We start from the raw sequence: 56,386 nt of genomic DNA on the forward strand, positions 1-56,386 counted from the left end.
AGCGATCCCCTCCGCCAGCGCCCCCGCCGCCACCAGCGGATCGGAAATCGCCACCGGCGCCTCATCCAGCCGCAGCGCCCCGAGCCGCCGCACACGTCGGGCCCGCACGCTGCGCGAAGCGCGATCGAACGCCATCGCCACCTCGTCGACGATCTCGCCCGCGAACAGTTCCTCGATCGTCGCCCGCTCGATCGCCGCCGCCGCCCGGATCCGGCCCGTCGCCGCCGCGCCGGTGATGTCGGTCACCACAAGATATGGCGCGCTCGCCAGCCCGTCGCTCTCCTCGAGGCTCGCCTGCCGCCCGTTGGCCAGCCGGAACCGTCCCCGCGCGCCCGCCTGCTGCGCCACGCGATCCGGGTAAGCCCGTGCCAAATGCCGTCCCACCTCGCCGCCGGAACCAGTGTTGCCGACCATCCCGGCCCAGCGCCGCGCCAGCCCATGCGCTTCGTCGGCCCGCTTGCCGCGCTCGCGCCCGAACCGCTCGAGCCGGTGCGTCAGGTCAGTGTCATCGCCGCCCAGCCCGCGCTCGCCGATCAGCACCGCGAGTTGCGCCGCCGTCAGCGCGTCATCTTCCTCCGCCGCCCGATGGATCATGTGCCCCAGCCGCGGATGCAGCGGCAGCCGCGCCAGCGCCTTGCCCTCCGCGGTGATCCGACCGTCATCGCCCAGCGCCTCGAGCCCCTTCAGCAGCCCCACCGCCTCGTTCCAAGCCGGCCCCGGCGGCGGATCGAGAAACCTCAGCTGCGCCGGATCACTCACTCCCCAGCCGGCAAGGTCCAGCGCCAGCCCAGAAAGGTCCGCCTCCAGCATCTCCGGCGCATCGAACGCCATGAGCGCCGCGTTCTGCCCCTCGCCCCACAACCGGTAGCACACCCCCGGCTCGACACGCCCCGCACGCCCCCGCCGCTGATCCGCCGAGGCCCGCGACACCTTCCGCGTTTCGAGCACCGATAGCCCAGTCGCCGGCTCGTAGGCCGGCGCACGCCTGAGCCCGCTATCGACGACGATCCGCACCCCCTCGATGGTCAGCGACGTCTCCGCAATCGACGTCGCCAGCACCACCTTGCGCCGCCCGTTCGGTGCCGGCTGCGCCGCGCGATCCTGCTCCTCTGGCGTCAGCTGACCGTAAAGCGGCGCGATATCCACATCCGCCGCAACTCGGCCGGCGAGCCGCTCCGCCACCCGCCCGATTTCGGCTTGCCCGGGCAAGAACACCAGCGCCGAACCCGGCTGCGCCCGCAGCGCTTCCAGCACCACGCTCGTCACTTGATCCTCGATCTTCAAAAGCGGATCGCGGTCGCGCCAGATCGTCTCCACCGGAAACGCCCGCCCCTCCGAGACGATCACCGGCGCTCCGTCGAGCAGCTCTGCCACCCGCGCCCCATCGATCGTCGCCGACATCACCAGCACCCGCAGGTCGTCGCGCAACGCCGCCGCATCCAGCGCCAGCGCCAGCCCGAGATCGGCATCAAGGCTTCGCTCGTGGAACTCGTCGAACAGCACCGCGGCAATGCCCGTTAACTCCGGATCGTCGAGGATCATCCGGGTGAACACCCCCTCGGTCACCACCTCGATCCGCGTGCGCTTCGTCACCTTGGCGTCGAGCCTGACGCGATAGCCGACCACGCCGCCAACTTCGTCATCGAGCGATTGCGCCATCCGCCGCGCCGCCGCCCGCGCCGCCAGCCGCCGCGGCTCCAGCATCACGATCCGGCCGTCACCCCGCCACGGCGCATCGAGCAGCGCCAGCGGCACCCGCGTCGTCTTACCGGCCCCTGGCGGCGCCACCAGCACGGCATAGGGTCCAGCCTCCAGCGCAGCCGTCAGCCGGGGCAGGGCCTCATCGATGGGGAGGGGCGGCAGCTTCATGCCGCTTCAATCGGGGAAAAGGGCGTATGACGCAAGCCGGTGCGGGGGGGCCACAGCCACCGGCCCCTCAACTCAGCCCCGTCAGCTCACGTTCTTCAGCATATCGAGCAGTGAGCCGTCGAAGTCCTCGACGGGCGCGGGTGCGGGGCCGGCGCGCTTGGTGGTGGCAATCTCCGACCACCCCACGACAACCGTGATGCCACCGACCTTGCGATCGGCCACGTACCAGGGGGTCAGCACAGTCGCGAACTGCACCGCCGCGCCGCTGGTCGGGCTGGCGAAGGTCCGCCGCGTCTTCACGGTCTGCCCCTTCAGCGCCGCCTCATATTCAGCGATCTGCTCGGGCGGCGTATCGGGGAACAACTGGGCGATGGTCTTGCCGATCACCTCGCGCCGCTCGACGAAACGGTGCGCCTTCAGCCAGTACACGGAGCAGTCGAGCACGCGGAGCTTCTCGTCCAGCACGGCGATCGGCGCCGGCATGTCGGCGACCAGGTCCTGCACCAGCTTCAGTCGACCCTGCACCTGCAGCTCACGCTCCATGTCCTGCGTCACGTCGCGACTGGCGCCGAACAGCTCGATTACCCGGCCGTCGCGCACCCTCAGGTCAGCGATGGTCTCGATCATCCTCAGCGCGCCGTCGCGCCGCTCGATCCGCAGCCGGCAGCGAAAGCCGCGCCGGTCCTGCAGTGCCTGGGCGATCAGCGTCAGCAGCTTGCCGCGATCTTCAGGCACATAGAGCTTCACCATGTCCTGCAGTGGCACCGACCCATCGGGCACGAGGCCGTACATTTCGGCGACCCGGTCCGACAGCACTACCGTGCCCGGGAAGATCACCTTCCACTGTCCGTAGCCTTCGTGCAGCTCATAAAGCTGGAGCGCGCGGTCCGCGTCGGTCAATGCCGGAATGGGTTCCACGTCAGCCAGCGACTGCGATGAGGTGGCGATCAACTGCTTGTCGAACATAGGGGTCCGTAACGGGCAGGAATGGTGGCAGCCGAAAGCTAGCCTTGCGGCAGTTAAGTATTGGTTCGTATCAGCCGTGCTGGCGCTGCTCCGCGGCGGCCCGCGGCTGCGCCACCAATCCGGTCTCGGCCAGGCGGCGCGCCTGGGCCTGCGGCAGCGGCCTGCTGAACAGGTAGCCCTGGGCTTCGTTGCAGCCCTCGGCGCGCAACATCAGCAGCTGCTCCCAGGTCTCCACCCCCTCGGCCGTCACCCGCGTCTTCAGCGACCGCCCCAACCCGATGATCGCCCGAACGATGGCCGCAGAGTCCTCGGCGCCCGGCAGGTCGGCGACAAACGAGCGGTCGATCTTGATCTTGTCGAAGGCGAAGCGGCGCAGATAGCTCAGCGACGAGTAGCCGGTGCCGAAATCGTCCAGCGCCACCCTGATGCCCATGCGGTGCAGTTCCTCGAGCGCCGCCAGCGCCTCCGCGCTCTCGTCGAACAGCACGGACTCGGTGATCTCGAGCTCCAGCCGCTCCGGCGCCAGACCGGTCTGCTCCAGGGCGGTGGCCACCGCCTGTACCACCGCGCGGTTGCGGAACTGCGCCGGCGACAGGTTCACTGCCAGCGACACGGTCTCCGGCCAGCGGGCCGCTTCCGCACACGCCTGCTGCAGCACGAACGCCCCGATCGCGTCGATGATCCCGCTTTCCTCGGCCAGCGGGATGAACACCATCGGCGACACCGAGCCTCGCCCCGCGCAGTCCCAGCGCAGCAGGGCCTCGAAGCCGGTCAGTCGGTTGCTGCCGATATCGATCTGCGGCTGGTACACCACCGATAGCTCGCCGCGCCCCAGCGCCAGCGACAGGTCGCGCTTCATCTCGCGCCGCGCTCGGAGCTCCTGGTCCATGGACGGCTCGAAAAAACGGTAGTCCCGGCCCTTGTCGCTCTTCACGCGATACAGCGCCACGTCGGCATATTGCAGCAGGCTGTCCGCATCGCGCCCATCTCGCGGCGCAATCGCAATGCCGATGCTGGCGCCGACGCTCACCGTTTCGCCGTCGATCTCGAACGGCGTCGCCAGCGCCGCGAGGATCGCCTGCGCGGTGGCGGCGGCGTCCTCCGGCTGGCTCACTTCCAGCAGCAGCGCAAATTCATCGCCGCCCAGCCGCGCCACCAGGTCGCGCTCGCCGGCACAGCGGTCGAGCCGTCCGGCCACCTCGCGCAGCAGCATGTCGCCGGCCAGGTGCCCGAGCGTGTCGTTGACCAGCTTGAAATCGTCGAGGTCGATCGACAGCACCGCCAGCGTGATCCCGTTGAGCAGCTTGAGCAGCGCCAGGTCCATGCCTTCCTGGAAGTGCATGCGATTGGGCAGGCCGGTCAGCGTGTCGTGCCGCGCCAGATAGTCGAGCCGCGTAGCGCTGGCGACGACTTCGGCCTCATTCTGCTTGGCCTCGGTGACATCGCTCGATAGCGCCAGCAGTCGCGCCACATTGCCGTCGCCGTCGAGGATCGGCGAAATCGAGATATCCCACCAGCGCGGCTTGCCCTTGGCGGTTGGGCCGAACAGCGTGCGCCGCGCCGTCTCGCCCTGCAGCGCCGCGGCGATCGCCGCCTGGATAGCCCGCCTCTCCTCGCTCGGCCAGAACCGCTCGAACGGGAGCCCCTTGATCGCCTCGAAGTCGTCGACCTCCATGATCCGGATGCCCGGGCCGTTCATGAAGATCAGCCGGCCCTCCTTGTCGAGCACTTCCATGGCCATATTGCTCGCCTCGAGGATCGAGCGCGCGAACGCTTCGCTTTCCCGCAGCGCCGCCTCGGCCATCCGTCGGTCGTGAATGTCCTCCAGCGTGCCATACCAACGCAGGATCCGGCCCAGCTTGTCGCGGCGGGGCGATGCGCGCGCCCGCATCCACCGGTATTCGCCGCTCTTGAGCCGGATGCGATAGGTGAGATCTACGGGATCGCCGCTCTGGAGCGAGCGGGTCCATTCGGCGATGGTCGGCGCCAGGTCGTCCGGGTGGAGTGCATTGGCCCAGCCCTGGCCCAGCGTCCCCTCGGCATTGAGTTCCACCATCTCGAGCCAGCGTGGCCCGAACTCGATGATGTTGCCCTCCGGGTCGGCCAGCCACATCACCTCGGGGTTGAGATCCACCGCCGTGCGATAGTGATCCTCGCTCTCGCGCAGTGCCTGTTCGGCGAGCGTGGTCCGCGTCACGTCCTGCACGATGACCTGCACTTCGTCGGGGCCGAGCGGGAAATGCGCCGCGCTGAACTGCAGGGTCAGGTCGCCGTCGGGGAGGCCGCGAAACCGGAACGTCCCGGATTTGCCGCTCCGCAATGCTGCATGCAGCCGCCGCCGCACCCGCGCTCGATCCGACGGATGCAGCCTGGCCAGCATGTCGGTCAGCGGCACGCCCTGGTTGCTGGCGGCCTCGCCGATGCCGGTGGCCGGGTGAAAGACCCGGTCAGTCACCCCGTGCCAGGTCCACACGGAAATGCCGGTCGCACTGCCGATCTGCCGCAGCGTCTCGGCGGCAGCCTCTGCGCTCCGTCCTCGCGGCGCGTCCGTCGACGCAGTGCCTCTGTTGCGCATGCGATCCTCAGCCTCGGCCGCATGCTAAGCACCGAAGTCGGCCAAAAGATTAATCGCATCAACGGATCGGGGGCGAATGACCCCCGCCGCACCGGCAACTTCCCCGGTGGTTAAGGTTCGCTGAATGTAGTCCTCAGCAAACCTATGTATCTCAGGCCCACTCGCCCTTGCGCATAACGGGCACTTTGCTGCCGTCTGCTTTGATGCCGTCGATGTCGATCTTGTCCGAGCCGATCATCCAGTCGATATGGATCAGGCTCTTGTTGCCGCCACGCTTGGCGATCTCGTCGGGGCTCATCTTCGTGCCGTTGACGAAGCAGTCGGCGTAGCATTGACCCAAAGCGATGTGGCAGGCGGCATTTTCGTCGAACAGCGTGTTGTAGAACAGGATGCCGCTCTTCGAGATCGGCGACGAATGCGGCACCAGCGCCACTTCGCCGAGCCGGCGCGAGCCCTCGTCGGTATCGAGCACCTTCTGCAGCACCGCCTCGCCCTTCGACGCCTTGGCCTCGACGATCCGCCCGCCCTCGAACTTCACCTCGATATCGGCGATCAGCGTGCCGTTATGGCTCAGCGGCTTGGTCGAGCGCACATAGCCCTCGACGCGCTGGCTATGCGGCGTCGTGAACACTTCCTCGGTCGGGATGTTCGGGTTGCAAGTGATGCCGTTCTTCGCTTCCGACGCGCCGCCCTTCCAGCGATGCTCGTCAGCGAGCCCGATGGTCAGGTCGGTGCCCGGCCCGGTGTAGTGCAGCGAGGCGAACTGCTGCCCGTTGAGCCAGGTCCAGCGCTCCTTCAGCTTGGCGTTGTGCGCCTTCCACGCGCCGATCGGATCCTCGACATCCACCCGGCTTGCCGCAAAGATCGCGTCGGCCAGCTTCTTCACCGCCACGTCCTCGGCGTCGTCCGGGAACACCAGCTTGGCCCAGCTGGCATTGGGGTACGACACGATGTTCCAGTTGATGTCGAAGCCGGTGATCTTCTCCAGCGCCGGCTTGTAGGCCATCGACGTTGCGCGGTTGGCGCGCGCCACCTTGGACGGGTCTTCGTTCGCCAGCATCATCGGGTTGTCGCCCGAGATCGCCAGCCGCGCCGCGTTGCCGTCGAACGCCTTGGCCATGCCCTCGAACAGCCAGCCCGGCGCCTTGTCGAAGCTGGCGTCGGCCGCGTGGCGATAGCGGTTCAGCGTGATCTCCTCATCCGAAAAGATCGGCTGCACCACGCCGGCACCCGCCTTGTAGGCGTGCTCGGCGATCTTGCGCACCAATGGCAACGCCGCCATCGGCGCGGTCAGGACCAGGTCTTGTCCGGGCTGGAGCTGAAGCCCCACCTTGATCGCGACTTCCGCGAGCTTGTCGAGTTTGACGGGGTCGATGGGGGAGTTGCCCAGAGCCATTGGAAAACCTTCGCAATAATTGAGGGACGACTGTTACCCCTCGCTTCCGCTGCCTTCAAGCAGGCCAGTTGGTGAAGGTCGTCATCCGCCGCCTCGATCCGCGTCTCGACCCCAAACTGCCACGCCCGCATGGCGGCGAGCCGATCCACCGCCTCGTCCTCGGGCCACTGCCCGCCGATCCGCGTCCAGTCCATGTCCATCTCCTGTGGTTCTCACAGCAGATGGTCGAGCTGGTTCCCGGGGAATCGACATCAGACGACGCGCAATCGGCATCCGGCTGGCGCGGGCGAGGCCACTCGAGCAACAACGCCTACGCCCGAGCGCAGGGTGTGGGTGTCCGCTTCTGGCCCGAAGCGGACGTTCATTTGACGCTCCCGGCAGCCCCAGATCGGCATATACACGAAGTCGAATCCGCTGAGATAGATGACGAGGAGATAGCTCCAATGCGGGCGATCGTGGTCACGGACCAGGCCGCAGGAACGGCCGGGATGAAGCTGGTGGAGCGGCCCGCGCCGCGGGCAGCGATAAATGACGTCGTCGTTCAGGTTCATGCGTCAGGGTTCGTCCCGACTGAGCTGACGTGGCCCTCGACTTGGACCGATCGCGCCGATCGTGAACGGACGCCGTCGATCCCAGGGCACGAGGTGGCCGGAGTGGTCACTGCCCTCGGTTATGGCACGACGGGGCTGTCGGTGGGACAGCGGGTGTTCGGCCTCGCGGACTGGCATCGCGACGGCACGCTGGCTGAGTATGTGGCCGTCGAGGCGCGTAACCTCGCGCCGCTACCGGGCGACCTCGACTTCACAGCGGGGGCGAGCCTGCCGATCTCTGGCCTGACCGCGTGGCAGGGACTCTTCGAGCACGGCCGCCTACGCGCGGGGCAGAGCGTCCTCGTGCACGGCGCCGCTGGCGCGGTCGGGTCAATGGTGGCGCAGCTCGCTCGTGAGTTCGGCGCCTATGTCATCGGCACCGGTCGCGCGGCCGACCGCCAGAAGGCGCTCGACTACGACGCGCAGGAGTTCGTCGATCTGGAGAACGATGTCCTGGAAGACATCGGCGGAGTCGATCTGGTGTTCGACCTTATCGGCGGCGACATCGGGAAGCGGTCCGCGGGCCTGGTTCGAGCCGGAGGAACACTGGTGTCCATTGTCGGGCCGGCCGAGGCGCGGCCCGCCGATGGTTTGGCGATCGACTTCGTCGTCGAGTCCCATCGTGGCCAACTGACACAGATCGCGCAGCGGGTGCGAGATGGTCGGCTGCGAACGAACATCGGCAACGTCTCGACCCTCGATGACGCCGTCGCGGCCTTCAACCCGACCGAGCGACGCACAGGGAAGACGATCATCCGCGTTCGTCAGTGAGGGCGTCCCATGATGCGAAGGGTGGGTGTGCCTGCTAGCGCACAGCGGGCACTGACGGATGACCGCGTCTGGCGCATAGCGGACGCAGGCGCCGACACCTGAGGTAAGGGCGTGGGGTCACCCCCTCAGTACGTCTCCGGCACATAAAGCTCCGGCTTCACCGCGTGCCGCACATAATCCGCGTGCCGCACGCGCGCCGGCAGCTCAACTTCCTGCTTGGGCACATCCTCGTAGTTCACCTGGCTCAACAGGTGCGCGATGCAGTTGAGCCGCGCCCGCTTCTTGTCCACCGCTTGCACCACCCACCACGGCGCTTCCGCCGTATGCGTGCGATCGAACATCTCTTCCTTGGCCCTGGTGTATTCTTCCCAGTGCACCCGGCTTTCGAGGTCCATGGGTGAGAGTTTCCACTGCTTCAGCGGGTCATGCAGCCGCATCTGGAAGCGGAATTCCTGTTCCTCGTCGGTGATCGAGAACCAGTATTTGACGAGGATGATGCCCGAGCGGACCAGCATGCGCTCGAACTCCGGCACGGTGCGGAAGAACTCCTCGAGCTCGTCCGGCGTGCAGAACCCCATCACCCGCTCGACGCCCGCCCGATTGTACCAGGAGCGGTCGAACAGCACCATTTCGCCCGCCGTCGGCAGGTGCGGCACGTAGCGCTGGAAATACCACTGGTGCCGCTCGCGCTCGGTCGGCGCCGGCAGTGCCACGACGCGCGCCACGCGCGGGTTCAGCCGCTGCGTCACCCGCTTGATGGCGCCGCCCTTGCCGGCCGAGTCGCGGCCCTCGAAGATCACCACCATCTTGAGCTTCTTGTAGGCCACCCAGTCCTGCAGCTTCACCAGCTCATGCTGCAGCCGGAACAGCTCGCGAAAATACACCTTGCGGTCGATCGTATCGGCCGCCGGACCCTGCATGCCCTCGGCGACCAGCTCGTCAAGCCGGTCGTCCTCCATCTGCATTTCCAGCTCTTCGTCGAAATCGTCGGCGATCGCCTGCTTGATCCGCTCGAGTTCGGCCGGCGTCTTGGTCTCTTGGTCGTTCATCGTGGGCACCCATGGATTGCTAGCGGGAGGGGTGCCCGTTCCATATGAAGCTATTGTGACCGTATGCCGGGTCTTGGCCCGCGGGCGCCTTTTGGCGTGATTATTCCTCGGCCAGGCCGGCCAGCCGCAGCCCTTCGAGCATCGCTTCGAGCCGCGATGCATCCTTCTGCGGCTGCGCAGCCCATACCCGGGCAACCGTCACCCCCGGCGACAATCGCTTCAGTGTTGCGAGGTGCCGCTTCGCCTCATCCATCCGCCCCAGATGCGCGTTTGCCGCGACCAGCATCCAGTAGGTGCAGACGAAGCTCGGATTGGCCGAAACCGAGCGCTTCGCCCAGTTCAGCGATTCCTCGTAGTTACCCTTCACCAGTTGCGCGTGTGCAATTGCCGTCAGCGGCCAGTGCGCGCCGTCGAGGCTGGGGCTGAGCCGGATGGCGTGCTCGCTGAAGGCGATCGCGTCATCGAGATTGCCGAGATGCAGGTGGGTGATGCCGGCAAAGATCATCACCGTCAGGTTGTTCGGGTTGGTCTCCACCGCGCGCTGCGTCAGCACCAGCCCGCGATCGTAGTCGCGCAGGTTATGGATCAGCATCATGGAACTGAGCGACAGCGCCACCGCGTCGTCGCGCGCATTGGCCAGCGCCCGCTCCACCAGCTCGATGCCGAGCGCGGTGTCGTCATTGCCGATCGCCGGCCAACCCATGGTCGAGCGGTGCAGCATGGCGTTGCCGGCATAGACCAGGTAGGTCGGGTTGTTCGGCTCGAGGTCGATCGCTTTCAGCAGCAGCGCGATCGCCTCGGCATTGGCGTCGCGCGTCTGCGACAGGTGCATCGGCAGCGCCCGTAGATAGAGGTCGTACGCCTCGACGCTGTCCGGCCGCTCTCGCCGCGAGCGCTCGATCTCGGCCCAACGAATGGTCGGTTCCACCAGCGACGCCACCTTGCTGGTGATCTGGTCCTGGAACTCGAACACGTCGTCCAGCTTGCCGTCGAACTTCTCGGCCCAGAGGTGTGCGCCCGTCGCCGCGTCCACCAGCTGCGCTGTGATCCGCAGCCGATCCTTGGCCCGCCGAACACTGCCTTCGAGCACGTAGCGCACCCCCAATTCGCGCGCCACCTGCCGCACGTCGACAGCGCGGCCCTTGTAGACGAAGCTCGAATTGCGGGCGACCACCGCGAAATCGCGGAACCGGCTCAGCGCGGTGATGATGTCTTCCACCACCCCGTCGGCGAAATACTCCTGCTCGGCATCGCCGCCCATATTGGCGAACGGCAGCACGGCGACGGATGGCCGCCGCGGCGTCACCGGGCCGAATTCCGGCGATTTCGTGCTGCGGGCGTTGCCGGTCACCACTTCGAACACCCGCACCGGCCGCGCGATGTTCTTCAGCTCTCGTTCGCCCAGGTCGCGGAACCCGGTCTTCATCCGGTCGCGAACTTCCTCGAACACCTTGCTCGAAACGTAGACCCCGCCCGGCTCGGCAATCTGCTGCAGCCGCGCCGCGACATTGATGCCGTCGCCGTAGATGTGGGCGTCGTCGTGCACCACGTCGCCCTGGTTGACCCCGACGCGGAAGATCATGCGCTTGTTGACCGGCACGTCGGCGTTCCGCTCCGCCATCAGCGCCTGCATGGCGACGGCGGCCTCCACGGCGCCCACGGTGCTGCTGAACTCCGCGACGATGCCATCGCCGGCGAGGTCGACGACGCGACCGCCATAGCGCTGGAGCAACTGCAGTACTGCCGTCTGATGTCCCTTCAGCGCAGCGACGGTGCCGGACTCGTCAGCGCCGATCAGGGCGCTGTATCCCGCTATGTCCGCACACAACACCGCCACCAGGCGGCGAGACAAAACTTGTTCCATTTCCGCTTCCTAGGCGGAGTCTCCGCGCCCTGTCGAAGGGTAAAGCGTGGCAGTGTTACTTGGAAGTGGAAACGTTAGCACTACTCTCCCTTCGGGATTAGCCGAAAATCCGGCAAATCGCGCAATCCGAGCTCCGGTCCGGCCGGCGAATAGACCACGAACAGCTGCATCGGTCCGGTCCCGGTATTGAGCGTCGAGTGGAATCGGTCCTCCGGCACGAACACCGTGCACCCGGGCCCCACCTTCTGCACCACCGGCACGCCCTCGGGCGTCTCCACCATCTGCTCGCCCTCGCCCGAGATCACGAAGATGATCTCCTCGGCCCCCGGATGGTTGTGTCGGCTATGCCCCTGGCCCGGCGGCAGATCCACCACCCCGCCCGAAAACCGCTTCGCCCCATTCACCTCCGGCGCCACGGTGAGCGACAGCTTTCCCCAATCGAACCCGAACGCGCTGACATCGCGCGGATAGACGAAGTTGTTCTCGGTCATTGTTCCTCCTCCAAATCGGGGCTCCCCACCCCCCACCCTTGATCCCTCCCCGCAAGGGGGAGGGAGACGACTGCTAGCGCCCCACGCTCCACCCTCCCCCTTGCGGGGAGGGTAGCGCCGCTAGGCCCAACGGGCCGTAGCAAAGCTAGGGTGGGGGGTGCGTTACGCTCAAACGCCCGGGTTACGCCCCCGTCCGCAACCCCTTGAAGCTCTCCACCTGCGCCTTGATCGCTACCTCCACCGGCAGCCGCTCCATCGAGCTCGCGCCATAGAACCCATGGCACCCCTTCACCCGGTCGAGGATGAACCTCGCATCCTCCGGCATCGAAATCGGCCCGCCGTGACACAATACGATCACATCGCCTCGCACCCCGCGCGCCGCCGCCGCGATCGCCTCGACCTCCGCCGCGCACTGCTCCAGCGTCTTTGCCGCTTTCGCCCCGATCGCCCCACCCGTCGTCACCCCCATATGCGCGACGATGATATCCGCCCCGGCTTTGGTCATCGCCACCGCCTCGTCGGGATTGAACACATACGGCGTCGTTAACAGGTCCAGCTTGTGCGCCTCGGCGATCATGTCCACCTCGAGCCCATAGCCCATGCCGGTCTCCTCGAAGCTCACCCGCATCACCCCATCGAACAGCCCGATGGTCGGGAAGTTCTGAACCCCCGAGAACCCCATGGCTTTGAGCTCCGCCAAAAACTGCGGCATCAAGACGAACGGGTCCGTCCCGTTCACCCCCGCCAGCACGGGCGTGCGCTTCACCACCGGTAGCACCTCGCGCGCCATGTCCTTGACGATCTCGTTGGCGTTGCCATAGGCGAGCAGCCCCGCCGCCGAGCCGCGCCCGGCCATGCGATAGCGCCCCGAATTGTAGATGATGATCAGGTCGATGCCGCCGGCTTCTTCGGCCTTGGCCGAGATGCCGGTGCCGGCCCCGCCGCCCACGATCGGCTGCCCGCGGGCCACCATATCGTGGAATTTCCTGAGGATTTCGGCGCGCGCGATGGCAGCCATGCTGTCTCCTATGACGTGATTTCCTGAAAGGCGCGCACTGCCGCCTCGGCGAAGCTGGGATCGTTGATATGGCAGTCGAGCCGGATCAACTGCCGGTTGTCGCCCCACTGCACGGTCCGCTCGATCGCATCGAACAGTTCGGCATCGGCTTCCGCATCGCGGAACGCGCCACCCTCGATATCGAGCGCCGAGACCCCGCGCAGCGGAATGAGGAACCGCACCGGCCCGATGGCAGCATTGAGCTTGCCGCCGATCCATTCCCCGATCGCCCGGCACTCGTCGACACTCGTGCGCATCAGCGTCACGTTGGCGTTGTGCGAGTAGAGCAGGCGGTCCGCATAGTGCGCTGGTACCGTCTCGGGCGCCCAGAAGTTGACCATGTCGCACGCCCCGACCGAGCCGACATAAGGCACTGCTCGCCGCGAGATGCAGTCGAGCCGCTCGGGCCCGGCCGGCAGCACGCCGCCGAGCAGATAGTCGCAGACTTCGGTCGTGGTGACGTCGATCAGCCCGCCGACGAGGCCGGAATCGACCAGCATTTCCATAGTCTTGCCGCCCGTACCCGTGGCGTGAAAGACCAGCGGCTCGACGGCCCCGGTCAGCAACTCGACGATCTGCGTCACCGCCGGCGTCGTCACCCCGAACATGGTGAGCCCCACGGCCAGTTTGGTGGAGGGTTCCACCATCGTCGGATTGGCGCTCATCGCTACGACAGCGAGCGCTGCGTTCGACAAGATAACACGTGATATCCGGTTGAGCCCGGCCAGGTCCGTAACCGAGGGCATCATCACGATGTCGCTCACCCCGACATAGGGCCCGACATCGCCCGAGGCGAGGGTGGAGACCATCACTTTCGGCAGTCCGATCGGCAGTTTGCGCATGCCGGCGGTGACAATCGAGGTGCCGCCGCCACCGCCGATGCCCACCATTCCCCCGATGTCATCACGTGTTATGACAAACCGTGCGAAGGCCTCCGCCATCCCGGCCACGGCGACGCCGCGATCGTTGCCCTCCAGCAGGTCCGGCGCGCCGAACTTAGCAACCTCGGCCGCGCCGACCTCGGGCGGGATCGTCGGCGCGCGCGTCCCCACGTCGACCACCAGCGGATCGGCGCCAAGCGCGCGAATTCTCTCCGCGAGGAAGGCAAGTTCCTCGCCCTTTGTGTCGGCTGTCCCGACCACGTAGATGCGCTTCATCGCACCCCTCCCGACACCGTTTCAGGTCACCCCGTCGATGCTCTCGCCGCCATGTCATGGCAGAGCCCCGCCGCCATTGCAAAGCATTTTGAGATGTGCGTATCATTTCGATATGGACGTCTCACAGCCCAATGAGCAGCAGAGTTCCGAGCCGAAAGGCGCCCGTGCGCGCACTCGCAAACTCATGCTCGAGACCGCCATCGCCCTGATGCAGAACGGCCAGACCCCGTCCGTCAGCGACGTAGCCGAGGCCGCCCAAGTGTCGCGCGCCACCGCCTATCGCTATTTCCCGAGCCAGGCCGCCCTGGTCCACGCCGTGGTCGACGAAGGCCTCGGCCCGATCCTCAACTGGAAGAGCGCCAGCGAGGATCCTGAGACCCGCGTCCTCGACCTGCTCGCGCTCACCATGCCGCGCGTCGCCGAGTTCGAGGCCACCTTCAAGGCGGCCCTGAAGCTGTCGCTCGAGCAGTGGGCGCAGCGCCGCGCCGGTACGCTCGGCGCCGAACCGCCGTTCAAGCGCGGCCATCGGGTCGAGCTGCTGCAAATGGCGATAGCGCCGCTCAAGAATAAATTGCCAGACGCCAAGTTCCAGCGACTCGCCAAGGCGTTGTCCCTGGTCTACGGTCTGGAAGTCCTCATTGTTCTCAAAGACTTGTGGGGGCTTGAGTTTGACGAGACTACGGAAGTCGCGACCTGGGCAGCCACCGCGCTAGTCCGCGCTGCCGTCGCGGAGTCCGCTGCCTGAGCCGGTGAGGGAAACTATTTTCCTAAACCGGGTCACGACTTGCATAAATGCTAGCATGTTAGCTTGACGAGACTGATAAAACGTTGAATTTGTAGTTTTGACGCACGTCGATCAGGAGGAAGATCAAGTGCGACGGGCGCTTGGAGGAGCGCCATAACTGGTGACCGCGCGGGCCTTGGGAGAGGCCAGCGCTGTAGTCCCGGTGATGAGGGAGGGGTCCCGAACGTCGCGAGAGAACGGCCGGTCGCCGAAGCTTGGGAGAGCTTTTGGCCGGTTCGCTGCTGTGAAGGCCCCCGGCACGGAGGAGGGGCTTCGGTCGGTGCCGCATATGCCGGCCGTCGGAAGCGCTAGAGGGAGGACCATAATGCGCACTGTTACCAAGGGCATACTGGCCGGTTTGGGCCTGATGCTTGCGTCGAGCACATCTGTGCTGGCGCAGGAACTGACCATCCTGTGGGCCGAATGGGATCCGGCCAACTATCTGCAGGAACTCGTCAACGAGTACCCGGATGCAAAGGTCACCGTGGAAACCGTTCCGTGGCCGGACTTCCAGACCAAGGCCTTCACCGAATTCAACGCCCAGGGCTCGGCCTATGACCTCGTGGTCGGCGACAGCCAGTGGCTGGGTGCAGGCTCGACGCAGGGACACTATGTCGACCTGACGGACTTCGTCGCTCAGCACAACCTGACTACGGCAATGGCTCCGGCGACCATGAAGTACTACTCGGAGTATCCGGGTGGTTCCGGCAAATATTGGGCCGTTCCGCTCGAAGGCGACGCGCTCGGCTGGGCCTATCGGAAGGATTGGTTCGAAAATCCGGACGAGATGGCCGCGTTCAAGGCCAAGTACGGCTACGACCTTGCCGTTCCGCAGACCTGGCAGCAGCTGCTCGACATTGCCGAGTTCTTCACGCGCCCGGACAAGAATATGTACGGGGCCGCGATCTACACGATGAATGCGGGCGATGCCATCGTCATGGGCGTCGAGAACTCGGTTTTCGCCTATGGCGGCTCGTTCGGTGACTACGCGAACTACAAGGTCACCGGCGAGCTCAACTCCGACAAGGCGGTGAAGGCGCTTGAGGACTATCGCAAGCTCTTTACCTACAACCCGCCGGGCTGGGGTAACGCGTTCTTCGTCGAAACTAATACGGCGTTTGCTCAGGGCCAGGCGGCGATGGCGATGAACTACTTCGCCTTCTTCCCCTCGTTGATCAACGAGGCCACCAATCCCTATGCCAAGTCGACCGGCTTCTTCGCCAACCCCAAGGGCCCGAACGGCGATGACTTCGCCGCGCTGGGCGGCCAGGGCATCTCGGTTGTGAGCTACAGCCAGAACAAGGAAGCGGCGGTGAAGTTCCTCGAGTGGTTCATCAAGCCCGAGACCCAGAAGCGCTGGGCCGAGCTCGGTGGCTACACCTGCGATGCCAAGCTTCTCGAGAGCGCCGAGTTCCGCAACGCCACGCCGTACAACGAGGCGTTCTACCAGACCATGTTCAAGGTCCGCGACTTCTGGGCGCTGCCTGAATATGCCGAGCTCCTCACCGAGGCCGCCGACACCTTCTACCCCTATGTGGTGGACGGAAAGGGCACGGCCAAGGAGACCCTCGACAAGCTGGCGGCCACCTGGGTCGATACGCTCAAGTCGGCCGGCTACGCGGCCCAGTGACGGGTGACGAAACGTCCGGGGAGGCGGCGCTTGCCCGCCTCCCCGGATTCTCAAGCGGGGGACTCTGGCCTTGGATAAGTTGATGACAACGCTCGATCCAAAGACACGCGCAGCGACGCGCGGATGGAGCGACATCACCATTCGGAACCTGTTCATCATCCCGACGGTGGGGTTCCTGATCGTCTTCAATGTCTTCCCGCTGCTCTATTCGCTCGGGTTCTCCTTCACCGACTTCAAGGCATCGAGCAAAGCTGCGGCCAATTTCGTCGGCTTCAAGAACTATGCCGACGTGCTCGCCGATCCGGTGATCTGGCGCACCTTCACGACCACCCTGTGGTACGTCATCGTCTCGGTCACGGGCCAGTTCATCGTCGGCTTCGGCCTGGCGCTGCTGCTCAACCGCCCCATTCCCTTCAAGGGCTTCATCACGACGCTACTGCTCTTGCCGATGATGCTCTCGCCGGTCGTGGTCGGCCTGTTTTGGAAGCTCATCTACGATCCCTCGTGGGGCATCCTCAATTATGTGCTCGGCCTGGGCAAAGTGGCCTGGCTCACCGACCCCAACCTCGCGCTCTACGCGGTCGCGATCACCGACATCTGGATGTGGTCGCCGTTCGTGATGCTGCTCTCGCTCGCCGGTCTCAGTGCCGTGCCCAAGCACCTCTACGAGGCCGCCTCGATCGATCGCGCCGGCCGGTTCTACACCTTCTTCCGCATCACCCTGCCTTTGGTCGCGCCGATCCTGCTCATTGCGGTGATCTTCCGCACCATGGAAGCCTTCAAGACCTTCGACATCGCTTTCGTGATGACCGGCCAGCCGGCGGCGGAGCTGATCTCCTCGCGCCTCTACAAGATGGCCTTCCAGCAGTGGCAGACCGGGCCATCCTCGGCGCTCGCCTACATCATCCTGATCATGGTGCTGTGCATCACCAACATCTACGTGAAGTACCTCAACAAGGCGAAGGAGCGCTGAGATGGCCGTCGTATCAACGCGTGCCGGACGTATCGGCAACCGCCTCGCCATTGCTGCGGTCATCGTCATTACGCTGATCTTCCTGTCGCCGATCTACTGGATCACCTCGACGGCCTTCAAGCCGCTGCTGCTCTCGACCACCGTGCCGCCCACCGTCGTGTTCGAGCCGCAGGTGACGCCGTTCGTGAAACTGTTCGTGAAGCGGGCCCAGCTGACCGCGCCAGTTGACCAGGCCACCTATGACGCCGCCCCCTGGTGGGAGCAGCTCGTGCTCGCCGGCGGCGAGCGATTGTCGCGCAACGGCCAGGGCGACGTGGTCTACTCGGCCTATCCCGACCGCTTCGTCAATTCGCTGATCATCGCCATCACCTCGACCATCCTCGCGGTCTCGATGGGCACCATCACCGCCTACGGCTTCTCGCGCTTCCGCGTAAAGGGTGAGGCGGACCTCCTGTTCTTCATCCTTTCGACGCGCATGCTGCCGCCGATCGTCGTCGCCATCCCGATGTTCCTCATGTACCGCGCCGTCGGGCTCAACGACACGCATCTGGGGCTCATATTGCTCTACACCGCTTTCAACGTCTCGTTCGCGGTTTGGCTGATGAAAGGCTTCATCGACGAAATTCCCAGGGAGTACGAGGAAGCGGCGCTGGTCGACGGCTACACGCGCATGCAGGCCTTCTTCAAGATCGTGCTGCCCGAGGCCGCGACGGGCATCGCCGCCACCGCCGTGTTCTGCTTCATCACCGCCTGGAACGAATACGCTTTCGCTCTGATCCTCACCAACCGGCGGGCCCAGACGGCGCCACCATTCATTCCGAGTCAGATCGGCACGGGCTTGCAGGACTGGACGGTCATCGCCGCCGGCACCGTGCTCTTCCTGCTCCCGGTCGCCATTTTCACCTTCCTGCTTCGCAATCACCTGCTGCGTGGCATGAGCTTCGGGGCGATCCGCAAGTGAACATTCGCGACTTCAACCAGAAGATCCTCAACCCTGGCTCCATGACCTTCATGGTCGTCGGCATCCTGTTTCTCTGCCAGCCCTGGCTGGAGGTGCTGCACCAGTGGAGCGTGCTGGTCATGTTGGTCGGCCTCATCGGATTCAATTTCTCCGTCCACATTCCGCCGCCCGACAAGAAGCTGATCGACGAGGTCGACACCGTCCACGGAGGCACGCAGCATGGCTGAGATCGAACTCCGTCACATCGACAAGCACTTCGGCCCGGTCCACGTCATCAAGGACGTGAACCTCACCGTGAAGGACAAGGAGTTCGTGGTTTTCCTCGGCCCGTCCGGCTGCGGCAAGACCACGACGCTGCGCGCCATCGCCGGCCTCGAGGAGATCGACTCGGGCGATATCCTGCTCGACGGCAAGCCCATCCAAGGCCTCCGCGCCGCCGAGCGCGACATCGCCTTCGTGTTCCAGAACTACGCGCTCTATCCGCATTTCACTGTCTACGAGAACCTCGCTTTCCCGCTGCGCGCCGTCGGCACCGCCAAGGATGTGGTGGATTCGACCGTGCGCTCGGTCGGCAAGTCGCTCGGCATCCTGAATCTACTCAATGCCCGCCCGTCGGCGCTGTCCGGTGGCGACATGCAGCGCGTCGCCATCGGCCGTGCATTGGTGCGCCGCCCCAAGGCGCTGCTGCTCGATGAGCCGATCGGCTCACTCGACGCCAAGCTCCGCGAAACTATGCGCATCGAACTGAAGCGCCTGCATTTCGAGAACGGCTCCACCTCGATCTACGTCACCCACGACCAGGTCGAGGCCATGTCGCTGGCCGATCGCATCGTCGTCATGAACGACGGCGTGCTGCAGCAGGTCGGCACCCCCACCGAGGTCTATCTCTACCCGGCCAACCTGTTCGTCGCCCAGTTCATCGGCTCGCCGGTGATGAACATCGCCGCCACCAAGGTCAGCGAGGCCGACGGCAACGCCCGCATCGCGCTCGACGACGCGAGCTTCGACCTGCCGCGCGAACTGCTCGGCATGCTCGAGCAGAAGAAGGCCGCTGGCGACCTTTCCCTCGGCGTGCGCCCCGAAGGCGTCATTGTCAGCCATGACCAGAAGCCGGGCTACCGGCCTGCCGAGGCCCACATCATCCAGCCCTTTGGCGGCTTCGACATCATCGACCTGAAGTTCGGCGAAAAGACCCTCAGGGCCCGCACCACCTCCGGCTATGTCGACAAGCCCGGCACCACCGTCTTCGCCCGCATCGATCCGGCGCAGGCGCACTTCTTCGACACCAAATCGGGCGCCTCGCTCGACATCCGGCTAGGCAACTGACATGGCCCGCATCCGCCTCGAAAACATCACCAAGAAATTCGGCACCCACACCGCCGTCGGTAATCTCGATCTCGACGTCGGCGACGGTGAGTTCTTCGTGCTGCTCGGCCCCACCGGCGCCGGCAAGACTACCACGTTGCGGATGATCGCCGGGCTCGAAAAGCCCACCGAAGGCGCCATCCATATCAACCAGGCGAACGTCAACGACTGGGGCCCGGCCGAGCGCGACGTCGCGCTGGTGCTGCAGCAATATTCGCTCTATCCGCGCCTCACGGTGCGCGACAACCTCGCCTTCCCGCTGCGCTCGCGCGTCCGCAAGATGAGCGAAGCCGATATCGCAAAGCGCATCGACTACGCGTCGAAAACCCTCCGCATCACCCACCTGCTCGAGCGCAAGACCGACCGGCTGTCGGGCGGCGAGATGCAGCGCGTTTCCATCGGCCGCGCCATCGTGCGTGAGCCGCAGGTCTTCTTGATGGACGAGCCGCTCTCGGCGCTCGACGCCAAGCTCCGCGAGTCGCTGCGCTCCGAGCTCAAAGACCTGCAGATGCGGCTCGGCGCCACCTTCATCTTCGTCACCCACGATCAGGTCGAGGCCATGACCATGGGCGACCGCATCGCCGTGCTCAACAAGGGTCGCATCGTCCAGGTCGGCACCCCGCGCGAGGTCTACACCAACCCGCGCGACACCTTCGTCGCGAGCTTCGTCGGATCGCCCGCCATCAACCTGTTGCCCGGCAGCCTCGCCGGCAATCTCGCCAGCGTCGCCCAGAGCTTCGAGATGTCGATCAACGCCGCTGCGCCGGTCCAGGGCCCGGTCACCTTCGGCATCCGCCCCGAAGACGTCGAAGTCGCCTCCGGCGCCACGAACGAGGCCCGCATCCACGACGTGGAAAACCACGGCATCGAAAAGATCGTCACCCTGCGCGTCGGCGACAACCTGATGCGCGCCGCCGTCCCGGCCCGCGTCGACGTCAAGGTCGAAGAAGCCGTCCGCTTCAGCTGGAACCCGGACAAGGTGATGCTGTTCGACGCCAAAACCGGCCTCAACCTCAGGCACAAGGCGGCGTAGCCATGAGCATCGTGGCTTCCCACCCCCACCCTCAATCCCTCCCCACGAGGGGGAGGGATGCGCAAGCCTCGGACGGTTGGTTGGTGAGGCACGATCTCTCAGTCGTCTCCCTCCCCCTTGTGGGGAGGGATCAAGGGTGGGGGTGCCCCACGCTCAGTCTTTTCAGTGATCAATAATCCCCGGGGGAGGGGACCATGGCATCCAACAACTACCCGAAACTCCACAACGCCACCTGGCCCGGCGTGGTCGGCAAGGGCGCCCCGGGTTCCGAGCCCATCATCCCCCTCGATACGCTGCTGAAGCTCACCGCCAACGCCGAAGTCGACGGGCAGAAGTTCGATGGCGTCGACCTCTGGCTCGCCGACCCGCATATCTCCATCGACAGCTCGAAAGACGATGTGAAGCGCATGAGCGATCACATCGCCAGCTTCGGCCTCAAGGTCGGCAGCTTCGTCGCGCCAATTTGGGGCGGCGCCGGCGGCGGATCGGCCATGGGCGACGCCGACGACGTGAAGCGCTTCCTCACCCAGGTCGAAAAGGCCTGCCGCATTGGCAAGCAGATGCGCGAACTCGGTATCCGCCCCACCGGCGGCGTGCGCGTCGATAGTTCCACCGGCGTCGAAGCCTGGGACGCCGACCCGGTCGGCAACACCAAGAAGATCGCCGAGACCTTCCGCGAAGCCGGGCGCATCGCCCAATCCTACGGCGAGTACATCGTCGCCGAAGGCGAGATCTGCTGGGGCGGCATGCACTCCTGGCGCGAGAACGTGAAGCTGCTCGAAATGGTGGGCATGCCGGGCGTCGTCGGCTACCAGGCCGACATGGCCCACTCCATGCTGTTCGTCCTCGGCGCCAACGCCGAAAAGGACCGCATCCTGCCCAAGGATTTCGAGTGGAGCGACAAGGCCGCGCTCGACGCCGCCTATCACAAGGTCGCCGACGCCCTGCGCCCCTGGACGCTGGATTTCCACGTCGCCCAGAACGACGGCACCACCTTCGGCTCCGGCGACCATGAAAAGACCGGCCGCCACTGCCAGATCGACGACCCCAATGGCCGGCTCGATGTGACCAAGCACGCCGGCTACTGGCTGCGCGACGACAAGGGCGAACTGACCAAAAAGATGCGCCACATCTGCTGGGACGGCTGCATGTTCCCCAACGCCGTGATGGAGCAGCAGGAGACCTGGAACAAGGTCCTCGGCGCCATGCTCAAAGTCCGCGACGCCCACGGCTGGCGGGAATAGCCCGGCCGCCTCCCAGACCGCTGTCATTCCCGCGCATCCCCCCTCACGACCGAGGAACCAATGACCAAACAACTCAACATCGGCATGGTCGGCTACGGCTTCATGGCACGCTGCCACTCGCACGCCTGGGCCTCCGTTTCCCACTTCTTCGATACCGGCTACCACCCGGTGCTGAAGGCGGTCGCCGCGCGGAACGACAGCAAGGTGCGCCGCTTCGCCGAGCAGTGGGGCTATGAGAGCATCGAGCATGACTGGCGCGCCCTGGTCGAACGCAAGGACATCGACGCCATCGATATCTGCGTGCCCAACGACCTCCACGCCGAGATCGCCATCGCCGCCGCCAAGGCCGGCAAGATGGTGCTCACCGAAAAGCCGCTCGCCCGCACCGCCGCCGAGGGTCAGCCGATGGTCGATGCGGTGGAAAAGGCCGGCGTCCCCAACCTCGTCTGGTACAACTACCGCCGCGTCCCCGCCGTCTCGCTGATCAAGCAGCTCGTCGCTGAGCAGAAGCTCGGCCGCATCTTCCACTACCGCGCCAAGTTCCTGCAGGATTGGACCATCTCGCCAGACGTGCCGCAGGGCGGCCCCGGCACCTGGCGCCTCGACGTCAATGCCGCCGGCTCCGGCGTCACCGGCGATCTCCTCGCCCACTGCCTCGACAGCGCCACCTGGATCAACGGCGGCATCTCCTCGCTCACCGCCATGACCGAAACCTTCGTCAAAGAGCGCACCCACGCCGACACCGGCAAGAAGCAAACCGTCGGTATCGACGATGCGGCCGCCGTGCTCACCCGCTTCGCCAACGGCGCGCTGGGCACGTTCGAATCCACCCGCTACGCCCGCGGCCACAAGGCCGCCTACACGCTCGAGATCAACGGCGAGAAGGGCTCGCTCGCCTGGGACCTGCACGACATGAACCGCGTGCAGTGGTTCGATCACTCCACCGAGGGGCGCCTGCGCGGCTGGACCAACATCCTCGTCACCGACGGCGATCACCCCTATCTCGGCAAGTGGTGGGTCCCCGGTCTGATCATCGGCTTCGAGCATAGCTTCACCCACACCGCTGCCGATTTCCTCGAAGGCCTCAAGACAGGCAAACCCGCCGCCCCCACCTTCCGCGACGCGCTGGAAACCAACAAACTCTGCGACGCCATCATCAGCTCGGGCAAATCCGGCAGCTGGGTGAACCTGTGAAACTCGGCTTCGACCTCCTCCTCTGGACCACGCACGTCACCGACGAGCACTGGCCCATCATCGAGCGCCTGAAGGCCACCGGCTATGACGGCGTCGAAGTCCCGATGTTCGAAGGCACGCCCGACCACTACGAAAAGCTCGGCCGCCGCCTCCGCGATGTCGGCCTCGGCGCCACCGGCGTCGGCGTCATGGCCGGCGGCAACGCCATCTCCCCCGATTATGTGCAGCGCGCCGGCGCCCTCACGCACCTCAACTGGCTGACCGATTGCACGGCGGCTCTCGGCGCCACGCTCGTCTGCGGCCCGTTCCACCAGCCGCTGGGCGAGTTCTCCGGCCGTGGCCCCACCGCCGATGAGATTGCCTGGTGTGCCGACGTCCACAAACAGGCGGCACAGTACGCCGCGCAGCAGGGCGTGGCGCTGTCTGTCGAGCCGCTCAACCGGTTCGAGTGCTACTTCCTCAACACCATGGAGCAGGCCGCAAGCCTTGTCCGCCGGGTGGACGAGCCGAATTACGGCTACCTGTTCGACACGTTCCACACCAACATCGAGGAAAACTCGGTTCCGCCCCTGATCGCCTCGACCATTGGGCAGATCAACCACGTCCACATCACCGAGAACAACCGCGGCGTCCCCGGCGCCGGCCACATCGATTTCCGGTCAGTCTTCAATGCCCTGAAGCAATCCGGCTACGACGGTTGGATGACCATCGAAGCCTTCGGCTCCGCCCTCCCGGACCTCGCCGCCGCCACCAAGATCTGGCGCCCGCTGTTTGGCAGCGAAGCCGAGGTGTACGAAAAGGGCTTCAAGCTGATGCGCGAAGGCTGGGACCGGGCGCGCTAACCGGCGGCCTGAACGACCCGTTCACCGTCACGACAGTGCAGCAAGCGCACCCTCAAGCCCGACGCGCACCCCGCGCGGGCTTCACGAGGGACTAGGATCATGAAAACGCTTCTTGTTCTTGTTGCAACACTCGGGCTCGCCACCGCTGTCGGCGCCACCGACAACGTCTACCAGACCTCGAAAACCCTGAGCCTCGGCCAGTATGGCGCCAACTGCGCCAGCATCGGCGGCACCTACGAGTCGCACGACGACAACACCGGCACTTGCTCGAAATCGGGCGGCTACAACGTCACCTGTTCGCGCGACGAAGGCATCACCACCTGCGTCGGCTACGACCCGAAACGGCCCAAGGCGCCGCAATAGCTTTCAGCCGGCGAGTCTCGTAAGAAGCTTGCCGTGAACGCGGCGCTCCCCGTCCCGCGTCCAGCGCGAGGAGGAGTGCCGCGTGACCAAGATTTCCCTGCTGTCCGGATCCTATACCGGCCCGAACGGCGAAGGCTTGAAGCTCTTGAGCTTCGATACCGCCACCGGCAACATCGAGCTCGTCCGCAGCTTCCCCGGCACCCCCGACGTCTCCTGGATCGCCTTCGCGCCCTCGACGCGCACCGTTTACGTCACCGACGAGATGGCGGCTATGGTCGGCGCTTTCACGCTTTCGCCCGACCTCGCGACGGTCACTCCGCTCGGCTACACGCCGACGGGCGCGAACTACCCCTGCTACCTCAGTCTCAGCCCCGACGCGACGCGCCTCGCCGTCGCCAATTATGGGGATGACTCCGTGCCCACGTACGCCATCGGCCCCACCGGCACTCTCGCCGCCGGACCGGTCCTCCGCGGCACGCAGGCCCACGACACCGGCCACGCCCACTGGACACAATGGTCCCCCGAAGGCAATCGCCTCTACAATGTCGATCTCGGCCACGACGAAGTCCGCAGCTTCGCCTACGCCGCCGCGACGGGCACCTTCGGTGGCCCCGAGACGGCGTTCCAGACCCCGAAAGGGGCCGGCCCGCGCCACCTGGCGTTCCACCCGAACGGCAAGTTCGCCTACCTGTTCACCGAATACGCCCAGACGCTGACCGCGCTCGCCCGCCAGCCCGGCGGCAAGCTCACCGCGCTCAACACGCTCTCGGCGCTCCCCGCCGACTTCAATGGCGAGTCGACCGGCGCGCACATCCAGATCAATCCGGCCGGCACCATCGCCTACGTCTCGAACCGCGGCCACAACTCGATCACTGCCTTCGCCATCGCCGCCGACGGCCGCATCAGCCTCAAACAGAACATCCCCTGCGGGGGCAACTGGCCGCGCTTCTTCCTGCTTCTGGAAAACCACCTGATCGTCGCCAACCAGGAGAGCGAAGACCTGGTGGTGTTTGATGTGGGAGCCGATGGAACGCTGACCGCGACGGGTACGGTGTTCAAGCTGCAGAAGCCGGTGGCTCTGCTGCAGATCTAGCCAAAAGCACCAGCCTCTCCTGATCCTCCCCCGCGTGGCGGGGGAGGGGGACCAGCGAAGCTGGTGGAGGGGGCGGGCAAAGCCTCAGTCGGCTACCGAACCCTGTGCTGCATCTCCGGCAGGAACACCGTCAGCAATCCCGCCAGCGGCAGGAACGAGCATAGCCAGAACACGTACTGGATCCCCGCCACGTCGGCGAGCGCCCCGAGCGCCGCAGCCGCAATCCCGCCCGCCCCAAACGCAAAGCCGAAGAAGATCCCGGCGATCATCCCGACCCGGCCCGGCATCAACTCCTGCGCGAACACCACGATGGCCGAGAACGCCGACGAGAAGATCAGCCCGATCAGCACCGTCAGGATCACCGTCCATCTGAGGTCGGCATAGGGTAGCGCCAGCGTGAACGGCAGCACCCCGAGGATGGAAAACCAGATCACGAACTTCGCGCCGAACCGGTCGCCGATCGGCCCGCCGAGGAAGACGCCGAGCGCCGACGCCCCGAGATAGACGAACAGCAGCAGCTGCGCGTCCTGCACCCCGACCTGGAACTTGTCGATCAGGAAGAACGTGTAATAGCTCGAAAGCCCCGCCATGTAGGCGTTCTTGGTCAGCGTCAGCACGGTCAGCACGATGAGCGCGATCGCCGTCGTGCGCTTGTCGAACAGCAGCGTCGTGCTCGCCGGCGCCTTGCCGGCATTGGCCTTGCGGTGCGCCGCGTACCAGTTGCCGACCCGCCACAAAATGAAGATGCCGAGCAGCGAGCCCACCGCGAACCAGCTGACGCTCGATTGCCCGCGCGGCAAGACGATGAAGGCCGCGAGCAGCGGTCCGATCGCCGAGCCGAGATTGCCGCCCACCTGGAACAACGACTGCGCCAAGCCATGCCGCCCGCCCGAAGCCAGCCGCGCCACGCGCGAGCTCTCCGGATGGAAGATCGCCGAGCCGAGCCCGACGAACGCCGAGCCGAGCAGCAGCAGCCAGTAGCTCTGCGCGAACCCGAGGATGATGAGGCCGACAAGGCTCGATGCCATGCCGACCGGCAGCGAATAGGGCAGGGGCCGCTTGTCGGTGTACATGCCGATCGCCGGCTGCAGCAGCGACGCGGTGCACTGGAAGGTGAAGGTCAACAGCCCGATCTGCACGAAATCGAGGCCGTAATTCTCCTTGAGGATCGGGTAGATGGCGGTCAGCAGCGACTGCATCACGTCGTTGATCAGGTGGCAAACCGACACCGCGACGATGATCGAGAGCGTGGTCTTGCTGGCGATCGAAGTCGCCGGTGCCGAAGCTGTGGCCGTCAATTTGGGAATCCGAAAATCGAAGGTGGGCCGGCTCAGGTCGAGCCGAAAGCAATACTTGCCTCTAACATGTCAGTGCCGGCGAGTCGTTAGCACTCAAGCGATTTTCCGTTCGGTTGAGTGACGCTTTCTGTTGTTGGGCACCGTCTCGCCACCCCACCGGCCGTCATCCCGGCGAAAGCCGGACCCACTGCTCGGACGGTTGGGCCGGCACGAAACCCGTCCGGTCCATCACAGCAAGGTCGGCGCGATTGTATTGGTGGAGCGCTCAGCGCACTGGGTCCCGGCTTTCGCCGGGATGACGGCCGAGGTTGTGGCGAGGTCAAGCTACTAGCTCCGCTACCCCCGAAACCACTCCACAAACGCCCACACCCCATCCTCCACATTCGTCCCCGGCACTTCTCCGATCAGCGCCCGCAGCAACCTCACATCCGCCGCCGTCTCGGTCACATCCCCCGGCTGCATCGGCAGCAGTTCCTTCTTCGCCTCGCGCCCCATCGCCGCTTCGATCGCCGTGACGAACCGCATCAGCTCCACAGGCCGGCCACCCGCGATGTTCACCACCCGCCAGGGCGCCACCGGCGACAGCGAGTCCCCCGCCACCGGCTCACCCTGCACCGGCCCCCGCCCGATCAACCGCCCCACCGCCGCCGCCACGTCCTCGACATAAGTAAAGTCCCGACGCATCCGCCCCTCGCCGTAGATGCTGATCGGCTCACCCTTGGCGATCGCCTCGGCGAACCTGAACAGCGCCATATCCGGCCGCCCCCACGGCCCATAGACCGTGAAGAACCGCAAACACGTCGTCGGCACTCCGAACAGGTGGGCATACGAATGGCTCATCGCCTCCGTCGCCTTCTTGGTCGCCGCATAAAGCGACACCGGCCGGTCGGTCACATCCGTCTCGCGCGAGGGTTTCCCCGCCATGCCATAGACCGAACTCGAAGACGCGATAAGCAGGTGCTTCGGCTGCGTCCGCCGCGCCGCCTCGAGGATCGCAAGCGTCCCCGTCACATTGCTCTCGGTGTAACTGAACGGCGCCTCGAGGCTGTAGCGCACCCCCGCCTGTGCCGCGAGATGCACCACCACCTCCGGCGCATCGGCGAACGCCGCCGCCACCGCCGCATCGTCCTCCAGCCGCCCGATCACCGGCCGAAACCGCGCCTCGGCCTCCAGAATCGCATGCCGCTGCTGTTTCAGCCCCACGTCGTAATACGGCGTCAGCGCATCGAGCCCGATCACCTCGTGCCCCTCGGCCAATAGCCGCCGGGCGAGGTGAAAGCCGATGAACCCCGCACTGCCGGTGATCAGAATGCGCACGTCGCCCCCCAGAAACCGCCGGTGACACAAGGCGTTATTGTCGCGGCGCTGTCGAAACTACGCGCTCCGGATCGACAATGCCAAGAGCGTGACCAAGACGTCAGAAGCCCGCCCTTGAAGATTCTGCTTGCGCCACCGAAATGGTGTGCTACATAACTAGCACACTACCAAGGCATCACGCATGAGCCAATTCAACGACAGCCAGCCGATCTTCGTACAGATCGGCGAAAGGATTGCCGACATGATCCTGAGCAAAACCGCCAAGGAGGGCGAGGCGCTTCCTTCCGTGCGCCAGATCTCCGCCGATCTCTCGGTCAACCCGTTGACCGTCACCCGCGCTTACCAGTCGCTCGTCGATATCGGCGTCGTCGAGTCACGTCGCGGCATGGGCATGTTCGTGGCCGAAGGCGGCCACCAGCGGCTGCTCGCCCACGAGCGCCAGAAATTTCTGACCGAGGAATGGCCGCGCGTCATGGCGCGCATGGCGGCCCTCGATCTCGATCCCAATCAACTGTTGAAGCAAGGCGGTAAAGATGAATGATCTGGCTCAAACCACAGCTGCTCCGATCGTCTCGGCGCGCGGCCTCAAGAAGCATTTCGGCCGCACCGAAATCCTCCACGGGCTCGATTTCGATATCCCAGCCGGCCGCATCTATGGGCTCGTCGGTCACAATGGCGCCGGCAAAACCACCACGCTGAACGCGCTGCTCGGCCTCACCTCCTACGAGGGCACCGTGCGTGTCCTCGGCGAGGATCCGTACCAGAAGCGCGCCTCGTTGATGAAGAACGTCGCCTTCATCTCCGATGTCGCGAGCCTGCCGCGGTTCCTCAGGGTGCGCGAACTCTTCGCGCTCCTCACCAACATCCACCCCAACTTCGATCAGGCGAAGGCCCGCGGTTTCCTCGAGGGCACCGACGTCAAGATGGAAGCGCGGATCAAGAACCTCTCGAAGGGCATGATCGCCCAGCTCCACCTCGCCGTGGTGATGGCGATCGATGCCAAGCTGCTGGTCCTCGACGAGCCGACCCTCGGCCTCGACATCACCTATCGCAAGCGCTTCTACCGGCGCCTGCTCGAGGACTACATGACTGAAGAGCGCACGCTCCTCATCACCACCCACCAGGTCGATGAGATCGAGTTCATGCTCAGCGACATCATGTTCATCCGAGATGGCGACCTGATCCTCCACATGCAGATGGAAACGGTCAGCACCAAGTTCAGTCAGGTGCTCGTCCGCCCCGAACAGGTTCCGGCCGCCACGGCGCTCGGCCCGATCTACAGCGAAACCCGCTTCGGCCAGACCGCGATGGTCTTCGATGGCGTCGATCGCGACCGGCTCGCCCAGTTCGGCGATGTCTCCACCCCAACTCTCAGCGACCTGTTCGTCGCCCTCATGCAGCGCGGTCCCGCCAAATGAAGTCTCTCGTTGCCCTCATCAAGCGCGAGTATCTCGAGCACCGCGGCGCGTTCTTCTACGCCCCGGCCTTGATCCTCGGCATCATGACGCTGATGCTCGTGCTCGGCATCGCCTCCAACCGCTTCCAGCTCCACCAGGAGATCGGCGTTCCCTCCGCGCTGAAGTTCTTCGAGTTCGGCTTCCTCGCGGTCGGCCTGCTCTGGTGCATGTATCTGCTCGCGGCGCTGTTCTTCTACTACGCCGATGCCTTCAGCGCCGATCGCCGGAACAACGCCATGCTGTTCTGGAAGTCGATGCCGGTCACCGATTTCAAGATGCTGGCGTCGAAGTCGCTCGCCGGCATGACCATCCTGCCGGCCATGATCTTCGGTGCGTACCTGCTCACTGGCGTCCTGATCTACGTCGTCACCATGGTCACTGCGCTGATGCTGCCGCGGCTCGGCGTGCCCAGCGTCTTCGAGTTCCTCTGGAGTGCCATACAAATCGGCGGCTTCGCGTTCGTCTGCCTTGTCACCGCGCTGCTCTGGTATGCCCCGTTCTTCGCCTGGGTCGGTGCGCTCTCGACGGTGTTCCGCCGCTGGTCGATCCCGCTCGCCTTCCTGATCCCGGGGCTCATCGGCCTCGCCGAGAACCTGGTCATCGGCGACAACGGTCCGCGCGCCGGCTACTTCCTGACCTATCTGGGCGAGCGGCTGAAGTTCGGCACCGACAACATGCAGTTTGAGGCGACCGTCTTCAACGACGCCGCGTTCAACGCCTCGGTGATGATCCCGCGCTTCCTCGCCGGGGTGGATTGGTCCCAACTGGTGGGCGGCCTCATCGTCGCAGCCCTCCTCGTCTACGCCGCCAGCGAATACCGCCGCCGGACCGTCGCCACCTGACGGGCACTCTCCGGTCCTCCCCCGCATGGCGGGGGGAGGGGACCATGCGAAGCATGGTGGAGGGGGCGGCCACGGGCACCGGCCCGTGCCACAACGTCTCCCTCCCTTGTGGGGAGGGATCAAGGGGGGGGTGTCCTACGCTCCAAAGGTCGGCAATCCCCACCCAATTTCCATCCATTATTGCATTTCAGTATCGACTGTTCGCCCCCGCGACCACATTGGCTTGCCGGGCCGCATCATCCATATCAGGGTCAATCCAATGGTTCTTTTGCGAGACCCCATCATGATCACAGTCGAATCCCAGGTCAGCGTCCGCTCCACCCCCACGCTGCCGCTTGCCACTCACCTCGGTCCGGTCCGCATCGCCGTCACCGATCGCGACAAGGCGCTCGCCGTCTGGCGCGATGTCGTCGGCCTCGAGCTCATCTCGGAGGACGCCGAAGCCCTGCACCTGGGCGCTGCCGGCCGCGAGCTGATCACCCTCGAGCTGGGCGCCAACAACCCATTCCCCGATCGCACGCTCGGCCTCTACCACGTCGCCATCCACGTCCCGACCCGCAAGACGCTGGCCGAGATGGTGGTGCGCGCGCTCACCCGCCGCGTCCGTATCTCGCCCACCGATCACCTCGTCTCCGAGGCGATCTACCTGTGGGACTACGACAATAACGGCATCGAGATCACCTTCGAGACCCCCTGGCGCGGCCGCATCGGCACTGCCGAGGAGGGCGTCTACGTCCGCACCATCGACGGCTCGCCCCATTCCGGCCGCGAGGCCATCGATGTCGACGACCTGCTCGCCGAACTCGATGACGTCAACAGCGTCCCGGCCCTGATGCCCGCCGGCACCCGCATCGGCCACATCCATCTGCACGTGAACGATCTCGAGCAGGCCATGCACTTCTACCGCGACGGCCTCGGCTTCGGCGGCCTGTTCATCATGCGCCGCTTCGGCATGGGCGACCTCGGCCTCGACTACCCGCCCCACACCATCGCCTTCAACGTCTGGGCCGGCCCCAACGCGGCGCAGGCCCCGAAGGGCACGGCAGGCTTGCGGTGGTTCCATGTGGTGGTGCCGGACCAGGCAGCGTTGGATGCGGTCCGCACGAGGCTGGCCTCGATCAACGCCGTATCGACCGACACGAATGAGGGTCTCGAGACCAAGGACCCGGCAGGAAATCTCGTGAAGGTCGTCTTGGGCTAGATATCGCCCAGCCCATCTCCCCCTTGGCGGGGGAGAAAGCGAAATCTTGGGCTTAGCCCTTCGCTAAGCCTTAGATTTCGCAAGAGAGGGGGTGCGGAGCCAACGTGCCTTCCAGGATCCCCTCTCTTGCAATTTCTAGGACTTAGCCAAGAAGCTAAGCCCAAGAAATCGCTTTCTCTCCCGCAAGGGGAGAGATGAAGAGGGGTTGCTAAAGCACCCCCAAAAACCCCTCGACCTCATCCTCGGTCGTCGCCCAGCTGGTCACCAACCGCACCAGCACCTCGTCCGCTCCCGGCCGCTCCGCCAGTGCCTCCGCCGGCCACTCATGCGCCGCCCCACGCGCCGCCCGCACGCGCGCCAACGCCGCCTTCGAAATCACCGCGAACACCTCGTTGATCCGGCTCTCCCATCCCAGCCGCGCCACATTGCTCGCCCGCAACCCAACCCGCAGCCGCTCCGCCATCCCGTTGGCATGGGTCGCCCAGCGCAGCCAGTTTCCATCCTCGAGATACCCCTCGAACTGCGCCGCCACGAACCGCGCCTTCGAGAACGTGTGCCCCGCCCGCTGCCGTCGCGCCTCGAAATCCCCCAGCAGCCCTGGCGTGAACACCACGATCGCCTCCGCCGCCCAGCAGCCGTTCTTCGTCGCCCCGAACGACAGGAAATCCACCCCCGCCTTCCAGGTCAGCTCCGCCGGCGTCACCCCGAGCGCCGCCACCGCGTTGCCGAACCGAGCTCCATCCATATGCACCTTCAGCCCGCGCGCCCGAGCGATTCCCGCCAGCGCCGCCACCTGATCCACTGCGTAAACCGTGCCCCATTCCGTCGCGTTGGTGAGGCTCACCGCCACCGGCACGCTCCTCCCGCCCTCCGGGTGCTTGCCCAACGCTGCCTCGAACGCCCCAGCGTCGATCATCCCCAGCGGACTCTGCACCGGGATCAGCTTCATCCCGCCCGACTGGAACTCCGTCGCGCCGCTCTCGTCAGCGTAGACATGCGCATCCTCGGCGCAGAACACCACGCCGCCCGGCCGGCTCAGCGCCGCCAGGCCCAGCGAGTTCGATGCCGTCCCCGTCGCCGTGAACCACACCTCGACCTCGCGCTCGAACAGCTCCGAAAACCGCCGCGTTACGCTGACGCTCAGCGGATCGCCGCCATAGGCCGGCGAGAACCCCTGATTGTGCCGCACCAACGCCGCCATCACCTCGGGCGTCGCCCCCGCCCAGTTATCGCTCGCAAAATTCACGCTGAAACACCCCGATAAATTGCGCCACGCTGCTAGCACACCGCCCTCTCAGTCGGCCATCGCCCCCTTGCGGGGGAGAAAGCGATTTCTTCGGCATGGCCCTTCGCCAAGCCTTGGAAACCGAAAGGGGGGGACTTTTTGCGTACTGGAGTCTCAGCCCCGCGCCGCTATGATTGCCCCCAATAGGAGACCCCATGCGAGCTATATCCTGCACCGCGCCCGAACAGCTGGCGCTGATTGACATCGACCGCCCCGAGCTGAAGCCCGGCTGGGTCCGCGTCGCCATCCGCCACATCGGCATCTGCGGCACCGACTACCACATCTTCGAAGGCAATTTCCCCTTCTTCGAATACCCCCGCGTCATCGGCCACGAGCTCTCGGGCACCGTCGTCGATCCCAACGGCGAAGCCTTCGCCGCCGGCGATCCCGTCGTCATCAACCCCTATCTCAACTGCGGCCATTGCCCCGCCTGCCTCGAAGGCCGCGCCAATTGCTGCGAGACCCTCAAGGTCATCGGCGTCCACGCCCCCGGTGGCATGGCCGAAGAAATCGTCATGCCGGCCACCAACCTCTATCCGGCTGACGGCCTTAGCCTGCGCGACGCCGCCATGGTCGAGTTCCTCGCCATCGGCGCCCACGCCATCCGCCGCACCACCGAACTGAAGCCGGGCTCTCGGGCCCTCGTCGTCGGCTCCGGCCCCATCGGACTCGGTGTCGCCTTCTTTGCGCAAATCGCCGGCGCCGATGTCACCGTGGTCGATGCCGCGCCGGACAAGATCGAGGCCACCCGCGCGCTGGGCTTCCGCACCTTCTCTCCCGCCGAGCTCGAAGGCGCCGAATTCACCGCCATCAAGGCCAGCGGCTTCGACGCGGTGTTCGATTCCACCGGCTCGATTCGCGCCATGAACGCCTCGCTGCTCCACACCCGCAACGGCGGCGCCTACACCCTGGTCGGCGTCATCAAGGGCGACTTGGTCTTCCCCGACAGCGAAGTGCACCGGCGCGAGCTCACCATCCGCGGCTCCCGCAACGCCATCCGCGCCGATTTCGAGCACGTCATGGCCTCGATCCGCGCCGGCAAGGTCCCCACCGACAAGCTGGCGACGCACGCCACCACCATGGACCGCGTCCCCGAAGATATGCCCATCTGGGCCCACGACCGCACCGGCGTCATCAAGGCGATCGTCACGGTATAGGGCAGGGCGTCACTTAGAGGCGACCATAGCCGCCTCAACTCTTGCCTCTCCCTCCCCCTTGTGGGGAGGGATCAATGATGGGGGGCCACGGTCCGGCGGTTCCCGCCGAGACGCGAGATACGACCGCGCGCGCCCGGTCAGCTCCGGTTGATCATCCGGGGCGTCACATCGAGCTCGATCTCTTCCATCCCGAGGAGCCGCGCCACGACCTCCGGCGGGTCCTTCACCACATGCACGCCCGACACCGTGTCGATCTTGGTGTCGCGCAGCCCCTTCACCACGGCCACCACGTGCTCGGGGTTGACGTAGATGATGCCATCGGGCGTATCGAGCTTTACCAGCCGCATAGAAATCTCCTCAGTGCTGCCCCACATACTCCAGCGCCGTGCGGCCGGTGACATCATGCCCAATGCATGGACAATGAACTGTGAACCTCTTTCTTCACCTCCCCCTTCATTGGGGAGGGCGGGAGGGGGCCGTCTGCCAAGGATGACCGCATGACCAGCCCCGACGAAATCCTCAACTTCTGGTTCGTCGAGCACGGCGAGCCCGACTGGTTTGGCGGCAAGCCCGAGTTCGACGCGGTCCTCGCCAGCCGCTTCAGCGACACCTATGCCGCCGTCGCCCGCGGCGAAGCCGCCTGGTGGCGCCAGACCCCATCCGGCCGCCTCGCCGAGGTTATCGTGCTCGATCAGTTCTGCCGCCAGCTGCACCGCAAGCAGCCCGAAGCCTTCGCCTCCGACCCCATGGCGTTGCGCCTCGCGCAGGAAGCCGTGGCCACCGGCGACGACATGCGCGTCGAGCCGCGCCGTCGCACCTTCATCTACATGCCCTACATGCATTCCGAGGATCTCTCCGTGCACGACGAGGCCATCCGCCTGTTCGAGCGCCTCGGCGACGAAGGCACCCTCAAATACGAGATCCTCCACCGCGATTGCATCGCCCGCTTCGGCCGCTATCCCCGCCGCAACGCCGCCCTCGGCCGCACCTCCACCCCCGAGGAGATCGAGTACATCAACTCCGGCGACGGCATGTTCTGATCCTCGACGCAGCCTGCAATGTCATAATACGACTTATGAATATCCACTGAACCGACGGGTCCATATCGGTTCAGCCGGAGGCCGCTAGTCCTCTCTCACCCGCAGGCAACAGGTGCCTGCTTCATGGAGTGGACCAATGTTCGCACGTCTCAACAGCTTCGCCCGCCCGGCCTTCGCCGCCCTCGCCCTCTCGCTGGTCGCCGTCTCGGCGCCCTCGGCCATGGCCGGCGGGCTGCAGGAAAAACCCATCCTCCAGGAGCACGACGACTACGACGATTACGACTGCCAGAGCGTCAAGCAGGCGGTCCGTTACCTCAAGAAGCGCAACTACAAGATGATCGAAAAGCTCGAGAAGGAAGCGGAGGAGGGCATCTACCTGTTCTCCGCCAAGAAGAAGAACTCCGAGCACGTCTTCGTCCCCTACTACATCACCTACGACGCCTGCGATCGCGAGATCGTCAGCCGCACGCCGATCAAGGAAGAAAAGATGTAAGGGCCGCTGGCCACACTCAAGACCACCCCCACGCCCCGCCCGGCTTGACCCGGCGGGGCAACTCCCGTTCAACTCGCCCGGTTCAACCGCGCGAGGCCCCCATGGACCACTTCCTCCCCCTCTTCGCCATTCTGGGCGCGCTGCTGCTCGGCGCCATCAGCCCGGGTCCCAGCTTCGTCTTCGTCGTCCGTACCGCGGTCGCCCAGTCGCGCAACGAGGGTCTCGCGGCCGCGCTCGGCATGGGGGTAGGGGCCATGCTCTACGGCGCGCTCGCCGTGCTCGGCCTCCGCACCCTGATGGCCGATGGCGGCCTGCTCTTCACTGCGCTGAAAGTCGCCGGCGGGCTCTACCTGCTCTATCTCGCCTGGAAGATCTGGAGCCACGCCAAGGACCCCATCACCGTCGAAACCGGCGGCGCCGCCGCCGCCAACCCGCGCAAGGCCTTCACCTTCGGCCTGCTCACCCAGCTCTCTAATCCCAAGATCGTCGCCGTGTTCGGCGCCGTCTTCGCCGCGCTCCTCCCGGCCAACCCCGAGCCCTGGCTCTACTGGGCCCTGCCACCGCTGATCTTCCTGCAGGAAACCCTGTGGTACGCCATCGTCGCAGTGGCCTTCTCCGCATCGAGGCCCCGCGCCATCTACCTCAACGCCAAACTCTGGGTCGATCGCGCCGCCGCCGCCTTCATCGGCGTGCTCGGGGTGCGGCTGATCATCGAGTCACGCGTCTAGAACCCAGGCCGGGTCAGCCTCGCCCGAACTCGCGCACCTCGACCGGCGCCCGGCAGGCGATCGCGGCCTTGCGCCCCCACTCCAGCGCCGCGTCCTGGTCGGCGACTTCCAGCACCCAGAAACCGCCGACGTGCTCCTTGCTCTCGATATAGGGCCCGTCCGTGACGAGCACCTCCCCGGGCGCCCTCACCCGCAGCGATTTTGCGCTGCTGGGCGGCTCCAGCCCACCAACGAAAACCCTGACGCCGGCGGCGATCATTTCCTCGTTGAGCGCACTGATGTCAGCACGCGTCGCCGGGTCTTCGGCGGCCGAGTCGTAATCGTCGGGCAGGTGAATAGCGACCAGATACTGCGTCATGTCTGTCTCCTCGAACTCGCTTCGGGCAGGCCAATCGCCCTACGTTCACACACAGTCGAACGGCCGGGGTGAAATTCGACAGGTCCACGAAACTTCCCCGCCACGATTTCTTCCACCCCATCGACTGGGCAAATCTGGGTCAAGGGGGCACACTGCTGATGACGAACGGATATGAAGTATCCGCGGATCGCGGCAACACTCTATCGAGGGCACGGTCGGCTTGTTCGAGCTGGCGGCCCCTGGAGGCCCCATGAACCATCGCGTCTATGGCATCAGCGTCGCGAGCGTCTATCCGCTCTATATCGCCAAGGCCGAAAAGAAGGGGCGCACCAAGGCCGAGGTTGACCAGATCCTCTGCTGGCTGACCGGCCACACCCAGCAGACGCTGGAAAATGTGATGGCGAACGGGACGAACCTCGAAACCTTCTTCGCCTCGGCCCCGCAACTGAACCCCGCCCGCTCGCTGATCACCGGCGTCATCTGCGGCGTCCGCGTCGAAAACATCGAGGAGCCGACCATGCGCGAGATCCGCTACATGGACAAACTCATCGACGAGCTCGCCAAGGGCAAGGCGATGGAGAAGATCCTCAGGGCCTAGCTTCCCCCTGAACTTACGCCCAGACGACACCTCGGAGATCGGACCCATGGCGCTCAAACGGATGGACAACGTAGGCATCGTCGTCGATGACCTCGAAGCGACGATTGAGTTCTTTCGCGAGCTCGGCCTCGAGCTGGAAGGCCGGGCCACCATCGAGGGAGAATGGGCCGGACGTGTCACCGGACTGGGCGACCAGCACGTCGAGGTTGCCATGATGCGCACCCCGGACGGCCACAGCCGGCTCGAGCTATCCCGCTTTCTCAGGCCGCCTGTCGTCGCCGATCACCGCAACGCCCCGGTCAACGCCCTGGGCTATCTCCGCGTCATGTTCACCATCGATGACATCGACGGCACGCTCGAAAAGCTCCGAAAACGCGGCGCTGAGCTCGTCGGCGAAGTCGTCAACTACGAGGACGTCTATCGCCTCTGCTACATCCGCGGCCCCGGCGGGCTGCTCATCGGACTCGCTGAGGAACTTGGCTGAGCGCAGCGCCGATGCTCTCTACTTCAGCAGTTCTCTGGGCACCAGCAGCACCACAATCGAAAGCAGCAGGCTTCCGTTTGACCGCGGCAACCCTCCATCCGCCGTCTTGAACAGCGCATAGCCAATTGCAGCCCACAATGTAGCCATCAGGTACACTGTTGGCACCAGCACCAGCCAGAAGACGAACAACGGGTTTGAGCCCCCGGTTATCGCCATCGCGCCGAAGACGATCACAACGATGGTCAGAGTGACCAGGAATGGGCGCCATCCGTTGACGGTCAAATCCAGCAGGACGTCTTTCGAATAACCGCGCTCCACGATCCTTAAACCCCCCGCACCAACTCCGGCGCCACCAACGCGCCCTTGTGGCCGATCACCACGCCGGCCACCCGGTGCGCCCGTTCCGCCGCCTCCACCGGCGATAGTCCCCGCGCCCGTCCGCTCAGATACCCGCCATTGAACGAGTCCCCCGCGCCGGTCGCGTCCACCACCTTCTCGGCCTTGGGCGCCGCCACATACTGGCGCACTCCATCGGCCGTCGCGACGAAGGCCGGCTTCGAGCCATCCTTCGCCACCACTTCGCGCGCCCCGAGCGCCAGATAGCGCTCCGCCGTCGCCTCGGGCGAAGCGTCCCCGAACAGCGGCGCCTCGTCCGTATGCGTCGGCAGCACGATGTCGGCGATGGCCGCCGCCGCCGTGAGGGTCGAGGCCATGATCTTCGGCGAGGTCCACAGCGCCGGTCTGAGGTTCGTATCGAACACCACCGTCGCCCCGGCATCCCGCGCCTTGACGATCGTGCGCATCAGCTTGCCCCGCGCCCGCGGCGCGAGGATCGCCATCGAGATCCCGGAGAAATACACCGTCTCGGCCCCCACCACCGCCGCTTCCAGCGCCTCGACATCGTCGGCCAGCAGTTTCGCTGCCGATTGCCCGCGCCAATAGGTGAAGTGCCGGTCGCCCTTTTCCTGGTGGATCAAGTAGAGCCCCGGCCGCCGCCCAGCGATGGTCTGGATCCGCCCGGTTCCGATCCCGGCCTTGTCGATGAACGCCCGCATCTCAGCCGAATACAGGTCGTCGCCGAGGGCCGTCACATAGTCGACCTCCCAGCCCTCCGGCAGCAGCGCCTTGGCGTACCAGGCGGTGTTCAGCGTGTCGCCGGCATAGCCGAGGCGGTACATGCCCTCCTCGCCGCCCGACATCTCGATCATCGCCTCGCCGATGCTCACGAACCGCTTCGTCACGCTCATTTCCCCTCAACTGCCCGATGCTTATGCCGGGGATATTTTGCCCACGCAACCGCCTGGTATGGCAGTCTCGGACGAGCTTCGATATGGAGAGGGCACCCTCTTGATCCTCCCCCGCGTGGCGGGGGAGGGGGACCGGCGAAGCCGGTGGAGGGGGCCGCGATCTTCAGGGGAACTCCACATGCCACGCCTATCCATGTCCGAACTCCATTCAGACACCCTTCATCTCCGTGGCATTCCCGCGATCAAATACGACAGGTCCGCTGTCACACCCGGCATCGTCCACCTCGGCATCGGCGCCTTCCACCGCGCTCACATGGCCGCCTATGTCGATGATCTGCTGGCGCAAAACCCCAGCTGGGGCATCATAGGCGCCTCGCTCCGCCGCCCCGATACGCGCGACGCATTGGCCCCGCAGGATTTCCTCTACACCCTCGCCATCCGCGACGCCTCGGGCACCAAGCCGCGCATCATCGGCTCCATCCTCGATGTGCTCGATGCCAACACCCAGCGGGCGCAACTCATTGAAACCATGGCGGATCCGGCGATCCGCATCGTCTCGCTCACCGTCACCGAGAAGGGCTATTGCCACGATCCCTCGACCGGCGAGCTCGACCAGAACCACCCCGATATCGTCCACGACCTGGCCCATCCCAACGAGCCGGTCAGCGCCCCCGGCATCATCGTCGCCGCCCTGGCGCTCCGCCACAAGCGCGGACTTGTCCCCTTCACCGTCATGAGCTGCGATAATCTGCCCTCGAACGGCAAGACCGCCGGCCGCATCGTGCGCCGGTTCGCCGAATTGAGAGGGGTGGGTACGGACGTTACGAATTACGTCCAAACCGTAAGTTTCCCGTCGACCATGATCGACCGGATCGTGCCGGCCACCACCGACGCCGACCGCGATATCGTCGCTGAAATCACCGGCCTCGACGACGCCTGGCCGATCATGACCGAGCCCTTCACCCAGTGGGTGATCGAGGACGATTTCCCCGCCGGCCGCCCGCCCTTCGAAGCGGTCGGTGCCGAGCTGGTCGAAGACGTCGAGCCCTTCGAGCTGATGAAGCTGCGGATGCTCAACGGCAGCCACTCAACCATGGCCTATCTCGGCTATCTCTCGGGCTATCAATACGTCAACGAAGCCATCGCCGACGCCGGAATTCACAAGCTGATTCATGGGCTTATGACTGAAGAGGCGATGCCGACCCTGCCCATGTCCCGCGCCACCCTCGAAGCCTACCGCGACCAGCTCCTCGCCCGCTTCGCCAACCCCGCCCTCAAGCACCGCACCTGGCAGATCGCCATGGACGGCACCCAGAAACTCCCCCAGCGCCTCCTCGGCACCATCCGCGACCGCCTCAAGGCTGCGCAGCCGTTCCCTCGCCTCGCGCTGGGCGTCGCCGCCTGGATGCGTTACGTCACCGGCATCGACGAAGCCGGCCAACCCATTGATGTCAAAGACCCATTGGCCGCGAGACTGCGCGCCATAGCCGATGCGGCAGGGCGCGATCCCGTAAAGCTCGTAGACGGCCTCCTCGATGTCACGGAAGTCTTCAGCGCCGACCTCCCCGCCGTCGCCGTCTTCCGCGACGTCGTCAGCAACCACCTGAAATCGCTAATGGAAAACGGCGCCGCCGAGACGGTACGGCGGATCTCGTAGCCCCTCCACCCACAGGCCGTCGTCCCGGCGAAAGCCGGGACCCACTGCTCGGAAGGTCGGGTAGGCAAGCGCCCATCCGGTCCTTCACTCAAGGTCGCACCTGGCGGCGCCTCCTACCGCTACCGATGGACCGGCTGCAACAATAGCGGCAGGTATCCTCAAACACTGACCTGGAACTGGCCGATCAATATTGACGAGCCGTCAGTTTTGATGCTCTCTGCCCCCGAGTTTGGGGGAGCACAGAGTGCGTAAGCTATTGATTGGCATCGTCATCGCGGTGCTGTGTTGCGGAACTGCGAGCGCGGCAGGTGTGGCTGGAGTCCGTTGTGAAGACCCGCGGGTCATCGACTTCATCAAGACCAACCTCAAGGGCATGAAGTCCGAAGACGGAGAGCATCTCTCGAAGTATCTGGGCGACAACTCCAAGCTCACTGCGACGACTGTTTCGGCGCAGAGCAACGGGTTTATCTGCAAGATCAACCTCAGCGTCGCATTCGCCGGGAGCACCCAGAAGATCAGGGGGCAGTTCGTCTACCGTGAGTTTTCCGGCAAGCGAGCAAGCGTGAAGTTCATCCCCTTTTAGAACGGGCGCCTAAACCCGCCCGTCCATCGCCCGATCAAAAATCTCCAGCGCCAGCTTCTTGGTCAGCTCCACCGGATTGCCTCCCGCCGTCGGGTCGACGATCGCCATATCCGCGATCAACTCCCGCTTCGTCCCGTCCACCTTGAAGTCCCGCAACGTATTGGGAACATTGAGCTTCGAGCGAAGCCCGTTGATCGCCCTGAGGAAGGAGTCGAAGTTCGGCTGCATCCCGCAATACGCCGCGAGCCGCGCGATCTTCGCCTCGATCGCGTCGCGGTTGGCCGCCAGCACATAGGGCATGAACACCGCGTTGGTCATGCCATGGTGCGTGTCATACAGCGCCCCCACAGGGTGGCTGAGCGAATGGATGGCGCCGAGCCCCTTCTGGAACGCCGTGGCGCCCATCGCCGCGGCACTCATCAGGTGGCCGCGCGCCTCGATATCGTTGGGGTTGTCGACCACCTTGGGCAGGTTCTCGAGCGCCAGCCGCACTCCTTCCACGGCGATGCCGTCGGCCAGCGGATGATACCCCTTGGCGCAATAGGCTTCGAGGCAATGCGCCAGCGCATCGAATCCTGTCCCCACCGTGATGAACGTGGGCATGCCGACCGTAAGCTCCGGATCGGCAATGACAATCTTCGGCATCATCAGCGGATGGAAGATCACCTTCTTGGTGTGCGTCGTCTCGTCGGTGATCACCCCGGCGCGGCCCACTTCCGAGCCCGTGCCCGCCGTCGTCGGCACCGCCACGATCGGGAATATCCCCTTGGGGTCGGCGCGGGTCCACCAGTCGCCGATATCCTCGAAGTCCCACATCGGCCGGGTCTGGCCGGCCATGAAGGCGATCACCTTGCCGACATCCAGCCCCGAGCCGCCGCCGAACGCGATCACCCCGTCATGCCCGCCCTTGCGCAGCACCTCGATGCCGGCGTTCACGTTGGCCGAGATCGGATTGGGCTTCACATCGGCGAATACGCCCACCTCGAAGCCGGCTTCCTTCAGCAATTTCAACGTGTTCTGCGTCACCGGCAAATTCACCAGCCCCGCATCGGTCACCAGCAACGGCCGCGCGATCCCCGCCGCCTTCAGCGCCTCCGGCAACTCCGCGATCCGGCCGGCACCGAAGCGGACAGCGGTCGGATAATTCCAGTTGGCCTTGGTCATGACGCTCACACTACCTTCAAATGATAAGACTTCGGCTGCGTCAGGTTCGCATAGCCGATCTCGCTCAGGGCGCCGCCCTTGCCGGTTTCCTTGACCCCGGTCCACACCAGCGCCGGGTCGAGATAGTCGCAGCGGTTGGCGAACACCGTGCCGGTCTCGACTTTCGATCCGATCTTCGCCGCCGCCTCGAGGTCCTCCGTCCAGATCGAGGCCGTCAGCCCGTACGGGCTATCGTTCATCAGCTCGATCGCCTCGGCGTCGTCGCGTACCTTCATGATGCCGACCACCGGGCCGAAGCTCTCCTCGCGCATCACAGCCATCTGGTGGTTGACGTTGGTCAGCACCTCCGGCGCGAGGTAGGGCGAGCTTTCCTCGTCGAGGTCGTGCTTCGAATTGAGGTGCGCCTTGGCGCCCTTGCGCAGCGCCTCCAGGGTCTGCCCGCGCACCAGGTCGGCGAAGCGCGGCGTCGCCATCGGCCCGACCATGGTGTCGGCATCGAGCGGGTTACCCAGCGTCCAACCCCTTGCGTTCTCGACGAAATCCTTGACGAACCGGTCATACACCCCGGCGTGGACATAGATCCGCTCCACCCCGCAGCAGCTCTGCCCCGAGTTGAAGAACGACCCGTCGACGAGGTTCTCCACCGCGTGCGTCAGGTTGGCGTCCTCCCGCACATAGGCCGGGTCCTTGCCGCCCAGTTCCAGCCCCAGCGTCGCGAACGTACCCGCAGCCGCCCTCTCGATCCGCCGCCCGCCTTCCACCGAGCCGGTGAAGTTGACGTGGTCGATCTTGCCCGAGCCGATCAGCTTTTCGGTGTCGGCATGGTTCAGCACCAGGTTCTGGAACAACCCGTCCGGCATCCCCGCCGCCGCAAACGCCTCGGCAAACCGCTCGCCCACCAGCAGCGTCTGCGACGCGTGCTTGAGGATCACCGCGTTCCCCGCCATCAGCGCCGGCACGATCGTGTTGACCGCCGTGAGGTACGGATAGTTCCACGGCGCGATCACCATCACCGTACCCAGCGGCTCGCGCGAAATCCAGCGCTGGAACCCCGGCTTGTCCGGCCGCATCGAGGGCTTGAGGCTCTCCTCGGCGATGCCGATCATATGGCGCGAGCGCTCCTCGACGCCGCGCTTCTCGCCGCCATAGCGCACCGGCCGGCCCATCTGCCACGCCAGCTCCGGCACGATCTCGTCGTTCTTCGCCAAGAGCGCATCGAGGAAGTGCTCGAGGAACTTCACCCGCTCCTTGACCGTCACCTCACCCCAGACCTCACGCGCCCGCCAGGTCTTTGCCACCGCCGCATCGATCTCGGCGCCCGTGGCCACCTTCCGCTCGGCATAAACCCGCCCGTCAATGGGCGAGACGATCTGGACCCTGTCGGTCATCTGTCACCTGTGTCGTTGTGCCCGGAGTTCTAGCTGCGCTCGAACCCGCGCTTCAACTCCCAATCGGTGACTCGCCGATCATACTCGAACTGCTCCCAGTTACCGGTATGCACATAATGCCCGATCACCGGCTCGCCGAACGCTTCGCGCAGCATCTTCGAGTTCTGCATCGCGGCGATCGCGTCGCGCAGCGTCTTGTGCACCTCGCGCAGCTTCTCGCCCACATAGGCGTCGCCGGTGAAGGCCGGCTCCAGCGTCAGCTTGTCCTCGACCCCCTTCAGCCCCGCCGCGATCAGCGCCGCATAGGCGAGATAGGGGTTGAGGTCGGCCCCGCCGATCCGGCACTCGACGCGCACGCCTTTGGTGTTCTCGCCGCATAGCCGGAACCCGGCCGTGCGGTTGTCGGATGACCAGATCGCCTTGGTCGGCGCGAACGTCCCGACCTGGAAGCGCTTGTAGGAGTTGATGTAGGGCGCGAGGAAATAGGTGATGTCGCCCGCGTAAGTCAGCAGCCCCTGCATGAAATGCTTCATCAGCTCGGACATGCCGAGCCCGTCCTTGCTATCGATGAAGGCGTTCTTGCCGCCCTTGGCGAGGCTCATGTGGATGTGGCTCGATGACCCCGCGAGCCCAAAATCCCACTTCGCCATGAAGGTCACGGCCTTGCCCTGGAAGTGGGCGATCTCCTTGATGGCGTTCTTCATCACCACATGCCGGTCCGCCATGGTCAGCGCGTCGGCATATTTGACGTTGATCTCTTCCTGCCCCGGGCCCCACTCGCCCTTCGAGTTCTCCACCGGGATGCCGGAGGCCTGCAATTGCTTGCGCACCGCGCGCATCACCCCTTCTTCCTTGGTGGTCTGGAAGATGTGGTAGTCCTCGATGTAGTAGCCGGCGGTGGTGAGGTTCTTGTAGCCCTTGTCCCAGGCCGACCTGAAGCCCTCGTCGAACAGGTAGAACTCCAGCTCCGAGGCAAAATTCGCCGTCAGCCCGAGCTTCTCCAGTCGCTTGAGCTGCGCCTTGAGGATAGCGCGCGGCGAATGCGGGATCGGCTCGTGATGATGGTGGTCGACGAGGTCGGCGAGGATGATCGCCGTGCCCTCCAGCCAGGCCGCCTTCATCAGCGTCGTGATATCCGGCTTCATGACGAAATCGCCATAGCCCTTGGCCCAGTTCGCCGCCTCGTAGCCGGGCACCGGCTCCATATCCATGTCGTTGGCCAGCAAATAGTCGCAGCCATGCGTCTCGTCGATGGCGCCCTCGAGGAAGAACTCGGCCTGGAAGCGCTTGCCGATCAGCCGGCCCTGCATGTCGGGAAACGCCACCAGCACGGTGTCGATGATGCCGGCTTTGACGTCGGCCTTCAGTTGATCGAGCGTATAGGTGGCTTGCGCCATGTGGAAACTCCCGGCACGCGTTGTTGTGGTTTTGGGAAGCCGCGGGCACCAGACCCGCGGCCTCGGTTTCTTCGATTATTCGGCCGGCGCAGCGTCGCTGGCGGTGCCGTTGCCCTCGCCGAACTTGGCTTCGATCGCCGCGATTTCGGCCTGCCGCTGCTTGATTGCGTCGCCGATCGGCGGCCCCTTGAAGCGCTTGTTCTCGAACGCGAACCAGAGGATCGCCGCGAGGACGAGGAAGGCCAGCGTGATCCACAGCACGTTGCCGTTCGGCGGCTGCACCGCGATGAACACGATGAGGATCATCCCCAGCACCGACAGCACGGCGAACAGCTTGTAGAGCCCGATCCCCATGTCCCAGGGGCCCATCTTCGGCCATTTGTCCGTCCCGATGGCGAAAAAGCCCAGCGCGATCGGCACCGTGAACGACAGGAACAGGAAGATCAGCGTGGCGTTGACCACGATGGTGTAGATGTTGGTCCCGCCGATCGACACGGTCTGCGCCATCCACACGAACAGGATCTCGAGGATGGCGCCGGTCCAGATCGCCGCCACCGGCGTCCGGAACCGCTTGCTCACCGAGGCGAGCGTCTTCGAGCCAACCGGCAAGCCGCCGTCACGCGAGAAGGCGTAGATCATGCGCGATGTAGACGTCACCGTCGCCAGGCCGCACAGCAGCTGGGCGATGAGGATCAACAGGTAGAGGATGTTGACCAGCCAGCCCGGCATGATCGCCGTCATCGTGGCAAAGAACACGCTCCAGCCCTGCGACGCCCCGACCGCCAGGTCGGGGATGGCAATGACGATGGCGCTCAGCAGCACCCAGCCGGCGAGCGAGGAAATCACCACCGACTGGACGATTGCTTTCGGTACCGACCGCGAGGCCTGCACCGTCTCTTCCGACGTGTGCGCCGAAGCGTCATAGCCGGTGATGGTGTAGATCGGCAGCAGCAGGCAGAGCGCGAACAGGTAGATCATGTTGTCGCTCTGCGGGAACACGTTGCCGCCCGCTTCACCGGAGTAGTTGGTGAAGGTCCACAGCCGGGTGAAATCGTGGCTCGGCGCAAAGATCAGCAGCAAGACGATCAGCGCGGCGGTGGTGCCGAGGATGATATAGCCCGAGACGTCCGTCAGCTTGGCGGTCAGCCCGATCCCCAGGTGGTTGATCAGCGCCTGCACCACAGTGATGCCGGCAACCAGCAGCACGATCTGTTCCGGCGTCCCGGTGATCCCGAACCACGAGCCGAAGGTCCCGACGAAGAAGAACGCCGTGCCGATATTGATGGCGCCCATCACGGTGATGAGGCCCAACAGGTTCAGCCACGCTGTAACCCAGCCGGTGAAGCGGTTCCCCAGGATCGAGCCCCAGTGATACAGCCCGCCGGCCGTGGGATAGGCCGATGCGATCTGTGCCATGGCGAGCGCGAAGAAACCCGAGACGCAGCAACCAACGATCCAGCCGATGCCTGCGCCGGCACCGCCGATCGAAGACGTCGCCTGCGCGAACGAGTTGATGCCGCCAGATAGAATGCAGATGATCGAGAACGAAATCGCGAAGTTCGAGAACCCGCTCATGCGTCGTGATAGCTCCTGGGCGTAGCCCATGGAGTGGAGGACTTTTACGTCCTCGTGGTGTTCGGTCGACATGCTAACCCCTTCCTATTGCCCTCATGCCCTCATGGAATGGTCGTCGCGGTGTGCCGGCGCCCCGCCACGCGCCCCAAGCGCGGCGGTGAGGCACCGGGCCAGCCGGGCGGCCCACAGGCTCACCCCTTCTGGTTCGAGAATTTCGTCGTGCCGGATCTCGATCATCGTCGCTTCGAGCCCGCGCCCGTCGCCGTGATGTTCCAGCGTGTAGGTGACGCCGTTGAGCGCCGAGTAAGGCTGGTTCCAGCCGATGTTGAGCCCCGCATCGTCATCGGCCAATGCGTCACGCAGCGCCGCCGTGAAGCGTTCGTCGCGTGCATGGATCAGCCCTATCGGCCATGGCCGCGGCACGTCCTTGTAGACCGGTGTGAACGAGTGGACGGTGACCAGCAGCGTCTCGATGCCGGCGGCGCGGCGCGTCTCCAGCACCGACTCGAGGGCATCGTGAAACGGCGCATGGAAGGCGCCGATCCGCTCCGCCCGCTCGTTGTCGCCGATGCCCTTGTTGCCGGGAATATCGGTCCGCTCCGAAACTACCGGGATCAGGTCGGGCGCGTCGTGATCGCGGTTGCAGTCGATCACCAGCCGGCTGACAGTCGAGGCGACGAGCGGCGCGTCCAGCAGTTCCGACAGCTCCAGCGCCACGGCGAATGCGCCGGGGTCCCACGCCACATGCATCAGCCGCTGGTGCGGCGTCAGGCCGAGATCACCGTAGCGGTCGGGAAAGCGGTTTGAGGCATGATCACAGGCCAGCACGAAGGGTGCCCGCCCCTCGGCGTTGAATACCAGCACTGGCGGAATGACGCTTGCCTCGTGGCGCGCGTCGGCCTCATGGCCCACCATACTGACCCCTGTAGGGCGTATCGGGCACCAGGCCCATCGCCCTTGCTGTTCGCTCCGCCCGAGGCCCTCCCGTGCGGATCGTTAACAGCCAGTTGACGGGTTTTTGACCGTCTGGTCAATCCACCCGCTACATCTCGCTGTGGGTCTTCATGAAGCGGGCCGCATCGAGCACGATCTTGTCGTCGATTGCCCCGATCAGGGCCTCGTCCTTGCCCTCGTAGTCGAGGCTGTGCAGCACCGAGCGGATGATCGCGAGCTGCCCTCGCTTCTTGTCGTTGTTGAACACGATGTGCCAGGGCGCATGCTCGGTCTCGCTCGCCTCCAGCATGCGGTTGCGCGCGTTGGTGTAGTCGTCGAAGCGCTTGAGCGCCTCGATGTCCACGGGGCTTAGCTTCCAGATCTTCAACGGGTCATGCCGCCGATCATGAAACCGCTTGAGTTGCATTTCCCGCCCGATCGTCAGCCAGAATTTGTGCAGGTGGATGCCCTCTCGGACCAGCATCCTCTCGAAGGCCGGCACTTCGTGGAGGAACTTCTGCGTCTCCTCAGGGGTGCAGAACCCCATCACCGGCTCCACACCGGCCCGGTTGTACCAACTGCGGTCGAACAACACCTGCTCTCCAGCCGCCGGCAGCCAGTCGACATAGCGCTGGAAGTACCATTGAGTCTTCTCACGGTCGGAGGGCTTGGGCAGCGCCACGTCCATGTTCCAGCGCGGATTGAGGTTTTCGAGGTACGCCGAGATCGCGCCGCCCTTGCCTGCCGCGTCCCGTCCTTCGAACAGGATGACGATGCGCTTGCCGGTCTTTTGCTGGTCGTGCTGCAACAGCGCCAGTTGCCGCTGCACCTGCAGCATTTCCGCCTCGAACAGGTCGGGGTCCATTTTCTCGTCATATGGAAAGCCGCCGGACTCGAGCGCCTTCTTCTTGATCGAGCGCGGCAACACCGGGTCTTCGAGGTCGAAGCCTTCAATTGTATCGGACATGAACGAACTCCGGGACCTGTCATTACGGTGTCACAACCGTGCTATGAACACCCCCATCTGGCAAGCCGGGGAGAATCGTTCCGGCGCCGAAGGAAGTCTCGATGGCTGATGAAGCGCAGCGCGGAGTGACCGGTTCGAACTGGATCGAGACGATCAGGTCGCGTCTTTACGGTCGCCTGCTGATGCTGCTCGCCATGGGGCTGGTGTTCATGACGCTGGCCGGTCTCAACGTCCTCGATCCCTGGATCGGCATCATTGCCTACGCCGTGATTGTCGCCGTCGCTGCCCTCGTTCCCGAAACCAGTGAGTCCACAGTCGGCGTCGTCCCCGGCGCCAACACGAGCGAGCTGGCCTTTGCCGACGCCGTCCGCCATTTCGCCGATGCGCTTCCCGACCCCTCGATCGTCATCGATCGCCGCAGTGTGATCGTCCATATCAACCCGCACGCGATGCGGCACTTCCCCGGCGTCGTCGCCGGCAGCCCGATCGCCTTCACGCTGCGCTTCCCCCAGTTGCTTTCGGCCATCGAGGCGGCGCGGCTTGGCCCTGCCCAGACCATCGAGTTGCACCAGACCGTCCCCACCGAGACCTGGTACAAGGCGACCGTCGCGCCGCTGGCGCCTGGTGATCTGCTCAATGACGGCGTGCTCGTCATCACCCTGCAAAGCCTCACCGAGTCCAAGCGCCTCGACTCGCTGCGCACCGATTTCATCGCCAATGCCAGCCACGAACTGCGCACCCCGCTGACCTCGCTCGTCGGTTTCATCGATACGCTGCTCGGCCCTGCCGCCAACGACAAGGAAGCCCGCGAGCGCTTCCTCGGCCTGATGCGCGGCCAGGCAGCCCGCATGGCCAAGCTGATCGAGGACCTGCTGTCGCTGAGCCGCATCGAGATGCGCCAGCACATGCGTCCCACTACGCCGATCGAACTGGGCACCCTGTTGCGCGAAGTCGCCGAAGGCCTCCACAAGCTGGCCGAGGATTCCAGCACCACGATCAACGTCCAGGTTCCAAATGAGCCCGTGGTCATCAGTGGCGATCGCGACGAGCTGTACGAGGTGTTCGAGAACCTCATCGACAACGCCATCAAGTATGGCGCCGACGGCGACACCATCGACATCACGCTGTCCGCAGACGCCGGCCGGCGCGGTTTCGATGCCATGGTCTCGGTGGTCGATCACGGCATCGGCGTCGCCGCCGAGCACGTGCCGCGCCTGACCGAGCGCTTCTACCGCGTCGACGCCGACAGTAGCCGCAAGAAGAAGGGCACGGGCCTCGGCCTCGCCATCGTCAAGCACATCGTCACCCGCCATCACGGTCTGCTCTCGATCAAGAGCCAGCCGGGGCAGGGGACCCGCGTGGAAGTCCTTCTCCGAAAATGACAATCGTGGCCGTTTCCACAGGCCGAACCCTGATCTGCGACGAATAGCTATTACGGATCAGTCGCTTAACCTGTCACAGAAATGCAATCCGATTGTCATAAAACGTTGGGGCAACACCCCTAGGTTCCGCCCTTGCAGACAGGGCGGCCGGAGGAACCGGGCCGTCGACGGGCCTGATGGGCCAATCCTTCCGAAAGGGAACAACATCATGAAGATTGCAGTTTTCGCGAGCGCCGCGGTTATCGCGCTTGCCGCCGGCGCAGGTGCCGCAGCGGCGCGCGACCAGATTCAGGTCGCCGGTTCGTCCACCGTTCTCCCCTATGCCAAGATCGTCGCCGAGTCGTTCGGCGAGGCCTTCCCCGACTTCAAGACCCCGGTCGTTGAGTCCGGTGGTTCGGGCGCTGGCATCAAGCAGTTCTGCGAAGGCGTCGGCGAAGACAAGATCGACATCGCGAACTCCTCGCGTCCGATCAAGGCCGAAGAGCTCGAGACCTGCAAGGCCAACGGCGTCGCCGACGTCGAGGAAGTCAAGATCGGCTACGACGGCATCGTGTTCGCCACCGACATCGCCGGCCCGGATTTCGCCATCCAGCCCGTCGACATCTACAAGGCTCTCGCCGCCCAGGTCGTCGTTGACGGCAAGCTCGTCGACAACCCCTACACCAAGTGGTCCGAAGTGAACGCGGCGTTCCCCGAGTGGGATATCGCTGCCTACATCCCGGGCGAAAAGCACGGCACCCGCGAAGTGTTCGAGACCAAGCTCCTCGCCGCTGGCTGTGACAAGGACGCGCTGGCCGCTGCCGGCGTCGCCGAAGCAGACGTCGCCAAGGCCTGTATCGCCATCCGCAAGGACGGCAAGGCCGTGGACATCGACGGCGACTACACCGAGACCCTGGCTCGCATCGACTCGAACAAGACCGGTCTGGGCGTGTTCGGCCTCTCGTTCTACGAGAACAATGCCGACAAGCTGAAGGTCGCGACCGTCGGCGGGATCGTCCCCTCGACCGCCACCATCGCTGACGGCACCTACCCGGTCTCGCGTCCGCTGTTCTTCTACGTCAAGAAGGCACACATCGGCGTCATCCCGGGCCTCAAGGAATATGTCGACTTCTTCATCTCGGACGACATGATCGGGCCGGACTCGCCGCTCGCTCAGTACGGCCTCGTCGCGGCTCCCGATGCCGAGCGCGAAGAAATCCGCGCCAAGTTCGAAGCCGGTACGGCTCTCTAAGTGACTATCGGCGCGGGGCKCTCTGCCCCGCGCCGTCTCCCGCCCCATCGTTCTGGCTATTGGTGCCGTCTCCTATTTCTTCGCCGCTCAGCGCGCCCGCGTGCAGCGCGACGGCACGGATCGGGCCAAGGAAGTTCCCCATTCCCTGCCGACCTATCACGGCTGGCTCGCCTTCATCTTCGCGGTCGTTCCGGCTCTGCTCGTCTTCCTCGTCGTAAGCTCGGTTTCCTCCGGCCTGCTCGAGAGCCGTATCCGCACCGAAGTCGCGACCCACGTTCCGGATCCTGCCGCTGCCAGCCTCCAGATCGGCATCGTCCACAACACCGCCAACGCGCTGGGCCGGCTTGGCCTCGCGGGCGAAAATGTCCCGACCTCCTACGCCGCTCTACGCGACATGGCCTCCTCGGCCGGCATCACCATGGCCGATAGTGGCGAGGACTACATGGTCTCGCTCGCGGCCGGCGTGAATGCCGATGCCGGCGTCCACAAGCTCATAGGCCAGGGCCTGACGCTGCTGATCTCGCTCGCCGGCGCCGCCTTCGCCTACTCCCGCATCCGGCTGCGCCTCAGGGCCCGCAACGAGGTCGAGCGGGTTGTGCTCTGGTCCCTGCTCGGCGCCTCCACGGTCGCCATCCTCACCACCGTCGGCATCATCCTGTCGATGCTGGGCGAGACGATCCACTTCTTCTCCGACATCAATCCGCTGACCTTCTTCTTCGGCACCGTCTGGGACCCGCGCTTCGCTGCGGCCGGCTCGGGTGGCGCGGAAGGCCAGTTCGGCCTCATCCCGCTGCTGATGGGCACGCTCTACATTGCGCTCGTCTCGATGCTGTTCGCCGTCCCCGTGGGGCTCATGGCCGCAGTCTACATGGGCGAATATGCCTCGAACCGGGTCCGCTCGACGGTCAAGCCGCTGCTCGAACTGCTCGCCGGCATCCCCACCATCGTCTACGGCATCTTCGCCGTCGTAACCCTCGGGCCCTTCTTCCGCGATCTCTCGATGGCGCTCTCCGGCGGCTTCGCCTTCATCCAGGCCCAGTCGGTGTTCACCGCCGGCCTCGTCATGGGCGTGATGCTGATCCCGGTGGTCTCTTCGCTCTCCGACGACGTGATCACCGCCGTCCCCCGCGCCATGCGTGATGGCTCGCTAGCGCTCGGCGCCACCCGGTCCGAGACCATCCGCAAGGTGATCCTTCCCGCAGCGCTCCCTGGCATCGTCGGCGCACTGCTGCTCACGGCCTCGCGTGCCATCGGCGAAACCATGATCGTGGTGCTTGCCGCAGGTGTGGCCGCCCGCATCAACTTCAATCCGTTCGAGGCGATGACCACCATCACGGTCAAGATCGTCAACCAGCTGACCGGCGATCTCGAGTTCAACTCGCCACAGACCCTGGTCGCCTTCGCGCTGGGCCTAACCCTCTTCGCCGTCACCCTCGGCATGAACGTCTATGCGCTCTATATCGTGCGCAAGTACCGGGAGCAGTATGAATGACCGACGCTGCCTTGCCCCGCGCAAGCCTTGAGGCTGCCACCACGTCACGCCGTGATTTCGGCCTGAAGCGCCGCCACGCCGCCGAGTTCCGCTTCCGTCTCTACGGCATCCTCGCGATCGTCATCGGCCTAGGATTCCTCGCGATCCTGCTCTTCTCGATCTTTAGCAAGGGCTACACGGCCTTCGTCCAGACCACGATCACCGTGCCGGTGGAGTTCACGGCGTCGATCATCGACAAGAACGACAAGCGCGCCACCGATCCCAAGGTCCTGGTCTCGGCAAACTATCCCGTTATCGCCCGCAACGCCGTGGCCAAGGCCCTAGGCGTCTCCCTCGACGACAAGGCGGCGATGCGTCAGATCGCCGAGTTCGTCTCGGAAGGCTCGCGCGCCAATCTGCGCGAAGTCGTCATGGCCGATCCCTCGGTCGTCGGCACCACTCGCAGCGTTGCGCTGCTGGCCGCCGCCGATATCGACAGCGCCAACAAGGGCCAGATCGATCTCAATGTTCCCGAGGCCAAGCGCAAGGTTTCCGACCAGCAGGTCGCCTGGCTCAACCAGCTCAAGCAGCAGGGCGCCATCTCGACCCCCTTCAACTGGGGCCTGCTCACGTTCGGCGCCTCCAGCCGCCCGGAGACATCCGGCCTCAGCGTGGCGCTGATCGGCTCGCTCTACATGATGCTGATCGTGCTCTGCTGCGCGCTCCCCATCGGCGTTGCCGCCTCGATCTATCTCGAGGAATTCGCCAAGAAGAACCGCTTCACCGATTTCATCGAGGTGAACATCAACAACCTCGCGGCCGTGCCCTCGATCGTCTTCGGCCTCCTCGGTCTCGCGGTGTTCATCAACTTCTTCGGCCTGCCGCGTTCGGCGCCGATCGTCGGTGGCCTCGTCCTCACCCTGATGACGCTCCCCACCATCATCATCGCCACCCGCGCCGCGCTCCGCTCGGTGCCGCCTTCGATCCGCTCCGCCGCCCTCGGCATCGGCGCATCGAAGATGCAGATGGTGTTCGATCACGTGCTGCCGCTCGCCACTCCGGGCATCCTCACCGGCACCATCATCGGCCTGGCTCGTGCGCTCGGCGAAACCGCGCCGCTGCTGCTCATCGGCATGGTCGCCTTCGTCGCCGACAGCCCGACCACACCGCTCGATCCTGCCACGGCCCTGCCGGTGCAGATCTACATGTGGGCCAACGAAGCCGAGCGCGCCTTTGTCGAGCGCACCTCGGGCGCCATCATCGTGCTGCTCGTCTTCCTCGCCCTGATGAACCTTGCCGCCATTCTCCTCCGCCGCCGCTTCGAGCGCCGCTGGTAACCCCCTGACCTGGATGACCGACATGTCCCTCGAATCCGTTGCGACTACCGCCGCTCCCGTCTCGCGCCCCAACGCCCCGCCCAAGATGACGGGCGAGGATGTCTGCGTGTTCTACGGAGCCAAGCAGGCCCTGTTCGACGTCAACCTGAAGATCGAGCAGTTCAACGTCACCTCGCTGATCGGCCCCTCGGGTTGCGGCAAGTCGACGTTCCTGCGCTCGCTCAACCGCATGAACGACACCATCGATGGCTGCCGCGTCACCGGCAAGATCAACCTCGACGAGGACGATATCTACGATCCCTCGATCGACGTGGTCGAGCTGCGCGCCCGCGTCGGCATGGTGTTCCAGAAGCCCAATCCGTTCCCCAAGTCGATCTACGAAAACGTCGCCTACGGCCCCAAGATTCACGGCCTCGCCCGCAACAAGGGCGACCTCGACGAGATCGTACACTCGTCGCTGCGCCGCGCCGGCCTCTGGAACGAAGTAAAGGATCGTCTGCAGGAGCCGGGCACCGGCCTTTCCGGTGGCCAGCAGCAGCGCCTCTGCATTGCCCGCGCCATCGCCACCAAGCCTGAAGTGCTGCTGATGGATGAGCCGTGCTCGGCCCTCGATCCGATCGCCACCGCGGTCATTGAAGAGCTCATTGACGAACTGCGTGAGAACTTCACCATCGTCATCGTCACCCACTCCATGCAGCAGGCCGCCCGCGTCAGCCAGAAGACCGCGTTCTTCCACCTCGGTAAGCTTATCGAGGAAGGCAAGACCGAGGACATCTTCACCAATCCGCGGAACAAGCAGACGCAGGACTACATCACCGGCCGTATCGGCTGATCGCAGAGGAATTCGAGAGAATGGCATCGCTCAACGAGCACATCGTTTCCTCCTACGAGGACGAACTCACCAACCTCAACAAGTCCATTTCCGAGATGGGTGGCATGGTCGAGCAGGCCATCACCGAGGCCGCCGTCGCGCTGCTGAAGCTCGACCACAAGCAGGCCCAGGACGTTCGCCTGTTCGACAAGAAGATCGACGAGATGCAGCAGAACATCAACGACGCTGCCGTCTCGATCATCGCCCGCCGCCAGCCGATGGCCGCCGACCTCCGCATGGTCGTCACCGCTATCCAGGTCGCCAACGATCTCGAGCGCACTGGCGATATGGCCAAGCAGTTGGCCAAGCGCGCCATGCAGATCGAAGCACTCGGCCTCGCGCCGAAATTCTACAACGGCGTCAAGCACATGAAAGAGCTGGTCGCCCGCCAGCTGAAGAGCGCCATCGATGCCTATCTTAGCCGCGACTCTGCCGCGGCCGTCGAAGTGTGCAATCGCGACGACGAGGTCGACGCGATGTACAACTCGCTGTTCCGCGAACTCCTCACCTACATGATGGAAGACCCGCGCAACATCACGCAGTGCACGCATCTGCTGTTCTGCACCAAGAGCCTCGAACGCGTCGGCGACCACGCCACCAACATCGCCGAAGCCGCGTACTACCTCGAAACCGGTCGCCATCTCGGCGCCGAGGAACAGCAGCGCCAGCAGCGCTAGGGTGATCCGATGTCCGCTACCATCTTGATCGTCGAGGACGAAGCCGATCTGGCCGTCCTGCTGCGCTACAACCTCGAGGCCGAAGGCTTCCGGGTCGCCACGGCCGCCTCGGGCGACGAGGCGGTGGAGCGCATCCGTGACGGCGTCCCCGACCTGATCCTGCTCGACTGGATGCTGCCGGGCCTCAGCGGCATCGAACTCTGCCGCCGCTGGCGTTCCCGCGAGGAAACGGCGCGCACCCCGATCATCATGATCACCGCGCGCGGCGAGGAAGAAGAACGCGTCCGCGGCCTCGCCACCGGCGCCGACGATTACGTCGTAAAACCCTTCTCGATCCCTGAGCTCCTCGCCCGCATCAACGCGCTGCTCCGCCGCTCCAGCCCGCAGCTGGTCACCGCCGTGCTGAAGGCCGGCGACCTCGAGCTCGACCGCACCAGTCACCGCGTCCGCCGCGGCGGCCGCGAAGTCCACCTCGGCCCCACCGAGTACCGCCTGCTCGAATACCTGATGCGCCACCCCGGCCGGGTCTATTCCCGCGAGCAATTGCTCGACGGCGTCTGGGGCAACGACGTCTATGTCGACGAACGTACCGTCGACGTCCACGTCGGCCGCCTCCGCAAAGCCATCAACCGCCACCGCGACGCCGACCCCATCCGCACCGTCCGCGGCGCCGGCTACGCCTTCGACGAACGCTTCGCCGCCGTAAGCTGAGATCTCTCCCTGATCCTCCCCCGCGTGGCGGGAGAGGGGGACCATGCAAAGCATGGTGGAGGGGGCGTACAAGCCACGACGGTGGGGGGCTCGATGGTGCCCCAAACTCGATGCGGCACCTCCCCCTCTGACGGGGGAGGATGGGAGGGGGTGAGCGGAGCCACAATCACGAGGCCGGGCAAGGCGTTGCGAGAATCTTGCACGATTCTATCCCCCTCACTCCCACCCATGCGATTCTCCCCCCATCCGCTGCACCGAAGCGAGATCATG

The 56,386-nt window shown here is 65.1% G+C and carries 54 protein-coding genes (1 of these 54 running past the window's edge); 32 read left to right on the top strand and 22 right to left on the bottom strand.

From position 1 onward, the window contains the following. The 4 genes from hrpB to AC1DV8_RS13615 form a co-directional block, all read right to left on the bottom strand. Positions 1-1,869 carry the 5' portion of an ATP-dependent helicase HrpB gene (gene hrpB, locus AC1DV8_RS13600; RefSeq protein WP_477157814.1) on the bottom strand. The gene continues 576 nt to the left of window position 1, outside the view, so 1,869 of the gene's 2,445 nt are visible here — the first part of the coding sequence; its start codon is at positions 1,867-1,869; the stop codon falls past the left edge of the window. 81 nt (positions 1,870-1,950) lie between these two features. Beyond that, entirely contained in the window at positions 1,951-2,835 is an 885-nt protein-coding gene (locus AC1DV8_RS13605) for a PAS domain-containing protein (protein WP_477157815.1), read from the bottom strand. 70 nt (positions 2,836-2,905) lie between these two features. After that, positions 2,906-5,410 carry a sensor domain-containing protein gene (locus tag AC1DV8_RS13610; RefSeq protein ID WP_477157816.1) on the bottom strand — a complete coding sequence of 835 codons (2,505 nt, stop codon included), beginning with the start codon at positions 5,408-5,410 and terminating at the stop codon, positions 2,906-2,908. 151 nt (positions 5,411-5,561) lie between these two features. Continuing rightward, complete coding sequence (locus AC1DV8_RS13615) at positions 5,562-6,806, bottom strand: aminopeptidase (protein ID WP_477150652.1); 1,245 nt, start codon at positions 6,804-6,806, stop codon at positions 5,562-5,564. A 443-nt stretch (positions 6,807-7,249) separates the two neighbouring features. On the opposite strand from AC1DV8_RS13615, the gene AC1DV8_RS13620 reads away from it, so the two are divergent. Beyond that, positions 7,250-8,167 (top strand): NADP-dependent oxidoreductase, encoded by a 918-nt coding sequence (locus AC1DV8_RS13620; protein WP_477157845.1) that lies wholly within the window; start codon positions 7,250-7,252, stop codon positions 8,165-8,167. 125 nt (positions 8,168-8,292) lie between these two features. Here the strand turns inward: AC1DV8_RS13620 and ppk2 (AC1DV8_RS13625) are convergent, their stop codons facing one another. The 5 genes from ppk2 (AC1DV8_RS13625) to AC1DV8_RS13645 form a co-directional block, all read right to left on the bottom strand. Further along, entirely contained in the window at positions 8,293-9,216 is a 924-nt protein-coding gene (gene ppk2, locus AC1DV8_RS13625; RefSeq protein ID WP_477157817.1) for a polyphosphate kinase 2, read from the bottom strand. A gap of 100 nt (positions 9,217-9,316) precedes the next feature. After that, entirely contained in the window at positions 9,317-11,080 is a 1,764-nt protein-coding gene (locus AC1DV8_RS13630) for an adenylate/guanylate cyclase domain-containing protein (RefSeq protein ID WP_477157818.1), read from the bottom strand. An 80-nt stretch (positions 11,081-11,160) separates the two neighbouring features. After that, complete coding sequence (locus AC1DV8_RS13635; protein WP_477150647.1) at positions 11,161-11,571, bottom strand: cupin domain-containing protein; 411 nt, start codon at positions 11,569-11,571, stop codon at positions 11,161-11,163. 181 nt (positions 11,572-11,752) lie between these two features. Further along, positions 11,753-12,589 (bottom strand): phosphoenolpyruvate hydrolase family protein, encoded by an 837-nt coding sequence (locus AC1DV8_RS13640; protein ID WP_477157819.1) that lies wholly within the window; start codon positions 12,587-12,589, stop codon positions 11,753-11,755. Between the two features lie 8 nt (positions 12,590-12,597). After that, complete coding sequence (locus AC1DV8_RS13645; protein WP_477157820.1) at positions 12,598-13,785, bottom strand: Tm-1-like ATP-binding domain-containing protein; 1,188 nt, start codon at positions 13,783-13,785, stop codon at positions 12,598-12,600. Positions 13,786-13,897: 112 nt separating this feature from the next. Here AC1DV8_RS13645 and AC1DV8_RS13650 point away from each other — a divergent pair, with 112 nt between their 5' ends. From AC1DV8_RS13650 to AC1DV8_RS13705, 12 genes are all read left to right on the top strand, one after another. Beyond that, on the top strand, positions 13,898-14,530 hold the full coding sequence (locus AC1DV8_RS13650) for a TetR/AcrR family transcriptional regulator (protein ID WP_477150644.1): 633 nt from the start codon (positions 13,898-13,900) through the stop codon (positions 14,528-14,530). Between the two features lie 364 nt (positions 14,531-14,894). Further along, positions 14,895-16,199, top strand: coding sequence for an ABC transporter substrate-binding protein (locus AC1DV8_RS13655; RefSeq protein WP_477157821.1), 1,305 nt, complete (start codon positions 14,895-14,897; stop codon positions 16,197-16,199). A gap of 82 nt (positions 16,200-16,281) precedes the next feature. Further along, entirely contained in the window at positions 16,282-17,172 is an 891-nt protein-coding gene (locus tag AC1DV8_RS13660) for a carbohydrate ABC transporter permease (RefSeq protein ID WP_477150642.1), read from the top strand. Position 17,173: 1 nt separating this feature from the next. Beyond that, entirely contained in the window at positions 17,174-18,133 is a 960-nt protein-coding gene (locus tag AC1DV8_RS13665) for a carbohydrate ABC transporter permease (protein WP_477150641.1), read from the top strand. Then, positions 18,130-18,360, top strand: coding sequence for a hypothetical protein (locus AC1DV8_RS13670; protein ID WP_477157822.1), 231 nt, complete (start codon positions 18,130-18,132; stop codon positions 18,358-18,360). The genes AC1DV8_RS13665 and AC1DV8_RS13670 overlap by 4 nt, the downstream gene beginning before the upstream one ends. Continuing rightward, positions 18,353-19,459 (top strand): ABC transporter ATP-binding protein, encoded by a 1,107-nt coding sequence (locus AC1DV8_RS13675; RefSeq protein WP_477157823.1) that lies wholly within the window; start codon positions 18,353-18,355, stop codon positions 19,457-19,459. Before AC1DV8_RS13670 ends, AC1DV8_RS13675 begins: the two co-directional genes overlap by 8 nt. Before the next feature lies 1 nt (position 19,460). Next, positions 19,461-20,531 carry an ABC transporter ATP-binding protein gene (locus AC1DV8_RS13680; protein WP_477157824.1) on the top strand — a complete coding sequence of 357 codons (1,071 nt, stop codon included), beginning with the start codon at positions 19,461-19,463 and terminating at the stop codon, positions 20,529-20,531. A gap of 194 nt (positions 20,532-20,725) precedes the next feature. Beyond that, the gene (locus AC1DV8_RS13685; RefSeq protein ID WP_477157825.1) at positions 20,726-21,775 is read left to right on the top strand and encodes a TIM barrel protein; all 1,050 of its coding nucleotides are present in this window, start codon (positions 20,726-20,728) and stop codon (positions 21,773-21,775) included. Positions 21,776-21,835: 60 nt separating this feature from the next. Continuing rightward, entirely contained in the window at positions 21,836-22,969 is a 1,134-nt protein-coding gene (locus tag AC1DV8_RS13690) for a Gfo/Idh/MocA family protein (protein ID WP_477157826.1), read from the top strand. Then, on the top strand, positions 22,966-23,811 hold the full coding sequence (locus AC1DV8_RS13695; RefSeq protein ID WP_477157827.1) for a sugar phosphate isomerase/epimerase family protein: 846 nt from the start codon (positions 22,966-22,968) through the stop codon (positions 23,809-23,811). The genes AC1DV8_RS13690 and AC1DV8_RS13695 overlap by 4 nt, the downstream gene beginning before the upstream one ends. 99 nt (positions 23,812-23,910) lie before the next feature. Beyond that, positions 23,911-24,174, top strand: a complete 264-nt coding sequence (locus AC1DV8_RS13700; RefSeq protein ID WP_477157828.1) for a hypothetical protein — start codon at positions 23,911-23,913, stop codon at positions 24,172-24,174. 82 nt (positions 24,175-24,256) lie between these two features. Beyond that, positions 24,257-25,267, top strand: coding sequence for a lactonase family protein (locus tag AC1DV8_RS13705; RefSeq protein ID WP_477157829.1), 1,011 nt, complete (start codon positions 24,257-24,259; stop codon positions 25,265-25,267). 92 nt (positions 25,268-25,359) lie between these two features. Here the strand turns inward: AC1DV8_RS13705 and AC1DV8_RS13710 are convergent, their stop codons facing one another. Both AC1DV8_RS13710 and AC1DV8_RS13715 read right to left on the bottom strand, forming a co-directional pair. Further along, positions 25,360-26,565, bottom strand: coding sequence for an MFS transporter (locus AC1DV8_RS13710; RefSeq protein WP_477157830.1), 1,206 nt, complete (start codon positions 26,563-26,565; stop codon positions 25,360-25,362). 336 nt (positions 26,566-26,901) lie between these two features. After that, positions 26,902-27,882 (bottom strand): NAD-dependent epimerase/dehydratase family protein, encoded by a 981-nt coding sequence (locus AC1DV8_RS13715; protein ID WP_477157831.1) that lies wholly within the window; start codon positions 27,880-27,882, stop codon positions 26,902-26,904. Between the two features lie 181 nt (positions 27,883-28,063). Between AC1DV8_RS13715 and AC1DV8_RS13720 the strand changes: the two genes are divergently transcribed. From AC1DV8_RS13720 to AC1DV8_RS13735, 4 genes are all read left to right on the top strand, one after another. After that, on the top strand, positions 28,064-28,423 hold the full coding sequence (locus tag AC1DV8_RS13720; protein WP_477150630.1) for a GntR family transcriptional regulator: 360 nt from the start codon (positions 28,064-28,066) through the stop codon (positions 28,421-28,423). After that, positions 28,416-29,300 carry an ABC transporter ATP-binding protein gene (locus tag AC1DV8_RS13725; RefSeq protein ID WP_477150629.1) on the top strand — a complete coding sequence of 295 codons (885 nt, stop codon included), beginning with the start codon at positions 28,416-28,418 and terminating at the stop codon, positions 29,298-29,300. The genes AC1DV8_RS13720 and AC1DV8_RS13725 overlap by 8 nt, the downstream gene beginning before the upstream one ends. Next, positions 29,297-30,181: a hypothetical protein gene (locus AC1DV8_RS13730; RefSeq protein ID WP_477150628.1), complete on the top strand. Its 885-nt coding sequence runs from the start codon at positions 29,297-29,299 to the stop codon at positions 30,179-30,181. Before AC1DV8_RS13725 ends, AC1DV8_RS13730 begins: the two co-directional genes overlap by 4 nt. A gap of 283 nt (positions 30,182-30,464) precedes the next feature. Beyond that, on the top strand, positions 30,465-31,382 hold the full coding sequence (locus tag AC1DV8_RS13735) for a VOC family protein (RefSeq protein ID WP_477157832.1): 918 nt from the start codon (positions 30,465-30,467) through the stop codon (positions 31,380-31,382). A 208-nt stretch (positions 31,383-31,590) separates the two neighbouring features. On the opposite strand, the gene AC1DV8_RS13740 is transcribed toward AC1DV8_RS13735, so the two are convergent. Beyond that, complete coding sequence (locus tag AC1DV8_RS13740; RefSeq protein ID WP_477157833.1) at positions 31,591-32,628, bottom strand: threonine aldolase family protein; 1,038 nt, start codon at positions 32,626-32,628, stop codon at positions 31,591-31,593. Between the two features lie 194 nt (positions 32,629-32,822). Between AC1DV8_RS13740 and AC1DV8_RS13745 the strand changes: the two genes are divergently transcribed. Beyond that, entirely contained in the window at positions 32,823-33,824 is a 1,002-nt protein-coding gene (locus AC1DV8_RS13745; RefSeq protein WP_477157834.1) for a zinc-binding alcohol dehydrogenase family protein, read from the top strand. 137 nt (positions 33,825-33,961) lie between these two features. Here the strand turns inward: AC1DV8_RS13745 and AC1DV8_RS13750 are convergent, their stop codons facing one another. Continuing rightward, entirely contained in the window at positions 33,962-34,171 is a 210-nt protein-coding gene (locus tag AC1DV8_RS13750; RefSeq protein ID WP_477150624.1) for a hypothetical protein, read from the bottom strand. A gap of 150 nt (positions 34,172-34,321) precedes the next feature. Here AC1DV8_RS13750 and AC1DV8_RS13755 point away from each other — a divergent pair, with 150 nt between their 5' ends. The 3 genes from AC1DV8_RS13755 to AC1DV8_RS13765 all read left to right on the top strand — a co-directional run bounded on the left by AC1DV8_RS13755 (position 34,322) and on the right by AC1DV8_RS13765 (position 36,085). Then, a complete protein-coding gene (locus AC1DV8_RS13755) occupies positions 34,322-34,864 on the top strand; it encodes a DUF924 family protein (protein WP_477157835.1) in 543 nt (180 codons plus the stop codon). A gap of 136 nt (positions 34,865-35,000) precedes the next feature. Continuing rightward, positions 35,001-35,357, top strand: coding sequence for a hypothetical protein (locus AC1DV8_RS13760; protein ID WP_477150622.1), 357 nt, complete (start codon positions 35,001-35,003; stop codon positions 35,355-35,357). A 101-nt stretch (positions 35,358-35,458) separates the two neighbouring features. Then, positions 35,459-36,085 (top strand): LysE family translocator, encoded by a 627-nt coding sequence (locus AC1DV8_RS13765; protein WP_477157836.1) that lies wholly within the window; start codon positions 35,459-35,461, stop codon positions 36,083-36,085. A 13-nt stretch (positions 36,086-36,098) separates the two neighbouring features. On the opposite strand, the gene AC1DV8_RS13770 is transcribed toward AC1DV8_RS13765, so the two are convergent. Further along, the gene (locus tag AC1DV8_RS13770; protein WP_477157837.1) at positions 36,099-36,443 is read right to left on the bottom strand and encodes a YciI family protein; all 345 of its coding nucleotides are present in this window, start codon (positions 36,441-36,443) and stop codon (positions 36,099-36,101) included. Between the two features lie 250 nt (positions 36,444-36,693). Here AC1DV8_RS13770 and AC1DV8_RS13775 point away from each other — a divergent pair, with 250 nt between their 5' ends. After that, positions 36,694-37,041 carry a DUF2200 domain-containing protein gene (locus AC1DV8_RS13775; protein WP_477157838.1) on the top strand — a complete coding sequence of 116 codons (348 nt, stop codon included), beginning with the start codon at positions 36,694-36,696 and terminating at the stop codon, positions 37,039-37,041. Positions 37,042-37,087: 46 nt separating this feature from the next. Then, complete coding sequence (locus AC1DV8_RS13780) at positions 37,088-37,525, top strand: VOC family protein (RefSeq protein WP_477157839.1); 438 nt, start codon at positions 37,088-37,090, stop codon at positions 37,523-37,525. A gap of 18 nt (positions 37,526-37,543) precedes the next feature. On the opposite strand, the gene AC1DV8_RS13785 is transcribed toward AC1DV8_RS13780, so the two are convergent. Both AC1DV8_RS13785 and AC1DV8_RS13790 read right to left on the bottom strand, forming a co-directional pair. Further along, positions 37,544-37,843 carry a hypothetical protein gene (locus AC1DV8_RS13785; RefSeq protein ID WP_477150618.1) on the bottom strand — a complete coding sequence of 100 codons (300 nt, stop codon included), beginning with the start codon at positions 37,841-37,843 and terminating at the stop codon, positions 37,544-37,546. A gap of 5 nt (positions 37,844-37,848) precedes the next feature. After that, positions 37,849-38,766 carry a sugar kinase gene (locus tag AC1DV8_RS13790; protein WP_477157840.1) on the bottom strand — a complete coding sequence of 306 codons (918 nt, stop codon included), beginning with the start codon at positions 38,764-38,766 and terminating at the stop codon, positions 37,849-37,851. 199 nt (positions 38,767-38,965) lie between these two features. Between AC1DV8_RS13790 and AC1DV8_RS13795 the strand changes: the two genes are divergently transcribed. Both AC1DV8_RS13795 and AC1DV8_RS13800 read left to right on the top strand, forming a co-directional pair. Next, entirely contained in the window at positions 38,966-40,429 is a 1,464-nt protein-coding gene (locus AC1DV8_RS13795) for a mannitol dehydrogenase family protein (protein ID WP_477157846.1), read from the top strand. A gap of 244 nt (positions 40,430-40,673) precedes the next feature. Further along, a complete protein-coding gene (locus AC1DV8_RS13800; RefSeq protein WP_477157841.1) occupies positions 40,674-41,012 on the top strand; it encodes a hypothetical protein in 339 nt (112 codons plus the stop codon). Between the two features lie 9 nt (positions 41,013-41,021). Here AC1DV8_RS13800 and AC1DV8_RS13805 read toward each other — a convergent pair whose 3' ends face one another. The 6 genes from AC1DV8_RS13805 to ppk2 (AC1DV8_RS13830) all read right to left on the bottom strand — a co-directional run bounded on the left by AC1DV8_RS13805 (position 41,022) and on the right by ppk2 (AC1DV8_RS13830) (position 48,436). Then, the gene (locus AC1DV8_RS13805; RefSeq protein WP_477157847.1) at positions 41,022-42,176 is read right to left on the bottom strand and encodes an iron-containing alcohol dehydrogenase; all 1,155 of its coding nucleotides are present in this window, start codon (positions 42,174-42,176) and stop codon (positions 41,022-41,024) included. A 5-nt stretch (positions 42,177-42,181) separates the two neighbouring features. Continuing rightward, positions 42,182-43,564 (bottom strand): aldehyde dehydrogenase family protein, encoded by a 1,383-nt coding sequence (locus AC1DV8_RS13810; protein WP_477157842.1) that lies wholly within the window; start codon positions 43,562-43,564, stop codon positions 42,182-42,184. 29 nt (positions 43,565-43,593) lie between these two features. After that, positions 43,594-44,961, bottom strand: a complete 1,368-nt coding sequence (locus AC1DV8_RS13815; RefSeq protein WP_477150614.1) for a glutamine synthetase family protein — start codon at positions 44,959-44,961, stop codon at positions 43,594-43,596. A gap of 75 nt (positions 44,962-45,036) precedes the next feature. Continuing rightward, positions 45,037-46,608, bottom strand: a complete 1,572-nt coding sequence (locus AC1DV8_RS13820) for an amino acid permease (protein WP_477150613.1) — start codon at positions 46,606-46,608, stop codon at positions 45,037-45,039. 21 nt (positions 46,609-46,629) lie between these two features. Continuing rightward, entirely contained in the window at positions 46,630-47,451 is an 822-nt protein-coding gene (locus AC1DV8_RS13825; RefSeq protein ID WP_477150612.1) for an N-formylglutamate amidohydrolase, read from the bottom strand. A 127-nt stretch (positions 47,452-47,578) separates the two neighbouring features. Further along, positions 47,579-48,436: a polyphosphate kinase 2 gene (gene ppk2 / locus AC1DV8_RS13830; protein WP_477150611.1), complete on the bottom strand. Its 858-nt coding sequence runs from the start codon at positions 48,434-48,436 to the stop codon at positions 47,579-47,581. A gap of 101 nt (positions 48,437-48,537) precedes the next feature. Here ppk2 (AC1DV8_RS13830) and AC1DV8_RS13835 point away from each other — a divergent pair, with 101 nt between their 5' ends. The 7 genes from AC1DV8_RS13835 to phoB all read left to right on the top strand — a co-directional run bounded on the left by AC1DV8_RS13835 (position 48,538) and on the right by phoB (position 56,116). After that, a complete protein-coding gene (locus tag AC1DV8_RS13835) occupies positions 48,538-49,818 on the top strand; it encodes an ATP-binding protein (protein WP_477150610.1) in 1,281 nt (426 codons plus the stop codon). Positions 49,819-50,026: 208 nt separating this feature from the next. Continuing rightward, positions 50,027-51,049 carry a PstS family phosphate ABC transporter substrate-binding protein gene (locus AC1DV8_RS13840; RefSeq protein ID WP_477157843.1) on the top strand — a complete coding sequence of 341 codons (1,023 nt, stop codon included), beginning with the start codon at positions 50,027-50,029 and terminating at the stop codon, positions 51,047-51,049. 22 nt (positions 51,050-51,071) lie between these two features. Then, entirely contained in the window at positions 51,072-52,541 is a 1,470-nt protein-coding gene (pstC, locus tag AC1DV8_RS13845; protein ID WP_477157848.1) for a phosphate ABC transporter permease subunit PstC, read from the top strand. After that, positions 52,538-53,857, top strand: coding sequence for a phosphate ABC transporter permease PstA (gene pstA, locus AC1DV8_RS13850; RefSeq protein ID WP_477150608.1), 1,320 nt, complete (start codon positions 52,538-52,540; stop codon positions 53,855-53,857). The genes pstC and pstA overlap by 4 nt, the downstream gene beginning before the upstream one ends. A 22-nt stretch (positions 53,858-53,879) precedes the next feature. Next, entirely contained in the window at positions 53,880-54,689 is an 810-nt protein-coding gene (pstB, locus tag AC1DV8_RS13855; protein WP_477150607.1) for a phosphate ABC transporter ATP-binding protein PstB, read from the top strand. Between the two features lie 20 nt (positions 54,690-54,709). After that, positions 54,710-55,405 (top strand): phosphate signaling complex protein PhoU, encoded by a 696-nt coding sequence (gene phoU, locus AC1DV8_RS13860; protein WP_477150606.1) that lies wholly within the window; start codon positions 54,710-54,712, stop codon positions 55,403-55,405. A 9-nt stretch (positions 55,406-55,414) separates the two neighbouring features. Next, positions 55,415-56,116 (top strand): phosphate regulon transcriptional regulator PhoB, encoded by a 702-nt coding sequence (gene phoB, locus AC1DV8_RS13865; RefSeq protein ID WP_055047977.1) that lies wholly within the window; start codon positions 55,415-55,417, stop codon positions 56,114-56,116. The last annotated feature ends 270 nt before the right edge of the window (positions 56,117-56,386 follow it).

Source organism: Devosia sp. P3_B2, assembly GCF_056402875.1.

Bases quoted from the DNA above. Each gene is read 5' to 3' on its own strand.
- AC1DV8_RS13605 (WP_477157815.1), bottom strand. From the start codon at position 2,835: ATGTTCGACAAGCAGTTGATCGCCACCTCATCGCAGTCGCTGGCTGAC.
- AC1DV8_RS13610 (WP_477157816.1), bottom strand. From the start codon at position 5,410: ATGCGCAACAGAGGCACTGCGTCGACGGACGCGCCGCGAGGACGGAGC.
- AC1DV8_RS13615 (WP_477150652.1), bottom strand. From the start codon at position 6,806: ATGGCTCTGGGCAACTCCCCCATCGACCCCGTCAAACTCGACAAGCTC.
- AC1DV8_RS13620 (WP_477157845.1), top strand. From the start codon at position 7,250: ATGCGGGCGATCGTGGTCACGGACCAGGCCGCAGGAACGGCCGGGATG.
- ppk2 (WP_477157817.1), bottom strand. From the start codon at position 9,216: ATGAACGACCAAGAGACCAAGACGCCGGCCGAACTCGAGCGGATCAAG.
- AC1DV8_RS13630 (WP_477157818.1), bottom strand. From the start codon at position 11,080: ATGGAACAAGTTTTGTCTCGCCGCCTGGTGGCGGTGTTGTGTGCGGAC.
- AC1DV8_RS13635 (WP_477150647.1), bottom strand. From the start codon at position 11,571: ATGACCGAGAACAACTTCGTCTATCCGCGCGATGTCAGCGCGTTCGGG.
- AC1DV8_RS13640 (WP_477157819.1), bottom strand. From the start codon at position 12,589: ATGGCTGCCATCGCGCGCGCCGAAATCCTCAGGAAATTCCACGATATG.
- AC1DV8_RS13645 (WP_477157820.1), bottom strand. From the start codon at position 13,785: ATGAAGCGCATCTACGTGGTCGGGACAGCCGACACAAAGGGCGAGGAA.
- AC1DV8_RS13650 (WP_477150644.1), top strand. From the start codon at position 13,898: ATGGACGTCTCACAGCCCAATGAGCAGCAGAGTTCCGAGCCGAAAGGC.
- AC1DV8_RS13655 (WP_477157821.1), top strand. From the start codon at position 14,895: ATGCGCACTGTTACCAAGGGCATACTGGCCGGTTTGGGCCTGATGCTT.
- AC1DV8_RS13660 (WP_477150642.1), top strand. From the start codon at position 16,282: ATGACAACGCTCGATCCAAAGACACGCGCAGCGACGCGCGGATGGAGC.
- AC1DV8_RS13665 (WP_477150641.1), top strand. From the start codon at position 17,174: ATGGCCGTCGTATCAACGCGTGCCGGACGTATCGGCAACCGCCTCGCC.
- AC1DV8_RS13675 (WP_477157823.1), top strand. From the start codon at position 18,353: ATGGCTGAGATCGAACTCCGTCACATCGACAAGCACTTCGGCCCGGTC.
- AC1DV8_RS13680 (WP_477157824.1), top strand. From the start codon at position 19,461: ATGGCCCGCATCCGCCTCGAAAACATCACCAAGAAATTCGGCACCCAC.
- AC1DV8_RS13685 (WP_477157825.1), top strand. From the start codon at position 20,726: ATGGCATCCAACAACTACCCGAAACTCCACAACGCCACCTGGCCCGGC.
- AC1DV8_RS13690 (WP_477157826.1), top strand. From the start codon at position 21,836: ATGACCAAACAACTCAACATCGGCATGGTCGGCTACGGCTTCATGGCA.
- AC1DV8_RS13700 (WP_477157828.1), top strand. From the start codon at position 23,911: ATGAAAACGCTTCTTGTTCTTGTTGCAACACTCGGGCTCGCCACCGCT.
- AC1DV8_RS13720 (WP_477150630.1), top strand. From the start codon at position 28,064: ATGAGCCAATTCAACGACAGCCAGCCGATCTTCGTACAGATCGGCGAA.
- AC1DV8_RS13725 (WP_477150629.1), top strand. From the start codon at position 28,416: ATGAATGATCTGGCTCAAACCACAGCTGCTCCGATCGTCTCGGCGCGC.
- AC1DV8_RS13730 (WP_477150628.1), top strand. From the start codon at position 29,297: ATGAAGTCTCTCGTTGCCCTCATCAAGCGCGAGTATCTCGAGCACCGC.
- AC1DV8_RS13735 (WP_477157832.1), top strand. From the start codon at position 30,465: ATGATCACAGTCGAATCCCAGGTCAGCGTCCGCTCCACCCCCACGCTG.
- AC1DV8_RS13745 (WP_477157834.1), top strand. From the start codon at position 32,823: ATGCGAGCTATATCCTGCACCGCGCCCGAACAGCTGGCGCTGATTGAC.
- AC1DV8_RS13750 (WP_477150624.1), bottom strand. From the start codon at position 34,171: ATGCGGCTGGTAAAGCTCGATACGCCCGATGGCATCATCTACGTCAAC.
- AC1DV8_RS13755 (WP_477157835.1), top strand. From the start codon at position 34,322: ATGACCAGCCCCGACGAAATCCTCAACTTCTGGTTCGTCGAGCACGGC.
- AC1DV8_RS13760 (WP_477150622.1), top strand. From the start codon at position 35,001: ATGTTCGCACGTCTCAACAGCTTCGCCCGCCCGGCCTTCGCCGCCCTC.
- AC1DV8_RS13765 (WP_477157836.1), top strand. From the start codon at position 35,459: ATGGACCACTTCCTCCCCCTCTTCGCCATTCTGGGCGCGCTGCTGCTC.
- AC1DV8_RS13770 (WP_477157837.1), bottom strand. From the start codon at position 36,443: ATGACGCAGTATCTGGTCGCTATTCACCTGCCCGACGATTACGACTCG.
- AC1DV8_RS13775 (WP_477157838.1), top strand. From the start codon at position 36,694: ATGAACCATCGCGTCTATGGCATCAGCGTCGCGAGCGTCTATCCGCTC.
- AC1DV8_RS13780 (WP_477157839.1), top strand. From the start codon at position 37,088: ATGGCGCTCAAACGGATGGACAACGTAGGCATCGTCGTCGATGACCTC.
- AC1DV8_RS13795 (WP_477157846.1), top strand. From the start codon at position 38,966: ATGTCCGAACTCCATTCAGACACCCTTCATCTCCGTGGCATTCCCGCG.
- AC1DV8_RS13805 (WP_477157847.1), bottom strand. From the start codon at position 42,176: ATGACCAAGGCCAACTGGAATTATCCGACCGCTGTCCGCTTCGGTGCC.
- AC1DV8_RS13810 (WP_477157842.1), bottom strand. From the start codon at position 43,564: ATGACCGACAGGGTCCAGATCGTCTCGCCCATTGACGGGCGGGTTTAT.
- AC1DV8_RS13815 (WP_477150614.1), bottom strand. From the start codon at position 44,961: ATGGCGCAAGCCACCTATACGCTCGATCAACTGAAGGCCGACGTCAAA.
- AC1DV8_RS13820 (WP_477150613.1), bottom strand. From the start codon at position 46,608: ATGTCGACCGAACACCACGAGGACGTAAAAGTCCTCCACTCCATGGGC.
- AC1DV8_RS13825 (WP_477150612.1), bottom strand. From the start codon at position 47,451: ATGGTGGGCCATGAGGCCGACGCGCGCCACGAGGCAAGCGTCATTCCG.
- ppk2 (WP_477150611.1), bottom strand. From the start codon at position 48,436: ATGTCCGATACAATTGAAGGCTTCGACCTCGAAGACCCGGTGTTGCCG.
- AC1DV8_RS13835 (WP_477150610.1), top strand. From the start codon at position 48,538: ATGGCTGATGAAGCGCAGCGCGGAGTGACCGGTTCGAACTGGATCGAG.
- AC1DV8_RS13840 (WP_477157843.1), top strand. From the start codon at position 50,027: ATGAAGATTGCAGTTTTCGCGAGCGCCGCGGTTATCGCGCTTGCCGCC.
- pstA (WP_477150608.1), top strand. From the start codon at position 52,538: ATGACCGACGCTGCCTTGCCCCGCGCAAGCCTTGAGGCTGCCACCACG.
- pstB (WP_477150607.1), top strand. From the start codon at position 53,880: ATGTCCCTCGAATCCGTTGCGACTACCGCCGCTCCCGTCTCGCGCCCC.
- phoU (WP_477150606.1), top strand. From the start codon at position 54,710: ATGGCATCGCTCAACGAGCACATCGTTTCCTCCTACGAGGACGAACTC.
- phoB (WP_055047977.1), top strand. From the start codon at position 55,415: ATGTCCGCTACCATCTTGATCGTCGAGGACGAAGCCGATCTGGCCGTC.